Origin of the sequence: Eggerthella guodeyinii (assembly GCF_009834925.2) — a bacterium.
Lineage (GTDB): Bacteria > Actinomycetota > Coriobacteriia > Coriobacteriales > Eggerthellaceae > Eggerthella > Eggerthella guodeyinii.
This window is the reverse complement of record NZ_CP063310.1, coordinates 228,715-286,385: the sequence shown is the minus strand read 5'-3', so window position 1 is coordinate 286,385 and position 57,671 is coordinate 228,715. Positions and strand designations below refer to the sequence as shown.

46 protein-coding genes (2 of these 46 only partly in view) are annotated in these 57,671 nt (G+C 65.3%); 22 read left to right on the top strand and 24 right to left on the bottom strand.

What is annotated here, in order from left to right:
* Both GS424_RS01145 and GS424_RS01140 read left to right on the top strand, forming a co-directional pair.
* Nucleotides 1–982, top strand: the 3' portion of a protein-coding gene (locus GS424_RS01145) for a 2-hydroxyacyl-CoA dehydratase (RefSeq protein ID WP_160942125.1). Its footprint begins 242 nt before the window's first position; only the last 982 of its 1,224 coding nucleotides appear in the window; its start codon lies beyond the left edge, outside the window; it ends in the stop codon at nucleotides 980–982.
* A gap of 146 nt (nucleotides 983–1,128) precedes the next feature.
* Entirely contained in the window at nucleotides 1,129–2,193 is a 1,065-nt protein-coding gene (locus GS424_RS01140) for an acyl-CoA dehydratase activase (protein ID WP_244977633.1), read from the top strand.
* A 239-nt stretch (nucleotides 2,194–2,432) separates the two neighbouring features.
* Here GS424_RS01140 and GS424_RS01135 read toward each other — a convergent pair whose 3' ends face one another.
* On the bottom strand, nucleotides 2,433–3,218 hold the full coding sequence (locus tag GS424_RS01135; protein WP_160942126.1) for a glucose 1-dehydrogenase: 786 nt from the start codon (nucleotides 3,216–3,218) through the stop codon (nucleotides 2,433–2,435).
* A gap of 215 nt (nucleotides 3,219–3,433) precedes the next feature.
* Between GS424_RS01135 and GS424_RS01130 the strand changes: the two genes are divergently transcribed.
* Nucleotides 3,434–3,955, top strand: a complete 522-nt coding sequence (locus tag GS424_RS01130) for a gamma carbonic anhydrase family protein (protein WP_160942127.1) — start codon at nucleotides 3,434–3,436, stop codon at nucleotides 3,953–3,955.
* A gap of 255 nt (nucleotides 3,956–4,210) precedes the next feature.
* On the opposite strand, the gene GS424_RS01125 is transcribed toward GS424_RS01130, so the two are convergent.
* Complete coding sequence (locus GS424_RS01125; RefSeq protein WP_160942128.1) at nucleotides 4,211–4,717, bottom strand: nitroreductase family protein; 507 nt, start codon at nucleotides 4,715–4,717, stop codon at nucleotides 4,211–4,213.
* Between the two features lie 97 nt (nucleotides 4,718–4,814).
* On the opposite strand from GS424_RS01125, the gene GS424_RS01120 reads away from it, so the two are divergent.
* Entirely contained in the window at nucleotides 4,815–5,156 is a 342-nt protein-coding gene (locus tag GS424_RS01120) for an iron chaperone (protein ID WP_160942129.1), read from the top strand.
* On the opposite strand, the gene GS424_RS01115 is transcribed toward GS424_RS01120, so the two are convergent.
* The 3 genes from GS424_RS01115 to GS424_RS01105 all read right to left on the bottom strand — a co-directional run bounded on the left by GS424_RS01115 (nucleotide 5,157) and on the right by GS424_RS01105 (nucleotide 7,519).
* Nucleotides 5,157–5,900, bottom strand: coding sequence for an ABC transporter permease (locus GS424_RS01115; RefSeq protein ID WP_160942130.1), 744 nt, complete (start codon nucleotides 5,898–5,900; stop codon nucleotides 5,157–5,159).
* Nucleotides 5,887–6,687, bottom strand: a complete 801-nt coding sequence (locus GS424_RS01110; protein WP_160942131.1) for an ABC transporter ATP-binding protein — start codon at nucleotides 6,685–6,687, stop codon at nucleotides 5,887–5,889. Before GS424_RS01110 ends, GS424_RS01115 begins: the two co-directional genes overlap by 14 nt.
* Before the next feature lie 73 nt (nucleotides 6,688–6,760).
* Nucleotides 6,761–7,519 (bottom strand): MerR family transcriptional regulator, encoded by a 759-nt coding sequence (locus GS424_RS01105; RefSeq protein WP_160942132.1) that lies wholly within the window; start codon nucleotides 7,517–7,519, stop codon nucleotides 6,761–6,763.
* Nucleotides 7,520–7,638: 119 nt separating this feature from the next.
* On the opposite strand from GS424_RS01105, the gene GS424_RS01100 reads away from it, so the two are divergent.
* A complete protein-coding gene (locus GS424_RS01100) occupies nucleotides 7,639–9,570 on the top strand; it encodes a bifunctional metallophosphatase/5'-nucleotidase (RefSeq protein ID WP_160942133.1) in 1,932 nt (643 codons plus the stop codon).
* A 93-nt stretch (nucleotides 9,571–9,663) separates the two neighbouring features.
* On the opposite strand, the gene htpG is transcribed toward GS424_RS01100, so the two are convergent.
* Both htpG and GS424_RS01090 read right to left on the bottom strand, forming a co-directional pair.
* Complete coding sequence (gene htpG / locus GS424_RS01095; protein WP_160942134.1) at nucleotides 9,664–11,604, bottom strand: molecular chaperone HtpG; 1,941 nt, start codon at nucleotides 11,602–11,604, stop codon at nucleotides 9,664–9,666.
* 429 nt (nucleotides 11,605–12,033) lie between these two features.
* Nucleotides 12,034–13,770, bottom strand: a complete 1,737-nt coding sequence (locus tag GS424_RS01090; protein ID WP_244977632.1) for an FAD-dependent oxidoreductase — start codon at nucleotides 13,768–13,770, stop codon at nucleotides 12,034–12,036.
* Between the two features lie 356 nt (nucleotides 13,771–14,126).
* Between GS424_RS01090 and GS424_RS01085 the strand changes: the two genes are divergently transcribed.
* Nucleotides 14,127–15,428 (top strand): response regulator transcription factor, encoded by a 1,302-nt coding sequence (locus GS424_RS01085; protein WP_193666532.1) that lies wholly within the window; start codon nucleotides 14,127–14,129, stop codon nucleotides 15,426–15,428.
* Nucleotides 15,429–15,537: 109 nt separating this feature from the next.
* Here the strand turns inward: GS424_RS01085 and cgr1 are convergent, their stop codons facing one another.
* From cgr1 to GS424_RS01070, 3 genes are read right to left on the bottom strand one after another with little or no spacing between them, the layout of a single operon-like run.
* Entirely contained in the window at nucleotides 15,538–16,149 is a 612-nt protein-coding gene (gene cgr1 / locus GS424_RS01080) for a cytochrome c-type protein Cgr1 (protein ID WP_160942136.1), read from the bottom strand.
* A gap of 9 nt (nucleotides 16,150–16,158) precedes the next feature.
* Nucleotides 16,159–18,468 carry a molybdopterin-containing oxidoreductase family protein gene (locus tag GS424_RS01075; protein ID WP_244977631.1) on the bottom strand — a complete coding sequence of 770 codons (2,310 nt, stop codon included), beginning with the start codon at nucleotides 18,466–18,468 and terminating at the stop codon, nucleotides 16,159–16,161.
* Nucleotides 18,461–19,264, bottom strand: a complete 804-nt coding sequence (locus GS424_RS01070; protein ID WP_160942137.1) for a 4Fe-4S dicluster domain-containing protein — start codon at nucleotides 19,262–19,264, stop codon at nucleotides 18,461–18,463. The genes GS424_RS01075 and GS424_RS01070 overlap by 8 nt, the downstream gene beginning before the upstream one ends.
* Nucleotides 19,265–19,459: 195 nt before the next feature.
* Here GS424_RS01070 and GS424_RS01065 point away from each other — a divergent pair, with 195 nt between their 5' ends.
* Nucleotides 19,460–20,176 (top strand): Crp/Fnr family transcriptional regulator, encoded by a 717-nt coding sequence (locus GS424_RS01065; protein ID WP_160942138.1) that lies wholly within the window; start codon nucleotides 19,460–19,462, stop codon nucleotides 20,174–20,176.
* A gap of 202 nt (nucleotides 20,177–20,378) precedes the next feature.
* Here GS424_RS01065 and GS424_RS01060 read toward each other — a convergent pair whose 3' ends face one another.
* The 4 genes from GS424_RS01060 to GS424_RS01045 form a co-directional block, all read right to left on the bottom strand.
* Nucleotides 20,379–22,250, bottom strand: a complete 1,872-nt coding sequence (locus GS424_RS01060; RefSeq protein ID WP_160942139.1) for an MFS transporter — start codon at nucleotides 22,248–22,250, stop codon at nucleotides 20,379–20,381.
* Between the two features lie 276 nt (nucleotides 22,251–22,526).
* The gene (rarD, locus tag GS424_RS01055; RefSeq protein ID WP_160942140.1) at nucleotides 22,527–23,501 is read right to left on the bottom strand and encodes an EamA family transporter RarD; all 975 of its coding nucleotides are present in this window, start codon (nucleotides 23,499–23,501) and stop codon (nucleotides 22,527–22,529) included.
* 1 nt (nucleotide 23,502) lies between these two features.
* Nucleotides 23,503–24,420 carry a carbohydrate kinase family protein gene (locus GS424_RS01050; protein ID WP_160942141.1) on the bottom strand — a complete coding sequence of 306 codons (918 nt, stop codon included), beginning with the start codon at nucleotides 24,418–24,420 and terminating at the stop codon, nucleotides 23,503–23,505.
* Nucleotides 24,421–24,474: 54 nt separating this feature from the next.
* Nucleotides 24,475–25,200, bottom strand: coding sequence for a hypothetical protein (locus GS424_RS01045; RefSeq protein ID WP_160942142.1), 726 nt, complete (start codon nucleotides 25,198–25,200; stop codon nucleotides 24,475–24,477).
* 406 nt (nucleotides 25,201–25,606) lie between these two features.
* Between GS424_RS01045 and GS424_RS01040 the strand changes: the two genes are divergently transcribed.
* The 4 genes from GS424_RS01040 to GS424_RS01025 all read left to right on the top strand — a co-directional run bounded on the left by GS424_RS01040 (nucleotide 25,607) and on the right by GS424_RS01025 (nucleotide 30,541).
* Nucleotides 25,607–27,184, top strand: a complete 1,578-nt coding sequence (locus tag GS424_RS01040; RefSeq protein ID WP_160942143.1) for a phytoene desaturase family protein — start codon at nucleotides 25,607–25,609, stop codon at nucleotides 27,182–27,184.
* Between the two features lie 84 nt (nucleotides 27,185–27,268).
* Nucleotides 27,269–27,559 (top strand): hypothetical protein, encoded by a 291-nt coding sequence (locus GS424_RS01035; protein WP_160942144.1) that lies wholly within the window; start codon nucleotides 27,269–27,271, stop codon nucleotides 27,557–27,559.
* A gap of 93 nt (nucleotides 27,560–27,652) precedes the next feature.
* On the top strand, nucleotides 27,653–29,035 hold the full coding sequence (locus tag GS424_RS01030) for an SLC13 family permease (protein WP_160942145.1): 1,383 nt from the start codon (nucleotides 27,653–27,655) through the stop codon (nucleotides 29,033–29,035).
* 54 nt (nucleotides 29,036–29,089) lie between these two features.
* The gene (locus GS424_RS01025) at nucleotides 29,090–30,541 is read left to right on the top strand and encodes a sodium:solute symporter family protein (protein ID WP_160942146.1); all 1,452 of its coding nucleotides are present in this window, start codon (nucleotides 29,090–29,092) and stop codon (nucleotides 30,539–30,541) included.
* Nucleotides 30,542–30,599: 58 nt separating this feature from the next.
* Here the strand turns inward: GS424_RS01025 and GS424_RS01020 are convergent, their stop codons facing one another.
* A complete protein-coding gene (locus GS424_RS01020) occupies nucleotides 30,600–32,000 on the bottom strand; it encodes an APC family permease (protein ID WP_160942147.1) in 1,401 nt (466 codons plus the stop codon).
* 186 nt (nucleotides 32,001–32,186) lie between these two features.
* Nucleotides 32,187–33,368 carry a pyridoxal phosphate-dependent aminotransferase gene (locus GS424_RS01015; RefSeq protein WP_160942148.1) on the bottom strand — a complete coding sequence of 394 codons (1,182 nt, stop codon included), beginning with the start codon at nucleotides 33,366–33,368 and terminating at the stop codon, nucleotides 32,187–32,189.
* 190 nt (nucleotides 33,369–33,558) lie between these two features.
* On the opposite strand from GS424_RS01015, the gene GS424_RS01010 reads away from it, so the two are divergent.
* Nucleotides 33,559–33,987, top strand: coding sequence for a DUF2871 domain-containing protein (locus GS424_RS01010; RefSeq protein WP_160942149.1), 429 nt, complete (start codon nucleotides 33,559–33,561; stop codon nucleotides 33,985–33,987).
* An 84-nt stretch (nucleotides 33,988–34,071) separates the two neighbouring features.
* Here GS424_RS01010 and GS424_RS01005 read toward each other — a convergent pair whose 3' ends face one another.
* Nucleotides 34,072–35,664: an FAD-dependent oxidoreductase gene (locus GS424_RS01005; protein WP_160942150.1), complete on the bottom strand. Its 1,593-nt coding sequence runs from the start codon at nucleotides 35,662–35,664 to the stop codon at nucleotides 34,072–34,074.
* A 296-nt stretch (nucleotides 35,665–35,960) separates the two neighbouring features.
* Between GS424_RS01005 and GS424_RS01000 the strand changes: the two genes are divergently transcribed.
* On the top strand, nucleotides 35,961–37,433 hold the full coding sequence (locus GS424_RS01000; RefSeq protein ID WP_160942151.1) for a helix-turn-helix domain-containing protein: 1,473 nt from the start codon (nucleotides 35,961–35,963) through the stop codon (nucleotides 37,431–37,433).
* Nucleotides 37,434–37,641: 208 nt separating this feature from the next.
* On the opposite strand, the gene GS424_RS00995 is transcribed toward GS424_RS01000, so the two are convergent.
* Nucleotides 37,642–39,411, bottom strand: coding sequence for an FAD-dependent oxidoreductase (locus GS424_RS00995; protein WP_160942152.1), 1,770 nt, complete (start codon nucleotides 39,409–39,411; stop codon nucleotides 37,642–37,644).
* Nucleotides 39,412–39,657: 246 nt separating this feature from the next.
* Between GS424_RS00995 and GS424_RS00990 the strand changes: the two genes are divergently transcribed.
* A complete protein-coding gene (locus tag GS424_RS00990) occupies nucleotides 39,658–41,460 on the top strand; it encodes a helix-turn-helix transcriptional regulator (RefSeq protein ID WP_160942153.1) in 1,803 nt (600 codons plus the stop codon).
* A gap of 82 nt (nucleotides 41,461–41,542) precedes the next feature.
* Here the strand turns inward: GS424_RS00990 and GS424_RS00985 are convergent, their stop codons facing one another.
* Entirely contained in the window at nucleotides 41,543–43,012 is a 1,470-nt protein-coding gene (locus GS424_RS00985) for a helix-turn-helix domain-containing protein (protein WP_160942154.1), read from the bottom strand.
* Between the two features lie 244 nt (nucleotides 43,013–43,256).
* Between GS424_RS00985 and GS424_RS00980 the strand changes: the two genes are divergently transcribed.
* Nucleotides 43,257–45,053 carry an FAD-dependent oxidoreductase gene (locus GS424_RS00980; RefSeq protein ID WP_160942155.1) on the top strand — a complete coding sequence of 599 codons (1,797 nt, stop codon included), beginning with the start codon at nucleotides 43,257–43,259 and terminating at the stop codon, nucleotides 45,051–45,053.
* Nucleotides 45,054–45,197: 144 nt separating this feature from the next.
* On the opposite strand, the gene GS424_RS00975 is transcribed toward GS424_RS00980, so the two are convergent.
* The 3 genes from GS424_RS00975 to GS424_RS00965 form a co-directional block, all read right to left on the bottom strand.
* Complete coding sequence (locus tag GS424_RS00975) at nucleotides 45,198–46,964, bottom strand: sensor domain-containing protein (protein ID WP_160942156.1); 1,767 nt, start codon at nucleotides 46,962–46,964, stop codon at nucleotides 45,198–45,200.
* A 99-nt stretch (nucleotides 46,965–47,063) separates the two neighbouring features.
* Complete coding sequence (locus GS424_RS00970; protein WP_154333292.1) at nucleotides 47,064–47,507, bottom strand: universal stress protein; 444 nt, start codon at nucleotides 47,505–47,507, stop codon at nucleotides 47,064–47,066.
* 71 nt (nucleotides 47,508–47,578) lie between these two features.
* Nucleotides 47,579–48,292: a sulfite exporter TauE/SafE family protein gene (locus tag GS424_RS00965; RefSeq protein WP_160942157.1), complete on the bottom strand. Its 714-nt coding sequence runs from the start codon at nucleotides 48,290–48,292 to the stop codon at nucleotides 47,579–47,581.
* Nucleotides 48,293–48,365: 73 nt separating this feature from the next.
* Here GS424_RS00965 and pxpB point away from each other — a divergent pair, with 73 nt between their 5' ends.
* The 6 genes from pxpB to GS424_RS00935 all read left to right on the top strand — a co-directional run bounded on the left by pxpB (nucleotide 48,366) and on the right by GS424_RS00935 (nucleotide 54,021).
* On the top strand, nucleotides 48,366–49,094 hold the full coding sequence (gene pxpB / locus GS424_RS00960; RefSeq protein ID WP_154333290.1) for a 5-oxoprolinase subunit PxpB: 729 nt from the start codon (nucleotides 48,366–48,368) through the stop codon (nucleotides 49,092–49,094).
* Between the two features lies 1 nt (nucleotide 49,095).
* The gene (locus GS424_RS00955; protein ID WP_160942158.1) at nucleotides 49,096–50,265 is read left to right on the top strand and encodes a 5-oxoprolinase subunit C family protein; all 1,170 of its coding nucleotides are present in this window, start codon (nucleotides 49,096–49,098) and stop codon (nucleotides 50,263–50,265) included.
* Nucleotides 50,266–50,328: 63 nt separating this feature from the next.
* A complete protein-coding gene (gene accB, locus GS424_RS00950) occupies nucleotides 50,329–50,802 on the top strand; it encodes an acetyl-CoA carboxylase biotin carboxyl carrier protein (protein WP_160942159.1) in 474 nt (157 codons plus the stop codon).
* Between the two features lie 12 nt (nucleotides 50,803–50,814).
* Nucleotides 50,815–52,164, top strand: coding sequence for an acetyl-CoA carboxylase biotin carboxylase subunit (gene accC, locus GS424_RS00945; protein WP_154333288.1), 1,350 nt, complete (start codon nucleotides 50,815–50,817; stop codon nucleotides 52,162–52,164).
* Nucleotide 52,165: 1 nt separating this feature from the next.
* Nucleotides 52,166–53,005: a putative hydro-lyase gene (locus GS424_RS00940; protein WP_160942160.1), complete on the top strand. Its 840-nt coding sequence runs from the start codon at nucleotides 52,166–52,168 to the stop codon at nucleotides 53,003–53,005.
* A 251-nt stretch (nucleotides 53,006–53,256) separates the two neighbouring features.
* Nucleotides 53,257–54,021: a LamB/YcsF family protein gene (locus GS424_RS00935; protein WP_160942161.1), complete on the top strand. Its 765-nt coding sequence runs from the start codon at nucleotides 53,257–53,259 to the stop codon at nucleotides 54,019–54,021.
* Nucleotides 54,022–54,178: 157 nt separating this feature from the next.
* On the opposite strand, the gene GS424_RS00930 is transcribed toward GS424_RS00935, so the two are convergent.
* Nucleotides 54,179–55,861, bottom strand: coding sequence for an FAD-dependent oxidoreductase (locus GS424_RS00930; protein WP_160942162.1), 1,683 nt, complete (start codon nucleotides 55,859–55,861; stop codon nucleotides 54,179–54,181).
* 224 nt (nucleotides 55,862–56,085) lie between these two features.
* Between GS424_RS00930 and GS424_RS00925 the strand changes: the two genes are divergently transcribed.
* Nucleotides 56,086–57,522: a response regulator transcription factor gene (locus GS424_RS00925; RefSeq protein ID WP_160942163.1), complete on the top strand. Its 1,437-nt coding sequence runs from the start codon at nucleotides 56,086–56,088 to the stop codon at nucleotides 57,520–57,522.
* A 69-nt stretch (nucleotides 57,523–57,591) separates the two neighbouring features.
* Here GS424_RS00925 and GS424_RS00920 read toward each other — a convergent pair whose 3' ends face one another.
* Nucleotides 57,592–57,671, bottom strand: partial view of a carboxymuconolactone decarboxylase family protein gene (locus GS424_RS00920; protein ID WP_154333281.1) — the 3' portion only. Its footprint extends 694 nt past the window's final position; only the last 80 of its 774 coding nucleotides appear in the window; the start codon falls outside the window, past its right edge — the gene reads right to left on this strand; it ends in the stop codon at nucleotides 57,592–57,594.

Below are 57,671 nucleotides of genomic sequence, written 5' to 3'. Positions count from 1 at the left end.
CGTCACGCTGCCGAAGCCGACGAAGCGCACCATCGAGCTGGGCTCGCGCCATTCCAGCGACACGGTGTGCGCGCCGTTCAAGCACATCCTGGGCGACTACATCGAGGCGCTTGAGCTGGGCGCGGACGTGCTCGTGCAGTTCGCGGGGCCCTGCCGCCTGGGGTACTACGGTGAGCTGCAGCAGTCCATCCTGCGCGACATGGGCTACGAGTTCGACATGCTGAACTTCGCCATGCTCACCGGCAAGCCGCTGACCGAGTACGTCTCGGTGTGCAAGAAGAAGGTGAACCCCGACCTGTCGGTGCCGCACGGCGTGCGCAACATGCTGGCCGTGTTCAAGATGATCGAGAACCTGGACGAAGTGAACGACTTCTATCTGGCGAACGCCGGCTTCGAGGCCGAGCACGGGTCGTTCGAACGCGCACGGGAGACGTACTTCGCCGACATGCGCGGCGCCTCGAACGAGCGCGATATCGCCGAAGCGCAGCGCGCCGGCCTCGATGCGCTGCGGGCGCTGCCGCTGCGGCGCCCTGCGCGGCCGCTGCGCGTGGGCATCGTGGGCGAGTACTTCACGGCGGCCGACCCCGCAAGCAACCTGGACCTGGAGCGCAAGTTCCTCGACATGGGCGTGGAGCTGCACCGCGCGCTCAACATGACGAACCGCAACCTGCGCTACAACGAGAAGAACCTGCGCGCGAGCATTTCCGAATACGTGCGCTACGACATGGGGCCCACGTCGAGCATGACCATCGCGGCGGCGCTGCGCTACGCGCAGGAGGGGTTCGACGGCATCGTGCACCTCAAGTCGTCGGGCTGCACGCCCGAGGTGGACTGCATGCCCGTGCTGCAGCGCATCAGCCGCGACACCGGCGTGCCCATGCTGTACCTCAGCTACGATTCGCAGACGAGCGACACGGGGCTCGACACGCGCCTCGAAGCGTTTTACGACATGATCGCCATGAAGAAGGAGAAGATCGGATGACGGAGCAGGAGAAGACCCGCCTGACCGGCAACGTCAGCGAGGGGCGTTCCGGTGCCGAAGATTGCCGCGAAAGACCGATGTCGAACAAGCCAGTGGCTTGTTCGAAAACTGTTGTCGCGCCCGAGCGGGCGCATAGTGAGGAGGGCTTGGAGCGGCAAGGTTCGGTGCCAGAACGCGCCGCAGCGTCGGGAGCTCCGTTCGCCCCGTCAGGGCGAACGGAATGCTACCTGGGCATCGACATCGGGTCGATTTCCACGAAGGGCGTGATCATCGACGCCGATCGGCGCATCATCGCGCGCACGTACCTGTGGACCGAGGGCAACCCCGCCGACGCCGCGCGCCGCGTGGTGGCCGACCTGGGGTCGCAGGTGGATCGCGACAAAGTGCGCGTGCGGGCCACGGGAACCACGGGCAGCGCACGACGGCTGGTGGGCGCCATGTGCGGCGCCACCGTGGTGAAGAACGAGATCACGGCGCATGCCGTGGGCACGACGTTCCTCCATCCCGACGTGCGCACCATTTTGGAGATCGGCGGGCAGGACTCGAAGATCATCTGCGTGGAGAACGGCATCGCCGTGGACTACGCCATGAACACGCTGTGCGCCGCGGGCACGGGCGCGTTCTTGTCGAGCCAGGCGCACCGCCTGGGCGTGGAGGTGGAGGAGTTCGGCGACATCGCGCTGACCTCGAAGAAGCCGGCGAACATCGCCGCGCGCTGCACCGTGTTCGCGGAGAGCGACCTCGTGCACAAGATCCAGGTGGGCTACGCGCGCGAGGACATCATCGCGGGGCTGTGCCGCGCCGTGGCCACGAACTACCTCAACAACGTGGGCAAGGGCAAGCAGATCGCCGCGCCCGTGGTGTTCCAGGGCGGCGTGAGCAAGAACGCCGGCGTGGTGCAGGCGTTCCGCGACGAGCTGGGGATGGACGTCACAGTTGACGAGGACGGCCACCTCATGGGCGCGTTCGGCGTGGCGCTGCTGGCGGCCGAGGCCGCGCCGCGGAGCACGGGCGCGGGCGCGGGCGGCGGCTCCGGCGCAGGGGCTGAGGAGTTCGACTTCGACGCGCTGCGCACGTTCGAGTTCGCCACCCGCGAGGTGGAGTGCCAGAAGTGTGCGAACCACTGCGAGATCATCTGCGTGTACCGCGACGGAACGATCATCGACTCCTGGGGCAACCGCTGCGACAAAGGCGCGGTGAAGGCGGGGTAGCGCCGAATCCGCAGGATGCGGCACGAGCGGACGGCAGGGACAATCGATTTCGTGGCAGGTTTTGCGAGATTTTCGTCATAGTTCGAGCATCGATGGAACCCTCACATTCGACGCAGCGCTTTGACCAGCGGAAATGCAGGAGCACCGAACCGAGCCAAGCGCTGCAGGCGAAATTCGGAGCCTCCTATGACGAAAATCTCGCAAAACCTGCCACGAAGCCCCGATCTGCTGGCGCGACCTCAGCCCTCCCCGAACTGGAAGCCCGGGTACAGCGTCATGCCGCCGTCCACGAACAGCGTGGTTCCGGTCACGTAGCGCGCCTGGTCGGACGCGATCCACGCCGCGGCGGCGGCCACGTCTTCGGGCGCGCCCACGTATCCCATCGGGATGAGCCGCTCGGTGGCGGCGCGCTGCTCGGGATCGGCCAGCTTCTGCGCGTTGATGGGCGTGTTCATGGCGCCGGGCGCGATGGCGTTCACGCGGATGCCGCGGTCGGCGTACTCGAGCGCCAGCGTCTTCGTCAGCATGCCGACGCCCGCCTTGCTGGCTGCGTAATCGGCGAAGTGCGGCCAGGGAATCACCTCGTGCACGGACGACAGGTTGATGATGGTGCCGGGCATGTCATGCTCGAGGAAGTGGTTGATGGCGCAGCGGCAGCCGGCGAACACGCCGGTGAGGTTCACGTCGAGCACGCGCTGCCACGCCTCGATGCTCTTCTGGTCGGACGGCGCGCCCTCCTCGATGCCCGCGTTGTTCACCCAGATGTCGATGCCGCCAAACGAGAACATCGCCGCGTCGTACAGCGCTTCCACGCATTCGGCCTTGCTCACGTCCGAGCGTATCGCGGCGGCCGCGCCGCCCGCCTCCTCGATGGCCCGCACCGTCTCGCGCGCGCCCTCCTCGTCGGAGCGGTAGTTCGTCACCACGTTCATGCCCTCGGCACCGAAGCGCCGCGCCATGGCCGCGCCCAGCCCCTTCGAGCTGCCCGTCACCACCACCGTCTTGCCCTTGAGATCGTCGAACATGGGAGCCTTCTTTCCGCGCAAGGTCGCCGAGCCTATCGGCCTATCGTCCTGCGACCATAGCGCACCCGCCCGCGCCCCCACCGCCCACGCCCCCGCCGTCGCCCGCCCGTGGCGAACGCGTAACCGCCTTGGCGGCGAGAATCGCATGGAACTTGCGATGTGCGGCGTTGGGGGTTTCGGGATACTGGACGGGCAAACTGAAGGAAAGGACTGGCATGCTCGTTGAATTCAAGGGGATGTTTCCCGACGTGGAGCGCGCGGCGTACATCGCGCCGAACGCCGCCATCTGCGGCGACGTGGTGATGGCCGAGGGCAGCTCGGTGTGGTTCAGCGCGGTGATCCGCGCCGAGGTGGCGCCCATCCGCATCGGCGCGAACAGCAACGTGCAGGACAACGCCATGCTGCACAGCGACTACGACTGCCCCGTCACGCTGGGCGATCGCGTGTCGGTGGGCCACAACGCCATCGTGCACGGCGCCACCATCGAGGACGACGTGACCGTGGGCATGCACGCCACGGTGATGAACGGCGCCGTGATCGGCCGCGGGTCGATGATCGCGGCCGGCGCGCTGGTGAAGGAGCGCGCGGTGATCCCGCCGTGCTCGCTGGTGGTGGGCGTGCCCGGCAAGGTGATCCGCACGCTCGACGCCGACACGGTGGCGCGCAACATCGAGCACTCGCAGGAAGCCTACATCGCCGACGCGCAGGAATACGCCCGCGCCCGCGTGGTGGAGTAGCGCGGCGACGAGCGACCGGGTGACGCCGCGCGCGCCCGGTCGCGCGCGCGGCGGGCGATTCGCTCCGCGCCATCGCTCGTTTCTGCTAAAAAAATCAACTTGTGAACGAATTTTCGATGCAGCGAAAATAGTGACCAGGGAGTTTTCTAACGCCTGTATCGAATACAGCTCATATTCCGTTCACAAGTTGAAATTTTTAGCAGAAACCGCCTGAATCGCGAATTTTCCACTCAACGCTTCGCGTGGAAGCGCACGCTAGCTCACCCAGTGGATGCGTTGCTCGTCGAAGCGGTCTTTGCCCTTCGGCGCCGACTCATCGGCTGGAATGCCGCAGACGATGATGGCGAACGGCTCCAGCCCCACGGGCACGTCGAGCACCTCGACGACGGCAGCCACCAGATCGACCTCCGGCGCCACCCCCATCCACACCGCGCCCAGGCCCAGGTCAACCGCTTCCAGCAGCAGGTTCTCGATGGCGGCGCTCATGTCTTGCGGCACGCATTCCGGGAAGCGCAGGCCCTCGGTGCGGGCGCACGCCACGATGGCGCAGGGGGCCTTGGCGGCCGCCTTCGCGTACGGCGTCGTGGCCGACAGCTTTTCCAACGTCGCGGCGTCGCGCACCACGTAGAACTCCCACGGCTGCTGGTTCCCCGCCGACGGCGCGGCCATCGCGGCGCGCAGCAGCGCCCGCGCCTCGTCGTCGGTCACGAAGTCTTCCGCGAACCTCCGCACGCTCGCCCGCTTGAATATCGCATCGACCATACAAGCCTCCTGACGCTCGGTTTGATTGCACGTTCATGATACCGCGTTGTCATCCCGCGTCCCATCTGCGACGCCCATCTGCGCGAAAGGATTCGCCATGCCCGATGAAATCGACGCGTACATCGCCGCGCAGCCCGGCGACGTGCGGCCCATGCTCAACGAGATCCGCGCCACGATTCGCGCCGCCGCCCCGGATGCCATCGAGAAGATATCCTGGCGCATGCCCACGTTCTGGCAGGGGAAGAACCTCATCCACTTCGCCGCGTTCAAGCACCACATCGGGCTGTACCCGGGGGCCGAGGCGATCGACGCGCTCGCCGACCGCCTCGCGGGGTACCGCACGTCGAAAGGCGCCATCCAGCTCCCGCTGGACAAACCCGTGGATCGCCAGCTGATCACCGAGCTCGTCAGCTGGAACCTCGCGCGGCTCGCTCGCTAGCTACTCCCACTTGAAGAAGCGCACGGCGATCGCCGTGCACACCGCGGCCCACACCACCATGATCACCACGGGCACGATGGCCTGGTCGATGGGCAGCCCGAGCGACGTCGCCTTCAGCAGCTTCACGCCCTGGGTGAGCGGCAGCAGGTCGGCCACGCGCTGCACGGCCGTGGGCATCATCTCGTAGGGGAGCGTCGTCCCCGACAGCAGCAGCATAGGGAAGTACAGCACGCTGGCCAGCACGCCGGCGATCTTCTCGTTCGGCGCGAGACCGCCCACCATCATGCCGAGCGCCAGCATGGCCGCCAGCACCAGCATGTACGACCCGACGAACGCCGGCCACGACCCGGCGAACGCGTACCCGAAGAACAGCGCGGCCACTCCGAACACGAGCACGGCGGAGATCAGCGCGTACACGGTATAGATGGCCACCTGCACCGCCAGAATGGTGTACACGCTGATGGGCGTCACGAAGTAGCGCTTGAGAATCTTGCGGTACCGGTAGTTCGACACCACGAGCGGCAGGCCCATCGCGCCGCCGGCGCAGATGGCGATGGCCGACACCGCGCCCACCGACTGTGCCATGAACGTGTAGCCCGCGCCCTCGTAGGCCGGCTGGCCGCCGAACATCATGCCGACGACCAGCATCACCACCACGGGCATGATCACGGCGAAGATGGGCATGTTCATGTCGCGCAGCGACAGGCGGAACTCGACCCCGAACAGGGTGCTAAAGGCTTTCATGGGCGCCTCCTTCGGCGGAATGAGGGGTTGCGGTTGCAGCGCCGGATGCGGCGATCGCGGCGGTTTCGTCGGGCTCGTCGGGCTCGGCGTACGCGAGGTACGCGTCCTCGAAGCTGGCGAACGGACCGGACGCCACAGCCTCGGCCACCGTGCCGGAAAACACGATGCGCCCCCTGCGCAGGATGGCGACCCGATCGCACAGCGCTTCCACTTCGTCCATGAAGTGGCTGGTCAGCACGATGGTCATACCCTGTTGGCGCATCTCGTCCAGCAGGTTCCATACGTCGCGGCGCGCCTTCACGTCGAGCCCCGTGGTCAGTTCGTCGAGGAACACCACCTCGGGACGCGGGATGAGGGCCAGCACCACGAACAGGCGCTGGCGTTGGCCGCCCGACAGCGACTCGACGGCCTGCTTGCGCACCTCCGTCAGGCCGAATCGCGCCAGCAGATCAGCCGGATCGTCGGCTTCGCGGTACAGCGCCCGCGTGGCGCGGCACAGCTCGTCCACCGTGATCTTATCCTGATAGCGCGCCTCCTGAAACTGCACGCCCACCCGCTGGAACAGCTCCTTGCGCCGCGCGTGCGGATCCATTCCCAAAATCGTCGCGCTTCCCGCGTCGGGGCGGTTCACACCCAACAGGCATTCGAGCGTCGTGGTCTTCCCCGCCCCGTTCGCCCCCAGCAGCCCGAACGTCTCACCGGCGGCCACGTCGAAGCCGATCCCGTCCACCGCGAGCACGCCTCCGTACGATTTCACCAGGTCGCGCACGTGTACTCCGTCGTTCATACGTCCTCCAATCTTTCGGTCGCCGAAGATACTAGAAGACGCGCCAACTCTGGTGGCAAAGTGGAGGGTTTGTTCAGGTGAGATTTTTCATGCGCACGAGAAGCGCGATCATCTCGAAGGCGTTGCGCTCGGCCGCATCGAGCGACGTGAGCAAGCGGTCGCACACCGACAGGATGTCGTCATCGGGGTCAGGATGATCAAGCACGTGCTCGATGTCGGCGGCCGCATCGCGATCGAGCGCGTCGAGCAGCCGCAGAATGGCGGCCAGCGAGTAGTTGGCAGCACGCAGCGCGCGGATGATGGCCAGGCGGTTGAGGTCGGCGGCGCTGTACACGCGATAGCCGTTCTGCTTGCGCTTAACCTGCAGCAGGCCGTTCATCTCCCAGTTGCGCAGCGCGTCGATGGTGGTGTCGAGGTGGTCGGCCGCCTCCTTGCGCGTCAGCATGAGCGGCTCGGTGCGGGCAGGGCCATCGGCAGACGTCAACAGGTCGCGCACGTGGCGCAGGGCGTCCTCGGCGGCGGCGCGCTCGCGGCGCAGGTGGCCGATGCGCTGCTTGGCCAGGACGATCGCTTCGTCGTACGATTGATGCGCCATCGCATCGACGATGGCGAGCACCCCCCGGCGCAACCCGTTCTGCACAAGCTCCACGTTGAGCGCGGCGCGCACGAGCTGCACTTGCAGCAGGTGAAGCTCGGTGAATACGCGATAGCCGTTCGGGCGGCGCCCAGGCGCGGTGATGAACCCGATGCGCTCGTAGAGGCGCACCGTGTTCGGATGCACGCCGACGGCGCTCGCGATGCGCGATGTGGTGTAGGTGCGGGGCTGGTCCATGCGCCGAGTATAGCCGACGAACAACGGGTGCAACCGTGCAAAATCGGGGATTCCGGCACACGCGTCGCACACGGTATACTGAGAGAACCGCGTTTTCGCGTACGTTCCGAGGAGGCCCCATGACGAACCTGCCAGCTCCCCACCGTCTATCCCGCCGATCGTTCTGCACGTTGTCCGCCGTGGCGCTTGCCTCGCTCGCGCTGCCGGCCCGGCGCGCCTTCGCCGACGAAACGGCTGCGGCGGCGGGCGACGCGCCCATCGTCATCGTCCACACGAACGACGTGCACTGCGCCGTGGACGAGAACCTGGGGTACGCGAAGCTCGTGAACTACGTCGACACCATGCGCTCCACGTACGGGGCCGACAACGTCGCCCTCGTGGACGCGGGCGACGCCGTGCAGGGCAAGGCCATGGGCACGCTGACGAACGGCGAGTACCTCATCGACATCATGAACAAGTGCGGCTACGATTTCGCCATCCCGGGCAACCACGAGTTCGACTACGGGATGACCCAGTTCAACACGCTGGTCGCCCGCGCGAAGGCGAAGTACCTCTCGTGCAACTTCACCGACCTCCGCACGGGGAACCTCATGTTCGACGCGTACACCATGCGCGAATACGGCACGGGCGACGGCAAGAAGAAGGTCGCGTTCCTGGGCATCTGCACGCCCGAAACGCTGACGAAGTCCTCCCCCGTCAGCTTTCAGGACGAGAGCGGAACGTACATCTACGGCTTCTGCGAAGACGACTCCGGCTTGAAGCTGTACGATGCCGTGCAGCGCGCCGTCGATCAGGCGCGCGCCGACGGGGCCGACTACGTGGTGGCGCTGGCGCACCTGGGCCAAAAGGGCGTGACCGCGCGCTGGACCAGCACGTCCGTGGTGGCGAACACGAGCGGCATCGACGTGGTGATCGACGGGCACTCGCACGAGCTGTACGCGCAGACGCCGCTCAACAAGAACGGCCAGCCGGTGCTGGTCACGCAAACGGGCACCCAGCTGGTGGGTATCGGCCAGGTGGTGATCAACCCGGCGACCGACACCATCACCGCGTACGCGTCGGACTATGCCAAAACCGTCACCGCGTCCACGACGAACGGCACCGCCAGCATCATCGAGACGTGGGACGGCATCGATGCCGCGACCGCCGCGTACATCGTCGGCCTGCAAGCGGAGCTCGCGAAAATCACGGAACGCGTCATCGGAACATCGGACGTGCGGCTCGTCGCGCTCGAGGACGACGATTACACCTGGGCCGTGCGTGCGCATGAGACGAACCTCGGCGACTTCGTGGCCGACGCGTACCTGGCGCTGGCCTGGCACGGCGGGGTCATGGCCGACGTGGGGTTCGTCAACGGCGGCGGCATTCGGGCCAACATCGAGCCGGGCGACGTGACGTACGGCGACCTCATCGACGTGCAACCCTACAACAACCAGCTGTGCTACGTGGACACGCTGGGTCAGAACATCCTCGACCTTCTGGAAGCGGGCGCCCGAAACCTCCCCGACCCCAACGGAGGCCTGCAGCAGGTGTCGGGCCTCACGTACACCGTGCGCACGGACATTCCGTCGTCGGTGCAGATGCCGGGCGGAACCTTCGGCGGCGTCACCGGCGAGTACCGCGTGCGCGACGTCATGGTGAACGGCGAGCCGCTTGACGTGAACCGGCGCTACAAGATGGTTTCGCACACGTATCTGATCGTGGAAGGAGGCGACGGCCTCACCATGTTCAAGAACGACGAGGCCGTACTGCTCGACCTGGACAACAAGGCGCTCATCGAGTACATCCAGTACGATTTGAAGGGAACGATCGGCAGCGAGTATGCCAACCTGGCCGGTCAGGGCCGCATCGCGATCAAGGACGGTCCCGACCCCGAGCCGACGCCCCTGCCCCAGCCCGAGCCGGAACCGGCCGCCGACCCCGCCGCGGGCCCCGGCGGCAAGCCCCTCGCGCGCACCGGCGACCCCACGGGCGCCGCAGTCGTCGGAGCCGTCGCGGTTGCAGCGGCAGCGGCAGCAACAGGAGCCGTCGCCGTAGGCGCGCGGCGCTAAACCCCCGCCGCAACGGATGCTTCACGTGAGCCATCCGTTCGCGCGCGGCAAAACGAAGGGGCGCTCGCCAACGCGAGCGCCCCTTCGTCGGCGTTACGCCATCAGCTTCGTCACGGCGTTCGCGTAGGCTACCGGGTCCTCGATGGGCAGACCCTCAACCAGCAGCGCCTGGTTGTACAGCAGCTCCGCGTACAGCTTCACCTTGTCGGCGTCGCCGGCTTCCTGCGCCGCGCGCAGCACGTCGAACACCGCGTGCTTCGCGTTCACTTCCAGCACGCGCTCGGACTTGATGCCGTCGCCGCCGTCGGGCATCTGCGCCATGATGCGCTCCATTTCGAGCGACACCGGGCCCGCCGCGGTGATGCACGCCGGCGCATCTTCCAGGCGCGACGACACGGCCACCTTCGTCACCGAGTCGCCCAGCGCGTCCTTCATGGCGGCGAACAGGGCCTCGTTGTCCTTCGTCGTCTCCTCGGCTTCCTTCTTCTCCTCCTCGGAGGCCAGGTCGAGGTCGCCCGACGCCACGTTCTTCAGCTCGAGCGGCTCCGGTGCCTCCTCGCCCTCAGGCGCGGGCGCGCCGTACGTCATCATCGCCTGGAAGCAGAACTCGTCGACGTCCTTCGTGCACAGCAGCACGTCGTAGCCCTTCCCCAGAACCGTCTTCACGATGGGCATCTTGCCCAGACGCTCGATGCTCTCGCCCGCCGCGTAGTAGATGGCCTTCTGGTCGGCCGGGGCGGAGGCCAGGTACTCGTCCAGCGTGACCAGCTTCTCTTGCTTGGCCGAGTAGAACAGCAACAGGTCGGCCAGCTGGTCCTTCAGCGAGCCGTAGCTGTTGTAGATGCCGAACTCCAGGCCGCGACCGAAGTTCTCGAAGAACCTCTCGTACTCCTCGCGGTCGTTGTCGCGCATCTTCTTCAGCTCGGACGTGATCTTCTTCTCGATCTTCTTCGCGATGGCGCGCAACTGGCTGTTGTGCTGCAGCGTCTCGCGGCTGATGTTCAGCTGCAGGTCCTGGCTGTCCACCACGCCGCGCACGAAGTTAAAGTGGTCGGGCAGCAGCTCCTCGCACTTCTCCATGATCAGCACGTTGGAGCTGTACAGCGCGAGGCCCTTCTTGAAGTCCTTGCTGTACAGGTCGTACGGCGCACGGCCGGGGATGAACAGCAGCGCGTCGTAGCTGAGCGCGCCCTCGGCGTGGATGCTGAACGTGCGCGCCGGGTCGGTGAAGTCGTGGAAGTCGGTCTTGTAGAACTCGTGGTACTCCTCGTCGGTGACTTCCGACTTGCTGCGCTTCCAGATGGGGATCATCGAGTTGATGGTGTCGATCTCGGTGTAGTCCTCGTATTCCGGCCGATAGTCGTCGCCGGCGTCCTCGGGCTTCGGCTTCTGGCGCGTCTTCGACACTTCCATCTGCACGGGGTAGCGCACGTAGTTGCTGTAGCGCTTGATGAGGTTCTTCAGGCCGAACTCGCTGAGGAACGTGTCGTAGCTATCCTCGTCGGTATTGTCCTTGATGGTGAGGATGATGTCGGTGCCGTGGCCCTCGCGCGCGGCCTCCTCGATGGTGTAGCCCTCGACGCCGTCGCTCTCCCAGGCCCAGGCCTCGTCGCTGCCGTACGCCTTCGACACGACGCGCACCTTGGACGCCACCATGAAGGCGGAGTAGAAGCCCACGCCGAACTGGCCGATGATGTCCACGTCGTCGCCCTGGCTGTCGGAGTTCTCGGCTTTGAACTCCATGCTGTCGGAGTGCGCGATGGTGCCCAGGTTGCGGTCGAGCTCGTCCTTCGTCATGCCGATGCCGTTGTCGCTGACCGTGACGGTGCGCGCGTCCTTGTCGAACGACACGCGGATGCCCAGCTCGTCCTTGCCCAGCTGGACGTCCTTGTCGGTGAGGCTGCGGAAGTACAGCTTGTCCACCGCGTCCGACGCGTTCGAGATGAGCTCGCGCAGGAAGATCTCGCGGTTCGTGTAGATGGAGTTGATCATGAGGTCGAGCAGCTTCTTGCTCTCGGTTTTGAATTTGCGCATGGTTGGCGTCGCTCTCCTTTTCTTGTACGTGCCCGCCGCAGGTAGGCGCAACGTCAGCGAGGGCTCGCGTTGTGTGCCATAGTGGCTCGTCATGCGGCCGAGCGTGCTTCCGCACGTGAGGGCAAGCATGAAAGGGCCAAAATGGCGCGCAGCGTGAACCCGCAGCGTCGGCCTGATCCGATGGCTGGCAAGCCATCGGAACGCCTTTAGCAGTCTCGGGCTTCGAGTGCTAACACGTGATTTTAGTGCGGCGCGCGGAGATGTCAAGCGGAAGACGCCCCGATTGCAGAACACCCGCACAGGAGGGGGCAGGAGAGGCCCCGGAGGGGCGAACGGGTGATACGCGAAAAGACCGGCCGGGGAGGGAGGCGACCGGTCTTTCGCATATCGTGCACCCGACGACGCAATCGCGTCGGGATACGACAGCTGCTATATACCCTGAGCTGCGTTGGTGCCGGCAAGACGCCCGAACGACATCGCCGTCGCCAGGCTCAATCCGGCGACGACCACGGGCTTTTCCACCAGGAAGCGGCGTCCCATGCTGTTGCCCGCCACGTACAGCCCCTCGATCGGGTTGTCTTCGTCATCGAGCACGTGCATCGCAAGATCGCACTCCAAGCCGCCGAAGATGTAGAGCATGCCGCCCACCCCGAAAGAGCACGCGTAGTAAGGCGGATTCTCCACCGGGAACATGCGCGACGCCATCTTTCCGAAGTCGTCGTCATGACCCTGATGGCACAGCTCGTTGTACCGATCGATCTCGGCTTTGACGACGGCCGGATCCAGCTTCATCTTTTCCGCCAGCTCTTCGATGGTGTCGGCTTTGCAGGTGGCCTGCTCCTCCACCATCTGGTCGGTGACGTACCCCAACTTGAAGCCGGACAGGACGGTTGCATACGCATCCACATCCTCGGGAGCGACGTAATGGTTGATGTATCCGTGGCCGTCGTTCATGGAACCTATCTGCTCGGGCCATGCGCTGTCGAATATCTGCCACGATTTGATGCCTTGCTCCCTCCCGTCCGCATCGAGGGCCACGGGCTGCCGCACCAGCACGTCGGTGATGTTCTGACCGGGAATGTCTTCGTTCATGAAGCGCTTGCCGCGCGTGTTCAGCTGCAAGAAGCTATCCACGCCCAGCACGCCGCCCATGTGGTGCGTGGTGGGTGCGTGCGGCCCGCGCTCCATGCGGCCGCCGGCCCAGATGCCCATACGCTGTCCATCGCCGGTGTTCACGCCGCCTTCGAAGATCACGGTTTCGGGAGCGTAGTACTGGCGCATGTCCGGATTGGCGCCGTAATCGCCGCACGCGATGACCACCGATTTCGCATTCACCTTCGCATAGGAGCCGTCTGCGGTCTTCGCGTACGCCCCGGTTACCTTGCCGTCTTCCACGATCAGCTGCTCGGCCGTAGATCCGTACAACACCTCCATACCCGCATCGAGCGCCGCGTTGCGGGCTGCCTCGCACGCCCATCCCATGTTCGGATTCGTCGTGATGGAGCCGTGGAAATACGGATAGTACTCCTTCTTGTAGTCGTATCCTTCAAGCGGCGGGAACGCCTTCGGGCGAATGTAGTTCTGCTTGTGAGACCCGTCCTCGAGGTTCTGGGCGCTCGAGTCGAGCACCTCGTAGTCGGCGCCCTCGATAAACCAATCGAAGTCCTCCCCGGAGTGATCGTACCAGTAGCTCCAGAAGGATGCGTCGGCGCGCCATCCGCATTCCTTTTCAATCTCGTTGACGATATCGTCCTTCGGCGCCCAGACGATGCCGAGATCCTTTTGAACCTGCGAGTCGACGATTCCCCAGTCGCCCGCCATCGACACGACGCTGTACGAATCTTCGGGCTGCTTCTCGATTGCGATGACCTTCGCCCCCTGGTCGGTTGCGGCCTTGGCAGCCGCCGTGCCCGCAAGACCCAGGCCCAGGATCAGAACGTCACAGCTTTTCTCATCGTCGACGCTGGCGGGAACCTCGGGCTTCACGAGAAAGGCGGGCGTCCCGTCCGCCGACGCGGCCGCCCCCGACGAAGCGGCCTGCGCTTGCGCCTGCGAACCCCCTCCTTGACTCTGCTGAGGCGCGCAGCCGGCCATGGCCGTCCCCGCTGCCAGCGCCGCAGTTGCTCCCCATCCAAAAAACGCTCGGCGACTCATCTTGCTTTCCACAGCAATCTCCTCTCCTTGTATATGCTGTGCGCAGTGGCTTGCACCGCACCCTCCGCGCTCCAACCTACGCGCTTCGCCCGGCTGCTGCTTCACCTCATGGGTGGTGAATTTCGCAAAGCTGGACTCTAGGCGAATCCACCCGAAAGAGGTGAGTATGCCCGCTAGTCGTCGGTGTGGTATATTGCTTTGTTCAGGGGAGGGATATGAGACGTTTTTTCAACAGCGTGCCCAATGCCACCGCATGCGGCCTGATTCTTACGCTCGGTTACGCTTCCTACCTGGCTTTCGGATACACGCTGTTCCACCCCTCCACGATGTTCTCCGCAGCGACGGGTCCCATCGAGGGGCGCACCGAGTTGCTGTTCCTCGTGGCTATTATCACCGCGCGCATAGTGGCATACGCCGTAACCTCGGTGCTGGCGGCTCTCCGCAAGCTTCCCAAACTCACCGTCACGCTCGCACTTGCCTGCCTGGGAGCAGCAGTGGGGGTTTTGGTGGTGGCGATGATCCTGACGTTTGCCTCTTTCGCACCCGATGAGGCCACCATCCCCTGGATGGTGTGCGCCGGTGCGTTTTTCGGCTTGGGAGATGCGCTCGCCACCTTGCTGTGGGGACGCTATTGCAGCACGCTCTCGTTGAGGCACGTGTACCTCTTCGTGCTGCTCTCGACCCTCGTCAGCCTCGGCGTGTACCTTGTGCTGGTTTTGCTGCCAGCGATATTCGTGCTGCCCGCAACCCTCGCGCTGTTCCTGCTCGCCGTCATCGCGACCAAACCGGGCATCGATGCGAGCCCTGCGCCCCTCGACGAGTTTTCCCTACCCGTTTTCAAAAGCGCCGTCGGCTCGCTCTGGCGACCCGTGCTGGGCACGGCCATCCTCTCGTTCCTCAGCGCGCTCATGCTGCAAATGCCCGCCCAGCAGGAAATACCGCTTGCAACGTTCCAAACGACGTCGCTCGTCACGCAGCCCGTTGTGGTCATAGCACTGCTCGTGCCGGCGCTGTTCGTCAAGAAACAACCCGAGCTCAGCTCGATCTACAAGGTGGCGCTGCCTCTGTGCGCAGCGGGATTCCTGCTGCTTCCGCTTCTGTGGAACGACGTCGGCGGATTGGCGAACGCGTGCGCCCAGTTGGGCACGCTCGTCGCCAACCTCATCGTCTGGTGCATGATCGCCGACACCGTGCGCGACACCAAGCTTCCTTCCGCGATGGTTTTCTCACTTGCGCTTTTGGCCATCAACGTCTCGCGATTGGCAGGTACGCTCGTCGCCTTCTTGAACGCCGGCACGCTGGGCCGCGACGACTTGCAGCTGACAACCGTGGCGCTGGTGGGCGTCTACCTCGTCGCCATGATTTCGCTGTTCATCCTGAAAGACAAGAATCGCAAGGAAACGTTCTCGCCGCAAGGCCCTCCCGCTGTCGTGGAGCCACTGGACATTCTTGCACTCAAGTGCAACGCGCTAGCCGACTCCTATCGATTCACGCCGCGCGAACGCGAGATAACGCAGCACCTCGCGCAGGGACGCACCGTCCACACCATCTCAGAAATGCTGTTCGTCTCCGAGAACACGGTCAAATCGCACATCAAAAGCCTCTACGTGAAGCTCGACATCCACTCGCGCGCCGAATTGATCGATCTCATTTCGCAGCAAGAGGTATAGTGGCATGCCGCGCGCGTGCAGCGGCCGACTCGGAAAACCCGAAGTCGGCCGCTTTCCCACGCGAGGGGGTACGTGGTCATTCGGATGCGCGCACGCTTGCGGTTGATCCCTACCCTGTCGGCAGGTTGGTGCTTTCCTTCGCGGTCAGCCAACCGGCGGGCGTTTCGGCATCGGCGTGGCATTGGGTGCAGTAGTTCACCGACGCGCGGTGGGCCTTGTGGCACGAGTCGCACGAGATGTCGCCATGGTAGGCCAGGTGCGGGTTGCGGGCCATGCCAGCGGTCGCGTTCGCCAGGTCGTCGCGCGTGAGGTTGTGGCACGACTCGTTCAGGCAGAACTCATCCGACGCAACGCCGCGCGCCGCTCCCAAGTCCGCGAGCGTGGCCTCCTGCAACGGCACGCCGTAACCGCCCGTCACCCAGGACGCGCCCTCGGCCATCTGCTCGCCCAGCGTGGGAACATGGCAGTCGAGGCACGTCTTGCCCGAGGCCTTGTGCGCCACCGCCAGCATGCTGGACGTGTCGGCCACCTCGTTGCCCCACTTGTCCACGCCCGCCTCGCCCAACGGCTGATCGTACGTTTCCACGTAAGGATCCATCGGCGTGTGGCAGATGGCCGCGCAAAAGCTGGGCTGCTCGTGCCACACCCAGAACCCCATGCCCGCCACCACGAACACAAGCGCAACCGTACCGACGACGATGGGCCACTTCTTCGGCTTCATGGCAACCACCTACGCCCGCTCGACTTGGCACAGGCCCGACTTGAACGGCGGGTAGCCCGTCACGTGGTCGAACTCGCGCTCGGTCAGCTTGTTCACGTTCGCCTTCTCCCAGCCGTGGAAGATGTCCACCACGCCCGGCAGCACGAGGTTCGTCACCTCAAGCTTCACCTCGATCTCGCCGAGGTGGTTGAACACGCGCACCTGCTCGCCGTCTTCCAGGCCGCGCTCGGCCGCCGTCTTCGGATGCAGGCGCACGATGGGATCGGGCATGAACTGGTTGAGCCAGGGGCAGTCGCGCAGCTTCGAGTGCGAGTACATGGGCACGCGCGAGCCCGTGTTCAGGATGAGCGGGTAGTCCTTCGCGCGGTCGGGTGTGCTGATGGGGCTGCTCACCGGTTCGTTGTACAGCGGAAGGCCCTCCAGCCCGCATTCCTTCATCACTTCGGACACCAGCTCGATCTTGCCGCTGGGCGTGTTGAAGCCGGGTTGGCCGTCCTTGCGTATCTTGCCCGTCTCGTACTTCTTCGGCTCGTAGGGGGCGCCGCCCGGCACCGCGTAGCCGTCGGGGTTGTCGCGCAGGTCCTGCATGGTCACCTCGAGGCCCGACGTGCGCAGCACCTCCGCCAGCGCCTCTTCCACGCTGCCGTCGAAGCACTCCTCCGCATAGCCCAGACGGCTGCCCAGTTCCATGGCCACCTGCCAGTCCTCGCGCGCCTCGCCGCGCGGCGTGATCACCGGTTCGCGCAGGTAGATCTTCCGACCGAACACCGCGAAGGGGGCCATGCGCTCGAAGCACATCGCGGCGGGCAGGATGATGTCCACGTAGTCGTGCGTCCAGGGACGAATGTAGTAGTCGGCCGCGCAGGCGAAGTCGAGCTTGCCGATGGCCTCCTGGTAGAGGTGGCTTTGCGGCCACATCATGGCGTTGCCGCCGAACATCACCATGGCCTTGATCTTGCCTTCGTCCACGTATTCGGGGAAGCGGTTCGTCTGCATCTGCTTCACGAACTTCGTCCACACGGGGAAGTCCTGCAAGTCGTAGCGCTTCGAGGCCAGGTCGGCATCGTAGATGTCCTCGCGGTTGAACCCGGCCGTGCTGGCGAACAGGTCGAACGGCAGGCCCGGGCTGATCTCCAGGCCGCCGGCCACGTCCACGTTGCCCGCCAGCGCCACGAGCGACGCGATGGCGCGCATGTTGTTGCCGGCGTTGGTGTGGTGCACCTGCGGGCTCGCGCTCGTGATGAACGAGCCGGGCGTCTCCTCGCCCCACAGCTTCGCGGCCGCCTCGATCTTCTCGGCTGGCACCCACGTGATCTCGGCCACCTTCTCGGGCGTGAACTCCTGCACGTACTCCTTGAACTCGTCGAAGCCGTGCGTCCAGTTCTGGCAGAACTCCTCGTCGAAGTACCCGTCGCGCAACATGACGTGGGCGATGCCCAGCGCCAGCGCGCCGTCCGTGCCGGGGCGCAGCTGCAAATGGATGTCGGCCAGGCCCGTCACCGTCGGCGTGACGCGCGGGTCCACCACGATGAACTTGCAGCCCTTCTCCTTCGCGTTCATCAGCTTGCCGAAGCGGTTCGGCAGCGACCACGCCGGGTTGAGCGACCAGATGAGGCACGACTTGGAGTTGTCGTTGGGATTCGCGCCCATCGTCTGCGCGCCGAACACGAGACCGGTGCCGATGAGGGCCGCGTAGGCGCAGGTGGAGCTCTCGTTGCCGTACGTGGGCGTGCCGAACAGGTTGGCCAGGCGGTTCACCGCGCCGCGCGGCTCCTTCGGGTCGCCGCAGTAGAAGAACACGCCTTCGGGGCCCATCTCGTCCTTCACCTTGTTGAGCGCGGCGACGATGGTGTCGTACGCCTCGTCCCAGGTGATCTGCTCCCAGCCGGCGTCGCCCTGGCCCTTCGGCTTCGTGCGCTTCATGGGATGCAGCAGCCGATGCGGGTCGTACAGCTCCTGCAGCGCGGACAGGCCCTTCGCGCACAGCGGGTCGTTGGGGTAGTTCGCGCGCGACACCACGCGCACGATCTTGTCCTCCTTCACCGTGGCGGTGATGCCGCACTTGGGCGAGTGGTTGCACATGTCGCAGTACGTGTGCTTCGTCACCTCGGGCGCGGCCTCGTCGGCGAACGCGTCGTCGGGGTAGACGAACTCGTAGCCGCCTTCGATGGCGGTGATGCCGATGGCCATGGCCGCGGCGCCCTTGAGGAACCCGCGGCGCGACAGGCCAGGCGCGGCCATCGCACAGGCAGCGTTCGCGGCCGTCGCGCAGGCAGCGTTCGCGGCTCCGTTCGTGCTCTCGTTCGCCAGCTTACTCATGGTCCTCGCCGCCTTTCGTCTCGACTTCCGCCTTGCTGTCGCGCTGGTTCTTCACGCCCACGGCGATGCCCGCGCCCGCCGCAGCCGCGACGGCGACGGCGCCGATGGCCGCCGGCAGCGGAATGCCCGGATCGGCCGGCTTCGAGTCCACGCCCTTGTTGGCCACGGTCTGCACCTCGGCGTGCGGCAGCAGGCTCTTCGGCATGCCGTCCACCGGCATATAGTAGAAGTGCGTGTTGCGAATCTGCACCGGGTCGTTCTTCGAGATGAAGACGCTGACGGGGCTCTCGGGATCGTCCAAGTCGCCGAAGTAGCGCGCGTTGCCGGGGCAGTTCTGCACGCAGGCGGGCTGCAGCCCCGCATCGAGGCGGCCCGCGCAGAAGATGCACTTCTCCACCACGTGCGTGCGCTGGATGCCCTCGGCCTCGTACGGCGCCTGCTCGTCGGTGTCGAAGTAGTTGCCCTCAACGTCGTTTTGTATGCGCGCCCCGTACGGACACGCGTGGATGCACGACCCGCAGTTGATGCACTCGTCGTAGTCCACCATCACGATGCCGTCGTCGCGCACGTACGACGCGCTGGTCGGGCACGCTTCGGCGCACGGCGCGTCCTCGCACTGCATGCAGGCGTGCGGCAGATAGCAGCGCCGATTGTCCGGATCCTCGCCCCACTCGCGCGCCTCAACCTTTCCCCAGGCCACACCCGGTTTCGTGTTGTTGTGCATCTGGCACGCCACGACGCATGCGTAACACCCCGCGCAGCGCCGCAAGTCGATAGCCATCCCCATGTTCGCCATCGGTTCCTCCTCGTCCTGTTGGATTTTCAACCTGCCTGCACTGTACGAAACGGGGAAGGACGCCGGTAGAAGCCCCGGCGCAAGCTGTCGCTGTCGTGCGCAAGCAGGCGATGTTGCGTAGGAAAGAATCGGCGGGCGCGGCGCGCCTTGGGATACAATAGGGGCGCCCGCGGCACACGACGACAGGAGGGGTTCGTGACCACGACGCAGGACTACGACGCCATTCTCATCCCCACGCTTCCGTTCAAGCAGCTGCGCTTCGGCGAGTATCTCGATCAGGCGCGCAAGCGAAAGCTGTTCAAGGGCGAGTACATCGACCTCACGTGCATCGACAAGGACGACCGCTACTTCTATTACGTCGAAAAAGGGCAGCTGAAGTGCTGCTACGAGAACGAGGACGGGGCGCAAATCGTCCTGTACTACCGCAATGCGGGCAACGCGTTCCAGGCGGAGTACCACCGGTTCGCCTCGATCGGGCAGAACCGCATGAAGTTCGTCGCCACGAAGGACACGGTGGTGTTCGCGTTTACCATGCAGCAGCTGTTCGACATCGTGCGCGACGATTTCGAGCTGTTCGACGAGCTCATGTACGTGGTGCATATGAGCTTCGCGCAGATCGGCCACCGCATCGGGAACACCGGCATCCAGTCGTCCAGCAAGCGCATCCTCACGTGGCTGACGAAGCTGTGCGAAGTGCGCGAGCCCGATGCCGAGGGCGTGTACCGCATCGAGTGCAACCTCACGCTGCAAGCGCTCTCGGACATCCTGCTGGTGCACATCACCACGTGCAGCAAGCTCGTGACCGCTCTCGAAACGCAGGGCGTGATCGAGCGCACGAAGACGCACCTGCTGGTGAAGGATTACGAGAAGCTGCTCGCGTACAAGAACGAGGAGAACCCCGTGCTGTATTAGGGGGCTTGCAGCGGCACGCTCGCGCGAGGCTGGACGCAAAACGGCACCCATGACAATTTCGAGGGTGCCGTCGGGGTCCAAAAGACTCGCGAGGTTTTCACCACCTGGGGTTTTCCGCTTTCCGAAGGCGCACAACGAAAGCAATGCGCCTTCGGATTGTCATGGGTGACGTTTTGCGTCCAAGCCGACGACACCCCATCCCTTACACTCCCTGCAAGCAGGTGTCCATGGCGTAGCGCAGCACGTCGGAGCGGTTGACGGTTCCCACGATCGCGCCGTCGCGCACCACCGGCACCTTCTTCAGGCGGCGCGTCGCCAGCAGCGAGCACACCTCCTCCAGCGACGAACCGGCGTCGATCGACACCAGCTTGTCGGACGCGATCACGCTCACCGGCAGCTCGATGAGCTCGCGAAGACGCTCGTCGAACGTTTGGTTGTTGGCGGCTTCCACCAGGGAATACGATCCCGTGATCAGCGGATGCTTGTCAGCCAGATAGCGCATCACGTCGCCGTCGGACACGAAGCCCGCCGGCCTCCCCTGCTCGTCCACCAGCGGCAAGCCTCCCACTTTGAGGTCGACGAACGCGCGCATCACCTCGCGCACCGGCGTGGCCGCCGGCAGCGTGTAGGGGTCGGCCTCCATGATGGACGCGAGCAACGACTGCGGGGAGGTCGCGCGCTCCACGGCCTGCTCGGACGCCCGTCGCCGAGCCGCGCGAGCGTACACGAGCGCCAGCACGAACCCGGCAACGCCGATGACCGCGGCAACCACCATCGCGAGGGCGAACCCGTCGGCCGTCGCCTGAGCGCTGCTCGCGCCGCCGGCCGCAGCGCTCGCCTGCCCCGACGACATGATGCCGATGTACAGGGACGGCCCGATGCAGGCGGCGATCTGCACGAACGTGGTCATGAGCGCCACGCCGAACGGGTTCTGCTGCGGGGGCAACGCCCGCAGGCCCGCCGTCTGCGAGGGCGAGAAGATGAAGCCCACCGCCACGTACATCACCAGCATGGCCACGAACACCGCGGGCACGGACAGCTGCGGCGCAACCACCACAAGCGCGATGAACCCGACGGCGACGCCGCCGAAGCCCAGCGGCAGCAGGGGCCACTCGCCGCGCTTGTCCATGATGCGGCCGCCCAGCAGCGTCGAGCCCGCATTCGCCAGCACGGGCACGAGGATCACGAGGCCGGCCGCGAACGCGGTCATGCCCGCCGCGCCCTCGAAGTACAACGGCAGCAGCACGCTCATCGAGAACATGCTCATCATGGCGATGGTCACCAGGATGAGCGCCGGCCAGAACGAGCGGTTCTTCATCGGCGCCAGATCGATCAGCGGATGCGCGCACCGCAGCTGGCGCACGACGAACACCGCCGCCGCAGCCGCCGCCAGCGCCAGCGTCGCGGCGGCCATCACGCCGTTCGTCGTCAGCTGCGTCAGGCCGTACGACAACGCCGTCAGCACCACGGCGGACAGCACCACCGACGCCGTGTCAAGATGCGCCTCGCTCGTTTCGAGGTTCTTCACGTAGAAGAAGCCGAGCACGGCCAGCACGGCCATCGCCACGATAGGCACGATGAAAATGCTGTGCCAGCCGAACATGGTGACCAGCGCACCGCACACCACCGGGGCGAACGCGGGCCCGAACGTGATCATGCAGCCGCCGACGGACAGGTACGATCCCAGCTTGTTCTTCGGCGTGACCACGAGGATGGTGTTCATCATGAGCGGGATGAAGATGCCCGTACCCACGGCCTGCACGAGACGCGCGACCAGCAGCATCTCGAAGCTGCCAGCCACGAGGCCCATCGCCGACCCGACGATGCTCAACGCGGCCGCGCTGAAGAACAGCGTGCGCACATGAAAGCGCCGGTAGAGGAACGCCATGCACGTCACCACGACGGTGGCCACGATCATGTAGCCGGTGACCAGCCATTGGGCCGTCACGGAATCCACGCCGTAGTCCGCCATGATGGACACGAGCGCCATGTTGACGAGGTTCTCGTTGAACCCCGCGAGGAATGCGCTGCCGTACAAAACGGATAGCAGCAGCACGAGAGATTTCCCTTGCATACAGGAAACGTCCTTTCATCTTCGGTTGTCTTGAATGGCCCCATCGAACCTACCAGCGCAGAACGCGCCTTTCGGGGAAACGAGACACGCCGCGTCCGCGCCAGAGCGCGTCGCAGCACCTTCGATTCTAGCGAAACGAAAGCGCTTTCGTAAGGATTTTTTTCATCTTGAACAATTGCACAAGATTCACGGCGGAACCGCGCACCATGTCAAAGAAGCGATCCGAGAGCCGTGGGGAGGATTGCCGCGTCGCAAGAGCGAGGTAACCGCCGGGTTTCACGCCGCGCTTTCGCGCGGGTCGCCCTCCCGCTGCTCCGCGCGCGCCTCGCGGCGCTTCGCGAGCCAGCTTTCGACGCCCACCGCGGCGATGCCGCACCAGATGAGCGCGAAGCACACGGCATGCGCCGGGGTGAACTGCTCGCCGAAGAACGCCACAGCCAGCACGAGCGCGATCGTGGGGCTGACGTACTGGATGAACCCGAGCACCGTCATGGAGATGCGGTTGGCGGCGGCCGAGTACAGCAGCAGCGGGATGGCGGTGAGCAGGCCGCAGCCGACGAGCAGCGCGAAGTCGAGCGTCGGCGACGCGACCGCGATGAAATCTGGTGTGGCGGGCACGAGGCTCCACATCCAGGGGGCAAGCGCGCCCACCGCCAACGCCGCCGCACCCAGCAGTCCCGTGAGCAGCGACTCCAGCGCCATGCCGGGCAGCGCCGGGTAACCGCCCTTCTTCTTCACCGCGCCGTACGCGCTGAACGACAGCGCCAGGACCAGCGCGATCCACACGTCGCCGCCGTGCACGATCATGAAGTACGCCACGCCCGCAGCAGCCAGCACCGTGGCCACCTTCTGCATGGGCGTCAGCCGTTCCTTGAACACGAACAGGCCGAACGCGATGTTGCACAGCGGGCACAGGTAGTAGCCGATGCTCGTCTCAAGCAGATGCCCGCTGTTCGCGGCCCAGATGTACACGCCCCAGTTGCACGTGACGATCAGCCCCGACGCGAGGAACGTGCCCACCGCGCGCGGGTCGCGCAGCAGATGGAGGAACCGCGTCCGCTTCACGAACGCGCACAGCAGCACCACGAACACGCACGACCACACCATGCGCCACGACAGCACCTCGAGCGCCGGAACGGCCGACAGCAGCTTCCAATAGACCGGCATGATGCCCCACACCAGGTGGCAGCCGACGCCCTGCAAAAAGCCGATCCGCTCGGACCGGCTGTCTCGAACCGCGACGTCTTCCATGCTACAACCGAATTCCCCTCTGCTCGAACACGTGGTCGGGAAGCGTCGCGCCACGCACGCCGCACACCGCACCGGCCACGCGGTTCGCCAACGCGAGCGCGTCTTCCCAGGTCCGCCCCGCCGCGCGCGCCGCCGTGAGCGCGCCCAGGTGCGCATCGCCCGCGCCGATGGTGTCCACCACCTCAACCGGCAGCGCCGGCACCCTCACGTGCCGACCGCCCTCGAACAGGTGCGCGCCTTCCGCACCCGCCGTGATCACCACCGCGTTTCCGCACTCCGCTGCCACCGCGAACCCCGCCTCGTCCACCGTGGCGCAACCCGTGTACGCAAGCGCCTCCTGGTCGTTGAGGTGCCACACGGGATGCAGTGCGTTGATGCGCGCCGTCTTCTCCGCGTCGGATCCCACGCCTTCGATGCGCGGGCCGGGCGCGTAGTAGAACTGGACGGACGGGTGATCTTCGAAGAACGCGATGATCGCATCGCCGCCCGCACCCTCGACCTCGTAGCCGCTGGCGAACCCGCAGCAGAACCGCGACGCGTCCACACGCTGGAACCACGAGCGCTCGAAGAAGCGCTCGATGCCGGGCATCGTGACCATCGTGCGCTCGCCGCCCGGCTCCACGAAGCACACGCAGCCGCCGCTGTCGCGCTCGGCGAAGCGCGGCGCCGCGAGCCCGCGCGCATCCAGCTCGCGCTGCACGAACCCGGCGAAGATGCCGCTGCCCACCGGGGCGAACAGCTCGTGCGGCGCGCCGAGCTGCCGCAGCACGTTCGCGGAGTTGAACGCGCAACCGCCCACCGTGGCATGCGACTCCTGCACCACGATCCCCTCGCCCGACCGCGGCAGGCGCGGCACCTGGCACACCATATCCACCATGATCGCGCCCACCGCCAGCACGGCGGACCGGGACGACACCATATCTGCCTCGCTTCAACGTTGATTATCGTGCGCCCATTGTAAGGCAAGATGGCTTCAGTCGGTACGACCTAGTCCGCGATAGCGGCTCACCGAGCCGTTCATCCCGAGGAAGCGCGACAAACCATGCCGCTCGATGGTCTCATAGCAGCTGTCGACGCTCTCCCTCATCACGATGTGAGCGTAGTTCCAAAACGGGTCGATTTCGTTCTGCATGATGAACTTGTTCGTTTGGGTATAGTGATACCGCAACCTCCCAAACACCCCCATGACATGGTATTCAGCCAGAAAATCGATGACCACGGTCGGCATATCGCGCCCATCGAGAAAGAACTCGACGTCTTCGCGAAAAGGGGGCAAGAACAGCGCCACGATGTAATCGAACAAGTCTATATAACAGGTGCTGGAGAAAACGATGGAGTAGTACTGGCGATGGTTTTCCCAATGATAGGCCATCGTTTTGAAGTACTCCGCCTGGGACAGCGAGCGGTCTTCGATGTTGCGCGCGTAAAACGGAAGATCGGGAAAAGGATCGAAGCTCGCCGACGGCGGGCACACCTTGTTCCACCGCGCAAACCTTTCATCGTTCAGCATAGTCGCCAAATAGTCGCGATAGATCCAAATCATCAATTGATCGATGTTGTCGAAGTAGTTGTAGAACGTCTTGCGGTCGATGCCGAGATGCTTGGACAAATCGGTAACCGTCACTCGCTTGGTCGGCGAGAGCGGAACGAGGGCCATAAAAGCTTGTGCAAATTTGTGTCGGACCGACGCTTTCGACATGGCAGCTCCTTATCCCCGAAACGAACTCCCCTTGCAAGTAACCTACCCCGAAGAACCGCGGAAAGAAAATACCCCACTCCTTCAAAAGTGGGGTCTGAGCCGCACCAGAATTGAAGAAGTGTAGACAGCAGCGTCTCCCACAATGATCAATGACCCATATGATCAGGTAAAACTACAGATACTGCATCAATTCCGTCGCCTGTTGCACCCACGGATAACCGGCAAGAAGCCCCTCGCCTGTACGGTAGCAAAACGACAGCTTCGCAAAACTGGGGACAGCCCAATTCCACGCTTTCCGAAAAGTGGGATATTGCCGCGTCGTTCGCCCGAGGGCTATAACAAGCGCATCCCGGGAATCGCAGAACGTTCGAACGCATGGTCAAACAACCCACAAGGAGGAAACGCCATGTCATCTACGTACGATTTCGTTGTCTTGGGCGGCGGCCACAACGGCCTGCTCACCACCGCGTACTTGGCCAAGGCAGGCTTCAGCGTCTGCTGCTTGGAAGCGAACGACGAGTTCGGCGGCAGCACGCGCTCGGGCGAGGTGTGCGCGCCCGGATACATCTCCGATCTTGGCGGCATGGTCCACAACATGATTTCCGCCACGCCCATCGTGACGGAAGATGAACTGGGCCTGTTCTCGAAGTACGGCTTCGAATACGCCCACGCGAAGGCGCTGTTCTGCTCCATCTTCCCCGACCAGCGCAGCCTTATCATGCATCACGATCTGGACAAGGCCTGCCAGAACATGGCGGAGTTCTCCGAGCACGATGCCGCCATCTATCCCGAGTTCCACGAGTACATGGTGAACATGATGGCCGTCGCGGGTATCGGCTCGCAGAGCGCTCCGCCGCCGTACGGCACCATGCACAACGTCATGTCCATGAGCCCCGAAGGACGCGAGTTCCAGCGCGTGCTGAACTCTTCGGCCCAGCAGATCGTCGAGGAGTGGTTCGACAGCGAGCAGGTGCGCGTCACGTTCACCCGCTGGTGCACCGAGATGATGATCGACCCCCGAGCCATCGGCACCGCGACGCTGCTGTACTTCACAGGCCGCGTGCACAAGCCGACGTACGCGCCGCCGTTCCCCATGGGCGGCAGCCAGAAGTTCGTCGAAGCCCTCATGGCCTGCTGCAAAGACCACGGAGCCGACCTGTTCACGAACGCGTTCGTCGACGGCCTCACCGTGCAAGGTGGCGAAGCGAAGAGCGTCCGCACGAAGGACGGCGAAGAGTACATCGCCACGAACGCCGTTATCAGCACCATCAACATCAAGGACATCTATCAGATGCTCGGCGACGACGCGCCGAAGGAAGAGGCGCGGTACGTGCAGCGTCTCAAGCAGGCCGATTTCGCTGCGCTCAACCAGTCGTTCGCCCTCAAGAAGATCCCCGAGTTCAAAGCCGGTCCCGAGGTGCTCGACGCGTACTGCATCGAGTTCGCGCCCGAAGAGAAGGAATATCTCGAGACGTTCAGCAACTACAAGCTGGGCGGCTTCAACGCCAAGCTGCCGCTGGTCACCATCCCCTCGCTCTGGGATCCCTCGCGCTGCCCCGAAGGCCATAGCGTGGTCAACCTGTACAGCTACGCGCCGTACCGTCTCTGGGGCGACGAGAAGAACTGGGAGACGCACGGCGACGAGCTCAAGCAGGCCGTGTGGGAGTTCTTCAAGGATCAGACCACGAACATCACCGACGACGACCTCGTGGGCAAGTGGGGCCTCACCCCGCTCGAGTACGAGCAGTGGAACCCGGCCATGAAGGAAGGCGACCTGGGCATGATCGGCTTGCAGCCCAGCCAGATGTACGACATGCGCCCCTTCCCCGGCAAGGGCCACGATTACCACGGCGACATCGACAACCTGTATTTCGTCGGATGCTGCAGCCATCCCGGCGGCGGCATCGCGGCAGGCGCGCGGCCCGGCGCCCTCAAAATCCTTGAGGACTACGGCGTGGACTACCGCGAAATCCTGAACAAGTAACCCCATCGCGATACGACCTCGATTTCGAGGGGCGGCCCCATCCTGCGATTCGGCCGCCCCCCCCTTCCAAGGAGTGTGATTCCTATGCCCAAGGCACCGAAACAGCCCTCGCTCATGATGCTGACCGAAACCGGCAGCCCCATGGTTGAAATCTTCAAGATGACGTACGAGGACGGTAATTTGATTCTCGACGCGAAAGCGCTCGACAGCATGCGGATGAACGTGCTGGTCACACCTGAGGCGATCGCCGCAGGCTGGCCCGTCATCATGTCCAACAAGAAAGCGGTCATGGCGTTCGCGAAACGCATCCCGAAAGCGCTGAAGGCGCGCAAGAAGCAGGCCAAAGCGGCGCCCGCACCGCACGGCGCCTCGTAGGCATCACACATTCTCCTGGAACCACACCGTTCTTTCGCTTGGGGTTGCATAGAGGGGAGCGAACGGTCGCTCCCCGTATGAAAAGGGGAAACCATGAAAGATTTCAACAAGAAAAGCCTCGTCGCACTTGTCGTCTCCATCGTCGTCGGCGCGGTCATCGCGCACATACCCCCGCCCGCCGGCCTTGACGGCGTCGGGATGACGTATCTGGGCATTTTCGTCGGCATGCTCATCATGCTGATCACCGACGCGCTTCCATCCTGGGCAACCTGTCTCGGTGCCATGGGGCTCATGGTCGCATTTCAGATCGGAACCGTGGCCGAGGTATTCTCGGCTTTCGGGGGCAGCATCGTCTGGCTCATGGTGGCGGTGTTCGCGTTCGCCACGGCCATCGAAAACTCGGGGCTCCTCACGCGTCTTGCGCTGAAAATGCTCACCATCTTCCCGAAAAACTACCGCGGCCAAGTGCTGTCGCTCATGACCGCGGGCCTGGTGGTGAGCCCGCTCATCCCGTCCAACAATGCCAAGACCAACCTGCTTGCCCCCATGGCGACGGAGATGACGAAGCAGGTTGGCTACGAGAAGAAGAGCAAGCCCGCGCTGGGTCTTTTGACCGCCGTGTTCATGCCGCCGTACATCGGCTCGCACGCGTTCCTGACCGGCAGCGTCAACGTCGCATTCATGCTGGGCGTCGTCGGTCTGTCCTTCTCGTGGCTCGGATACTTGTCCATGACGTGGGTGTGGCTGATCCTGCTGCTCGTCGGCACGTTCGTGTTCTGCATGACGTTCTGCAAGCCGAAAGAGAAGCTCGATCTTCCGCCTACGTACTTCGCCGATAAATACCGAGAGCTCGGCAAGATGTCGAAGCACGAGTGGGTCACGCTCGTCGTCGTTGCCGCCTGCCTCTGTCTATGGATCGCCAACATATTCGATGCGGGCATGGTGGCCTTGCTGGGCGCCGTCGTGCTGACCGCTTTCGGCCTCTTGACTCCGAAAGATTTCCAAACGCGCATTCCGTGGGGCCTCATCATGTTCATCGGCGCGCTCGTGGGCATCGCCGGCTTCATGAGCACCACCGGTGTGAGCGCATGGCTGGCAGGCGTCCTCGGGCCCATCGTCAGCCCGGTGGTCAGCAACGTCTGGATCTTCGTGCCGGTGCTGCTCGTGCTCACGTGGATTCTCCGCGCCGTCATCCCGGCGCAGGGCGTGTGCCTCGTCATCCTGTATTCCATTTTCGGCCCGCTGCTTCCCGACGCGGGGATCTCGCTGTTCGTGTTGGGTTTCGTCGAGTATATCGGCGGCAACATCTGGTTCAACAGCTTCATGAACCCCTTTGTTCTGGGAGCCCTCGGTGTGGCAGGCAACGAATACGTTACCATCAAGGAATTCAAGAAGTCCGCGTATGCCTACGCCGTCATCACCATCGTCGCGATGATGGGCAGCATACCGCTCTGGATGGCCATGGGTCTGTGCTAGCGAACCCTGCGGCTCTCGCTTCTGATCGGCGAGAGCCGCACGAAAGGAACCTCCATGAATCTTCCCTTCGTCATGCTCGTTGCCTATATCGCCATCACCGTGATCATCAGCGTGGTGATTGCCACACGCGGCTCCGGGCGCAAAGACAAGTCATCCCGCCAGTTTCTCACTGCACAAGGTAACCTTTCCTGGTTCATGATCATCCCGCTGCTGTTCGCGGAGATGATGGCCGGTGCCGCCACCATCGGCAAAGCCGCGACCGGCTTCACGACCGGGCTATCGGCCGTGTGGGTGAACTGGGGCATGTCCATCGGCATGATCATCTTCATCGTATTCGCCGCGCGCTTCTACCGGGCTATGCATCGCAAATACGACATCCTGTCAGTGCCGGAAGCGTTCAAATTCATGTTCGACAAACGCTGCCGTGCGGTCATGCTCGTCATCATCGTGGTGGTGTACTGCTTCCTGTACTCGTCACAGCCGCTTTCGGCCGCAGCGCTCATCGCACCGATGATCGGCGCCGATGCGACGTTGCTCGCCTGGATTGTCTCGGCCCTGTTCATCGCCGTCACCTTGCTGGGAGGCATGAAGGGCCTTGCCGTCATGAACATCGTGCACATGGTGGTGATGTACGCCGGACTGATCGCGGCCACAACGGGCAGCCTCGACATGGTTGGTGGATTCGCCACGCTCCACGACAGCCTACCCGAGAGCTACTTCAGCCTGTTCCAGCCCGACATCTGGTCCACCCTGGCGAACGCGATCGGCATCGGCATCAGCTTCCTTGCGGCCGCCACGATGGTGACCGCCACCATCTCGGCTCGCTCGGCGCGCGATATGGCCGTAGGTTCGTGGGGCGCGGCGGCCATCGTCATCCCGTTCGCCACCTTGCCGGCCATCATCGGCATGTGCGCCGCCGTGGCCATGCCGGGCATCGATCCGAACACCGCCCTGTTCTCGATGTCGAACGCGCAGGGCCCCGCCATCGCAGGCGTCGTGTCGATGGCCATCGCCGCGGCCATCTGGTCGTCGGCCCCGGCTGCACTGCTGTTCATCTCGAACACGCTGACGCAAGACTTCTATGCGGTCATCCGCCCCGAAAGCACCGACAAGCAGCGTCTCGCGTTCTCGAGGATCGCCGTGGTGATACTCGGCATCGCCGCGACCTGGCTCGGCTTGAACGCGTCGTCCATCCTGGGCCAGCTGTACGCCGCCTTCCAAATACGCTCGGTGGTGGGCATCGTGCTGCTGGTTGCCATGGCGTGGCCGCGCGTGACGAGCGGAGCCGCCTTCTGGTCGATGCTTGGCGGGGGTAGCGTTGCCGCCATCTGGCATTTCGCCGGCAATCCTGCGGGCGTCGAACCGCTGTGGCCAGCCTGCGCCGTCACTATTATCGTGCTGGTCGCCATGACCTTGGCCAGCAAGAAGAGCGTTTCGGAAGGATACCGACGCTACGAAGCCGCACGCGACGAACTCGCGGCCGCAGAGGGACGGCAGCGGTCGTAGCGCACGAAAAAGGGCGGGGGCCCGAAAGCCTCCGCCCTTTTCGCGAGGTCGCGAACGTCTACACGTCCAAGTGCTTGAATGCTTCGGGTACTTCCTTGTAGCCCTTCGACTTCACGGCGCCGATGATCAGGCCGATGACGAGCCAGGTGATGCCCACGCCGTACGTGGCCAGCTCGAAGCCGGTGAACACGTATCCCAGGATGAGGATGCCGATGAGCGGGCAGATCAGGTACATCAGGATGTCCTTGAACGACGCGCGCTTCTTCTCCTTCACGAAGAAGAACCAGAACACGGCGAAGTTGAGCAGGATGAACGACGACAGCGCGCCGAAGTTCACGAAGCCCGCCAGCGTACCCATGTAGTCCTGCAGCGGAAGCGCCAGGCACAGCGTGATGGCGCCCAGGAAGATGGACGCGACCCACGGCGTGCGGTACTTCGGATGCACCTTGCCGAACACGCGCGGGATCACGCCGTCGCGGCCCATGCTGTACAGCAGGCGCGAGGACGCCATCTGCGCGTTGATGATGTTGGCGATGCCCACGGCGATGATGTTGACCAGCAGCATGATCTTGTAGAACACCGGGCCGCCCACCAGGTAGACGGAATCGAAGAAGCCCATGTCGGGATCGGTGGCCGCCCAGTCGGGCTGCACGATGGCGGCGATGTAGGTCTGCGCCACGAACACGACGATGATGATGGACAGGGCGATGATGATGCCCTTGCCGATGTTCTTCTCAGGCTCGCGCGTCTCCTCGGCCAGCGTCGACATGCCGTCGAAACCCAGGAACGAGAGCGCGGCGATGGAGATGCCCGCCGCGACGAAGTGCGCGTCCACCTGGCCCGGCTGGTAAATCGGGTCGAGCACGAAGCCGCCTGCACCGCCGCCACCCAGCACGAAGTTCGTGCCCAGGGCGATGAATGCGACCACGGCCACGATCTCGACGACGAAGATGACCCAGTCGACGCCGCGGCTCATCTGGATGCCGCGGATGTTGACGAACGTGTTGAACGCGATGAACGCGACGGCCCACAGCCACGCCGGGCTGCCCGGCACCAGCGCGACGCCCCAGTTCATCACCATGACGATGAGCAGGGAGGGCACCAGCACGTAGTCGAGCAGGATGAGCCAGCCGGCCATGAAGCCCACGTGCGGGTTGATGCCGCGCTGCACGTAGGAGTACACCGACCCCGCGATGGGGAAGCGCTTGCTCATGCGCATGTAGCTCATGGCCGTGAACAGGATGGCCACGAAGCCGATGATGTACACCAGCGGCGTCATGCCGTGGCTGTTCTGCTGGATGGTGCCGAAAATGGACTGCGGCGCGATGATCACCATGAACAGGACGCCGTACAACACCACATCCCACAGTCCCATACCTCTTCGCAGCTCTTGCTTGTAGCCGAACTGCTCGATGTTCTCTCCGGATGCCTTCGCCGGAGACCCGTCTTGAGCCGACATGGCCGATCCCCCTTACTCTTGGCGCGGTTGTGCGACCGCGCTTCTCCATCGCTCCGCTGCGCTAAAGCGCTGAGACACCAGCGCGCTTGCGCAGATAAGCGGCCTGCTCGTATTATGGCGCGTCATGCGCGCGAGCGCCATCTTTTATTTGGCGCTTTCGACGCCGTTCGGCGCCTCGGCCCTCGTTCAGCCCTCGTACGACTCCTTGAGCGCCTTGAACGCGGGCATGCTGCGCTCGATGGTGGCGCGCGGGATGCAGTAGCTCACGCGCACCCAGCCGCCCACGCCGAAGCTGTCGGACGGCACCAGCAGCAGCTCGTGGGCCTTCGCGCGGTCGCTGAACGCTTGCGCGTCGTCCTCGAGCGCGCGCACCCACAGGTAGAACGCGCCCTGCGGCTCCACGAACTCGTAGCCCAGCTCGCCGAGGCCCGCCGTCAGCAGCTCGCGGTTGGCCGCGTAGGCCGCCACGTCGGAGGGCTCGTCGATGCAGCGCTCGATGACGCGCTGGAACAGCACCGGCGCGCAGATGAACCCGAGCGCGCGCCCTGCCCCGGCCACCGCCGTGGACACTTCGCGCGCGTCGTCCATGAGGTCGGACACGTACAAATAGCCGATGCGCTCGCCCGGCAGCGACAGCGATTTCGAGTACGAGTAGCACACGATGGTGCGGGCCCACACGCAGGGCACGTAGGGCACTTCGTCGCCGTACGTGATCTCGCGGTACGGCTCGTCGCTGATGACGTACAGCTTGCGGCCGAGCTCCTCCTCCTTGCGCGCGAGCAGCGCGGCGAACGCCCGGAGGTTCTCGCGCGAGTACACGGCGCCCACCGGGTTGTTCGGCGAGTTGATGATGATGGCGCTGGTCTTCGGCCCGATGGCCCGCTCGAGCGCGTCGATGTCCAGCTGGAAGTCGGGCACGTGCGCCGGAACCTCCACGCAGGTGCACTCGGCAGTGTCGATCCACACCTTGTACTCGGGGAAGTACGGCGCGATGATGATCACCTCGTCGCCCGGCTCGGTGACGGCCGAGATGGAGATGGCGAGGCCCGCCGCGGCGCCCGCCGTGAGATACACCTGCTCGGGCTGGGCCGGCACGTCGTAGCGGCGGCGGATGTGGTCGGCCACGGCCTGGCGCACGCGCGGGTCGCCGGCGGCCGGCGAGTAGCCGTGCAACGCGCTGGGCTCCTCGTCCATGAGGTCGATGACGGCCTGCTTCACGGCCTCGGGCGCGGGCACGCTGGGGTTGCCGATGCTGAAGTCGAACACGTTGTCGGCGCCGATTTCCGCCTTGCGCGCCATGCCGTACGCGAACAGCTCGCGAATCGCGCTCGGCTCGGCTCCCAACCCGTACATTCTCTCGTTCACCATGTGCACCACGTCCTCGTCCTGTCGCACCGTTTCATCGTTGATTTCGATGAGGAACAGAGTAGCACACCGTTCGCGTACGAGAATCGCCCTTAGAGGAACGGCGTACGATGACGATTTAGTGACATATACTTCGATTCCACGTCGAGCACCCATAATGAACGCTGTTCATCTATCTGCAAGGAGGCGCATCATGAAACGACTTATCAACACCGCGCTCGTCTACCTCATCGCCGGGGCGGCGGCGGGCGTGTTCTTCCGCGAGTTCACGAAGTTCTCGCAGTTCGACGGGGCCACGGTGCTCGGGTTCATGCATCCGCACCTGCTGGTGCTCGGGTTCGCCATCTTCCTGATCGCCACCCTGTTCGCGCTGGCCGACGACTACACGCACGACAAGCTGTTCATGCCGTTCTACATCGTGTACAACGTGGGGCTCGTCGTCACCGTGTGCATGATGTTCGTGCGCGGCGTGGCGGAAGTCACGGGCGCGCCGCTCGTCCTGCCCGACGCCGCGCTCTCGGGCATCGCCGGCCTCGGCCACATCATGGTGGGCGTCGGCCTCGTGCTGCTGGTCGTCATGTTCAAGCGCGTGGTGAACCGCAGGGTGAGCGCGACGGCGTAACGCGGACGCGGACGCAGGAAGGCCCTCCGGAGGATTCCGGAGGGCCTCGCCAACTCGGGAGCGTGAGGAGGAGGGGGGTGCTCGCTACGCTTTCGCGAGATCGCGGCCGACCACGTACCCGAACGTCATGGCGCGCCCGAGCGACAGGCCCGTGATGTCGAAGGGATAGTCGGAGCCGCCGAACATGCCGCCCTGGGCGTTGCCCACCGCGAACAGGCCGGGAATCGGCTGCCAGTTCTCGTCAACCACGTTGCACGACTCGTCCACCTCCAAGCCGCCGGTGATGGCCGAGATCACGTACTGGCGGCGAATGCCGTAGAACGGCGGCGTGTCGATGGGGAACATGAAGTCCATCGACTTCAGATAGTCGTCGTCGTGCCCTGCAGCGACAAGCTCGTTGTACCGCTCGACCGTCGCCTTCAGATGATCCGCCGGCACCTCGAGCTGCGTCGCCAGATCGTCGAGCGTGTCGGCCTTGAACGCCATGCCCCATTCGATGAAGTCCTCCAGCGTGCCGTCGTTCGCCGGATCGGACTGGTTGGGCATCTGCGCGTAGTACGTCTCGTAATTACCATCGAATATCTGCGTCGAATGAGCATCGGGATACTTGATGGCCTCGTTGCAGCGGAATTCGTACAGCACGCTCTCGTCCATGAAGCGGTCGCCGTAATCGTTGATGTTGAGCCAGGGGCACTTGCGCATGGGAGCGTTCTTGTCGCCGTCGCCCACATAATGGTGCACGTGGATCATCTTCGGATGGGGCGCTTCCTGCATGCGCCCGCCGACCCACAGGCCCATGAGATGGCCGTCGCCGTCGTTCACCGGCGGATTGTAGAAGTTCTCGAACGGCTCCGCGCCCGGGCTCCACTTCGCCAGCATGTCCTTGTTGTTGCCGTAGCAGCCGGTGGCCAGAACCACGCCCTTTGCAGCGTTGAACTGGATATGCTTGCCTGCGTCCGTCTCGCCGATCACGCCCGTCACGCGACCCCCGTCGTCGCGCACCAGCTGCTTGCCCGATGTCGAGTAGAATACCTCGGCGCCCTTGCTCTGCGCCAGCTCGGCGAGGGCGGTCACGCCGGCAACCTGCTTGCCTTTGAACTTCACCGCAGGCACCGGCGCGGGGATGATGGCTTCCGCGCCGGCCTCCTCGGCCCGGCTGAGCAGCCACGAACCCGATTCCGGCGACTCCTCGAAGTAGCGCTTGACCAGGTTCCAGTTGATGGCGTTCGAATTGTTCTCGTTGAACGTCTTCATCACCGCGTCCACGTCCATCGTCTGGCAGCCAGCCTCCGTGAGCTCGTCGCAGTTGATGACGGCGCAGAAGTTGCCGTGGGTCATCGGGATGCCCACCTTCTGCAGCACGGCCACCTTGGCGCCACCCTCGACCGCTGCGAGCGCCGCGCACGCGCCCGACATGCCCAGCCCGACGATCACGATGTCGAAGTCCTTTTCCTCGGAGACGTCGGTGATGGGCTCCGGCGCCGCAAACGCATCGCGCGCTTGATCGGCCTGCTGCGCCCCCGACGTCCCCTCCTCGTTGCCTTGCGTCGCCGCGCCCGCCTTCGCCTGCGGTGCGCAACCGGCCAGCCCGAGCCCGCCGGCAAGCGCGGACACGGCGGCTCCCGCCAGAAAACCGCGGCGCGAGATTCCCGTTTCATTCGTCGTACCCTGTTGCATGTTCATCCCTCCTTGATTGGAAGCGCGAACGTTCTTCGCACTCATCTTGGGTCGAATCATGCGACGAAGAACGGCGCGGGTCACCTCACCCAAAGGCTGATTCGCGGCGTTGCAGGGGTCTATCTTTATCATCCACCGAAACCGTATCACCTGTTCACAGGGCATGCACCGACCGGTGCCGCACCGGCGCGAAGCCCAACTTCGGGCCGTGGGCACCTCAGTGCGCTATCATGACGGCAGGGAGGACGGGGACAGAGACGCAAAGCGGGGTCGATGCCATGGGAGCAACGCCATTGATGAAGAAGACGACGGTGGACGTCGTCGTGCCCATCAGGTTCATGGGCATGGGCGTATACCTCGCCTGGATATACTCGGTGCAATTCGGCGGCCTGCTGTTCGCCTCGGAAGGCAGCCTCCCGGCCAGCGAGACGTGGTTCTCCATCTCGAACCTGGCGAACGCGCTGTGCCTGATTCTCTGCGCCGTTTTCGCCCGAAGGCTCGCGCCGCTCTCGAAGCGCCGCGGCATCCCCTGGATAGCCGGAGGAGCCATGGCGGTCGGCACGCTGGCGACGCCGCTCGCAGCCGCCGGGGCCATCCCTGGCATCGTGCTGGTTGCCGGGTCGGCGGTCGCGGGGGTGGGCCTCGGCCTCGTCATCCTGCTGTGGTGCGAGTTCTACGCGACGCTCCCCACCAGGAAAGTGACCGTCTATTACTCCGCATCGTTCGTGCTGGCCGTCGTGCTGCACCTGGGCATCACGTTGCTCGCCGACCCCGTGGACGTCATCGTCACCGCCGCGCTTCCCCTCGCGTCGGCGGGCATGTTCGCCCTCTCGCACCGCGCAGCTTCGCCCGCGCCCGAGCAAGAGGAGGAGCCGCACGACGACGACGCGGGCCGCGACCGCCTGCGCTGGAGCTTCCCCTGGCGACCGGTGCTGCTGATGGCCGCGTACTCGTTCGCATTCAACTTCAGCCGCACCACCGGGTCCGACGTCAGCGAAGCGGGGATGATCGGCGTGGCGCTCATCGCGATCGTCGTGCTGATCGCGGGATTGTTCTTCTTCGAGCGATTCGACGTTCGGCACCTGTATCGGATCGCGCTGCCCCTTATGGTGGCGGGCATGCTCGTCCAACCGTTCCTGGAGGGCTCCGCGCTCACGCTGTCGGGCATCCTCCTCAACGCAAGCCATGCGGGATTCATCATCCTCACGATGATCGTGCTCTCCAACATCTGCTATCGCTACGGCGTGGTGGCGCTGTGGCTGTTCGGCATCACGCGCGCGGCGCGCGTCGTGGCCAGCGTCATAGGCGGGCAGGTTGGCACGCTCGTATGGACCGCCCACGACCCCACCGTGCTCATGCTTGCGACCAATCTCGTGGCGATCGGCCTGGTGGCGGCATGCATGGGATTCCTCAACGAGCGGGAGCTCGAAACCACCTGGGGCATCACGCCCGTCGAACCCAGGTGCGACCTCGAGCCCGCACCGCGCCCGCCGCTCACCAACTACTACGAGGCGTTCGTGAACCGCTGCGCCCAGATCGCGCGCATGTACGGCCTCACCCGGCGGGAGGAGGAAGTGCTCGCCTGCCTTGCCCAGGGAAAGAGCGTTCCCCGCATCGAGCAGGAGCTCGTCATATCCAACGGCACCGCTAAAAGCCACGTGCGCCACATCTACGCCAAGCTGGACATCCATTCGCGCGACGAGCTGATCGCGCTCGTCGGAATGGACGACCCGAAAACGCTTTCCTTGGAGGACCCCCGCAAAGAATGACCCCGGCGCTCCCCCTTGTGACAGATTCCGCGATCTCCGCGGAAGGCAGCGCCCAGGACGACAAACCAAGGCCGCTCGGGGAGGGAGGGCGAGCGGCCTTGGGCAGTACGGTGTGGGGAGGCCTCGCGCGGCGCAGCCGCGCGAGGGTGCCGGGCGGCTGCGCCGCGCGGCACCCTGCGGCGCGCCGCGCGCGCCGCAGGGCCGCCGGCTACTTGCCGGCGGCGGCGTTGCGGCCGGCGAGGCGGCCGAACGACATGGCCATGGAGTGGCTGGCACCGGCGACCGTCACGGGATAGTCCACCAGGAAGCGGCCGCCCATCGTGTTGCCCGCCACGAACAGGCCGGGCACCTGGTTCTTCTCGGCATCGAGCGCGTGGCATTCGGCGTCGCAATCGATGCCGCCGATGAGCACGAGCATGCCCGAGTCGCCGAACGGCGCCACGTAGTACGGCGGGTTCTCGATGGGGAACAGGCGCGTGGACACCTTGGAGAAGTCCGTGTCCTTGCCCGCGTGCGCCAGCTCGTTGTAGCGCTCGACGGTCTCGGTCAGCGCGTCGGCCGGAATGTTCACGGCTTTCGCTAGCTCCTCGATGGTGTCGGCCTGGATGATGGAGCCCGCCTCGATCTCGCTCGCGAAGTACGTGTCGGACGCGTAGCCCGCCGCGAAGTGGTTGATGGCGTGCTCGTACTCGGCCTCCTGCTCGGGCGGAATGTAATGCGTCACGCCGCCGAAGCACTGGGGCATCACCGACAGCTGTTCTTTCCACTTGCTGTCGAAGATCTGGTACGACACGCCGCCCTTCTGGCGCTTGATGGCGTTCTGCAGCTCCTGCGCTCCCACGTCCTCGTTGGCGAAGCGCTTGCCGTCCTGGTTCACCATGAGGTACGGGTCGATGCCGATGGAGTTCGTCCCCAGGCTGTGCGTCATCGGCGCGTACGGGCCGTCCTCCATGACCGCGCCGGCCCACATGGCCATCTTGTGGCCGTCGCCCGTGTTCACCGGCTTGCCGCTCTTGTCCATGCTGCTGAAGAACACGCCGTACTTCGTGGCCTGCGGCGCGTAGTACGTCAGCATCTCGGTATCGCTGGAAATGTCGCCCGTCGACAGCACGACGCCCTTCTTCGCGTTGACGCGCACGATGTTGCCGTCCTCGTCGGAGGCGTACACGCCCACCACCTTGTCGCCTTCCTTGATGAGCTGCTCGCCCTTCAGGTTGAAGCGCGCCTCGGCGCCGGCTTTCTGCGCGGCCTCCAGCGTGCCGTGCATGGCCCAGCCGTGGTCGGGCAGCAGGTGCACCATGCCGGGGAAGCAGGGGTAGTTCTCCTCGCGCCAGTTGTAGTTCTCGTTCACCGGGCAGCGCTCGGGGAACACGTAGGGCTTCTCGGGATCGGTGGGCGTATCGTGGTCGCTGGTCAGCAGCTCGTGCTCGGCGGAGCCGATGTACCAGTCCAGGTCCTGGCCGGAGTTGCCGATCCAGTAGTTCAGCAGCTGCGCGTTGGGGCGGTTGCCCATGACCCGCATCAGCTCGTTGACCACTTCCTGCGTCTCGGGCTGCTCGATGCCCAGCTGCTTGTGGATCTCGCTGCCGAACGTGCCGAACTCGCCCGAACGATAGCCCACGTCGGGGCCCTTGTCGAAGCCGAACACCTTGGCGCCCGACTCGGCGGCCTCGCGCAGCGCGCACACGCCCGCCAGGCCGAGGCCCACCACGCACACGTCGGTATCGACGGTTTCGGTCACCTTGGACTCGTCGATGGGCTCCGGTGCGTTCATGAACGACGGCACGAACTCGGTGGGCTTGCCGCCCGCCGCGCCGGAGCCGGTCGCGCTGCCTCCGTCGGCCGCGCCCGCATCGGAGCTCGCGTTTGCGTCGCCCTTCGCGGTCGGCGCGCAGCCGGCGAGGCCCGCTGCCCCGGCTACCGCAGCCGTGGCGCCCAGGCCGAGAAACGAACGGCGGGTAAGCTTCTGTTCCTTCATGATGACCCCTTCCCTCTTCCTTTGACAATGCGGCGGTCGCCGGCCGATCGCCGACGCCCCCTCGCCTCCCCAGCATATAAAACGGCAGGGACGCGCGCGTCACCCGGAGCTGCCAAGGCCTGGTTTTCTGTCACCCGAAACGGCCAAATTGGTCGGCGCGGCGCCTCTCAACAGGTATCATGTACGGCAAGGCGCAGCATCCGCACGGGAGGCGGAACCGTTCGAGACACGGAGGGAAGATCGAACATGGCGACGCGCGCAGCATGCTTCGCAGGGTACGCGTTTTTCCTGCTTGCCAATATTCTCAGCTACCATGCGACCACCGCGTTCGCCAGCCTGCCCGCATTCGACGGCGACACGTACGGCACGGTGCTCAGCACGGTCCACATCGTCGTGTTCGTCGCCATCGTCCTGCGCTCGCGCAACGCCGTGCGCGAACCCCTCGGCCCGCGGGCGGCCATCATCGCCGCCGTGTCGCTGTGCCTGGGATTCGCGCTGGTGCTGTGCGGAAGCTGGGCGGGCGCGCAACCCGCGTTCGTGGCGGGCGCGGTGCTCATCGGCGTGGGACAGGCGCTACTCAGCCTGCTGTGGCTGTCGGCGCTGCCGTCGTTCTCCTACCGCACCAGCTACCTGTTCCTGCTGGGAAGCCACGCGGGTGCCACCGCGCTGTGCGCGCTCGTGCTGCTGTGCCCGCAGGAGTGGTACATCCCCATCACCGTGGCGTCGTTCCTGGTGGCGTGCGCATGCGCCACCCAGCTGCACGTCGATCGGCCGCTCGAGCGCACGTTCTCCGGGCAAATCGCCGACATCGCGCCGCTCGTGGGCAAGGGCGTGTTGGCCGTGGGGCTGTTCGCGCTGCTCAGCGGATTCGTCACCAGCCTGTCGGGACAAACCGACGTCGATCCCACGCATATGCAGTACCTCGTGCTGGGCATCTCCGCCTGCGTGCTGGTGATCATGTCGGTGCCCGCGCTGCTGTACCATCAGCCGTTCAAGCTGGAAGGCAGCTACCGCGTGGCGCTGCCGCTGTCGGCGCTGGGGCTGCTCGTGCTGCCGGGCCTGGTGGACGCCATCCCGCCCGCCATCGCCGGCACGCTGGCCACCACGGGCTACATGATGTGCGGCATCGTGCTGGCCTGCACCATCGCCGAGGTGGGGAAAGCGGCGCGCGTGCCCGTCATGCCGCTGTTCGCCGCCAGCGACACGGTGTCGCTGCTGTGCCTGCTGGCGGGGTCGGAAGCGGGCATGCTGAGCCGCGTGTACCTTCCGGGAACGAACGCCGGGTTCGCGCTCATCGGGCTGGGCACGCTGTACCTGGTGATGCTGGGGGCGTCGTGGCTGCTGGGGCGCGAGCGCATCCCGCGCGGCATCGATGCCGACGGCACGCTGCCCGCGAAGCGGGACGCGGCGGCGCCCGAGGCCCGCAGCGCCCAAGCCGTCGCGCCGACGGCCGCGCACGACGACGCGATGACGCACGAAGACGCGGGCGCGTCCGAGCTCGACCGCATCGCCGCCGCCTACGGGCTGAGCGAGCAGGAGACCACCATCTTCAAGCAGCTGCTGGAGGGTCGCACCATCGCGCGCATCGCGCAGGACCTCTACCTCTCGCCGAGCGCCGTGAAATACCATGCGCAGAAGATCTACCGCGCCTGCGACGTGCACACGCGTGCCGAGCTGTCGGCCCTCATGCGCCAGCCGCGCCTGGCCGATGCCGCGCTGCCCGCGCATCCCTCAGACGCATCTTCGCCCCAAACACACGCCTCAGAGACGATTTCCGTGTGTTTGGGGCGAAGATGCCCTGCCGAAGCCCCGATGACACCCCTCGCCGCCGCGCGCGCGAACCCGTGCGCTCGCCTGGCCGCGCAGCACGGGCTGACCGACCGCGAGCGCCAAACGCTCGAGCTGCTCGCCCTCGGCGAGACGGTCGCCGCCATCGCGCGCGCCCTCGACGTTTCGGAGAACACCGTGAAGACGTACGCGAAGCGCGTCTACAAGAAACTCGACGTCCACTCCAAGCAGGACATCATCGACCTCTGCCGCGAGGGGTGAAATCGCCAGACGCGCGTGCGACCCGTCATGACGCCGCCGCGTGCGGCCGCCGGGCTTCCCTGCCGCCGCACGGCGCACCGCCTCAGCGCGCTTCCTCCAGCTTGCGCATGAGCTCGGCTCGGTTGTGGACGTCGCATTTCTCGTAGATGTGGCGCACGTGGGTCTTCACCGTGGCCGGCGAGATGACGAACTTCTCCTGGATGTACTTCGAGCCGTGCCCGGTCACCCACAGCGCGAACACCTCTTTCTCGCGCGGCGACAGCTGGTACGCCTCGGCCAGCGCCTCGATGCGCGCGTCCACGTCGGACGCGCCCCCCACCGCGACGGGCTTCGACGCGGCCGCGCTCGACAGCCGTTCCAGCTCGGCCGGCGTGGGGCTCTCGAACGCGAACGTGGTGTCGCGGTCGGCGAACGTGAAGCCCGTCGAAACCGCCAGCACGAACACCGCCACCACCGCGAACAGCACCATGTCGCCGATCAGCGCGAACGCCACCAGCTCGCCGGCCACGATGCCCACATGCACGGCCAGGCGCCCCACCGCGAATACCAGCAGCGCCGCGAAGTGCGTCGTGCGCGCGATTTCCACCAGCAGCGCCCAGGTGAGCACCTCGAACAGCACCGAGCTGAGCGACGCCATGAAGAACACCATCGTCGCGTTGTCGTGGCCCACCAGCGCGATCAGCACGAACGCGAGCGCCCACACCGACATGGCGATGCGGTACAGCACGCCCAGGTTGAGACTCGTGCGCGACACCAGCACGCCGTACACGAAGAAGATCAGCGCCGCCAGCGCGATGGTGCCCGCCATGAGCGCCGGGTTCGAGAACACATCGGGCGCCACCGAGCCGAAGTACACGCGCAGCCCGCCGTACGCGAACAGCGCGGCGATCAGCCCCACCAGCACGCGCCACGACAGGGCCGTGCGCACGAGGTCGCGGATCTCGGCGCGCGCCCCGCGCTGCGCGTCGCCGTCGACGCCGCACTCAACCCGCGCGGCTTTCCAATCCCGCAAGCTGGCCATCGCCGTCAGCGCGGCCGCCAGCGGCAGCAGCGACACCGCCACGGGCGCGAGCGTCGGCCCCAGCAACGACACCGCGCCGTACAGCAGCGCCGCGCCCAAAAACGTCATCGAGGTGAACAGCACCGCGCGGCGCGCGTCGAGGTCGCGGTACGCCACGCCCCACGCCAGCACGACGGGCGTGCACGCGAGTCCCGTGACCAGCGCCCCCGCGGCCACTGCCGCAGGCACGCCCGCGAACAGCGGCGACGCGTACAAGAACGTGGCCACCGCCGCAACCAGCCCGCACACCACCAGCACCGCGCGCACGCGAGCCGCCGGCCATCCCATCACCGAACGCCAGCACAGCGCGCACACCGCGAACATCACCATCGCCGTGGCCGACGACGCAACGTGCACGAGTGAGATCGTCTGCCCGACGCCGCCCACGATGTCGAGCGAGTTGAAAGACAGGAACACCCAGGCCCAGTAGAAGCTCAGGCCGGCATAGCGCAGCGTGAACTCGCGGCTCGTTGCCGCGAACGTGGTTCCCAACGATCCTCCTCCCTTCCGACGGCTGGCCGCCCCTCGCGCTTGATCGGGAAAACTCCCGTCATTGTACCGGAAGTTCGCACCCCGCGCGCGAACCGGATCCGGCATCAACCCAAAGGGTCGATATCGCCTCAACCCGCGCGAATCAACCCTTTGGGTCGGCGGCAAGGCGGCGCGCGCATCGTAAGGTTCCCCCAGCGCCACATGAGGGATGGCGCAGCAGAACCATCACGATAGGGAGGATGACATGACCGCATCGCACAACGACCGAGGACTGAACCAAGGGCTGTCCCGCCGCGCCTTTCTGAGCTTGGGCGCCACCGCAGCCGTAGCCGCCGGCGCCGCCGGGCTGGCCGGCTGCTCGCCGCAGACCGGCAGCGACACCGCCGGCAAGGGCGCGTCGAGCGCCAGCGCCACCACCAGCACCGGCACCGCGGGCACCGGCACGCCCAGCTTCCTGACGGCGCCCGAGGCCATCGCCGACAGCGACATCAAGGAAACCATCGAGGCCGACATCGTCATCGTGGGCGCCGGCTTCTCCGGCATCAGCGCCGCGCGCTCGGCCGTCGAGAACGGCGCGAAGAACATCGTCGTCGTGGAGAAAGCCAAAACGTGGCAGTACCGCTCGAACCAGGTGGGCTGCATCGGCGGCAAGATCCAAGAAGATCTCGGCATCAGCATCGACAAGAACGCCGTGGTCGGCCAGATCATGAAGGAGTGCGGCTACCGTCCCAACCAGCGCATCCTCAACCTGTGGGCCGAGAACTCCGGCGAGGCGTTCGACTGGTTCCTGGCCGCCAGCGAGGGCCAGTACGTGGTGGAGGCCGAGTCCGACGCCTACGACGGCACGTCCATGAGCGTCCGCAAGATGCATTGGCCGCACCCGGCCGAGGCCAACGTCGCCGACGACTTCTACCCCATCTTCGACGACTGCCAGATCTGCCTGCCCGACAACGGCCCCTACATCGAGAACATGGTGAAGATCTGCGAAGACGCCGGCGTGCAGTTCCTGTACTCCACGTTCGCGCGCCAGCTCGTGCGCCCCGACAACGCGGGCCGCGTGGAAGGCGTCATCGTCGAGGACGAGAACGGCGACTACAAGAAGATCACCGCCAGCAAGGCCGTGCTGCTGGCCTCGGGCGACTACGCGTCGAACGCCGAGATGATGAGCTACTACGTGCCCTGGTCCGACCGCTTCATGAGCATCTTCCCCAACACTGACGCCAAGGGCGAGAAGACGAACACGGGCGACGGCCAGCAGATGGGCATGTGGATCGGCGCGAAGATGGAGGACGGCCCGCACGCCCCCATGACGCACCACCTGGGCGGCCCGCTGGGCATGGACGCGTTCTTGCTGGTGGACATCAACGGCGAGCGCTTCATGAACGAGGACGTGGGAGGCCAGCCCTTCCAGAACCAGCTGTCGCGCCTGCCGAAGAAGACCGCATGGCAGATCTTCGACAGCAAGTGGAAAGACCAGATCAAATACATGGACACCGGCCACGGCAACGTGAACTGGTACGTGGAATCGGGCTCCGACGTGCCGAACGGCTCGTACGGCAAGAACGCCTACATCTCCGAAGAGGACAACGAGGACGGCAACACGCCCGGCTTCACGAGCTACTTCGAGGGCGACAAAGCCGTGGGCGTGACGGCGAACTCCATCGCCGAGCTGGCGAAGCTCATGGAAGTGGACGAAGCCGCGCTCACCGCCACCATCGAGCGCTACAACGAGCTGGCCGCCGCCGGCAACGACGAGGACTTCGGCAAGCGCGCCGACCGCCTGTTCCCCATCGAGGAGGGCCCGTTCTACGCCTACCCGCTCACCGACACGGTGATCCTCGTGAACATGGGCGGCCTGCAAACCGACGTGGACTTCAACGTGCTTGACACCGAGGACGAGGCTATCGAGGGCCTGTACGCCGTGGGCAACGCCCAGGGCGGTCGCTTCCTCGTGGACTACCCGCTGCCCGCGCCCGGCATCAGCCACGGCATGGCGCTGACGCACGGCATGCTGGTCGGCCGCATCCTCGCCCAGCTGTAAACCACCTCCCCTCCCCCCTCCTAGCGCCTGCGGACCGCGCGGCCGGTTCGCGCGAACCTCCGCAGGCGCGCACGGCCGCAAGCGGCGCCGCACGACGCGAGGGGCTCCCGACCCGTGGGTCGGGAGCCCCTCGTCGTCTGCACCCTACTCCCCGAACAGCAGCTTCTCGAACTCGCCCACGGGCAGCGGGCGCGAGAACACGTAGCCCTGCAGCATGTCGCACTGCATGGCGCGCAAGCGGCTGGCCTGGGCGGGCTCCTCCACCCCTTCGGCCACCGTCTTCATGTCGAGCTTCTTCGCCAAGCCCACCACCGACTCCACCACGTCCCATTCGCGCTCGCCCGCGGCATCGCCCGCCGAGAAGAACGCGCGGTCGAGCTTCATCGTGTCGATATCTACGTCCTTCAGCACGTTGAGCGACGAGTACCCGCTGCCGAAGTCGTCGAGCGAGCACCGGTAGCCGCACGCGTGCAGCAGGTCGATGACGCCCATGAACGTCTCGGGGTCCCCGAACACGAGCGTCTCGGTCAGCTCGAACTCGATGAGCGAGGCCGGCACGCCGTAGCGCTCGCGAATCCGCTCGTACGGCGTGACGAAATCCCGCTCGCGCAGGTGCGCGCGCGACATGTTCACCGAGATGGGAACCGGCTTCCTGCCCTGATCGATCCACGAAGCCAGCAGGGCGCACACCTGGTCGAACACGCACAGATCCACGTCGATGATGAAGCCGTTGCGCTCGAAGAACGGCACGAACTCGTCGGGCGGCACGAGGCCGCGCACCGGGTCGATCCACCGCACGAGCGCCTCGGCACCGCCGACGGCGCCCTTGGCGAGCAGCTGCTTGGGCTGGAAGTAGGCCACGAACTCGCCCCGCTCGAGCGCGCCGTGCATGCGGTTCTCCATGTCCTGCTCGGAAAGCAGGTTCTGACGGTCGACGTCGCTGTAGAACATGCAGGTGAAGTGCCGCGCGTTCGGCGCGTCCTTGCCGGCGTTGCGCGCGAAGTTGGCACGGTCTCGCACGATGGTCGTGGGCAGCCTTCGGTTGTCGATGGGATACACGCCCACGGTGAACGAGAGGTAGTAGGGCCGCGTGGACCCGACGTTGAACCGGTTGATGTCCTGCACCATGCCGTCGATGCGGCCCAGCATGACCTCGGGACGCTCGACGCGCATGAGCAGGTTGAACGCGTCGGCGTTGATGCGGCCGACGCACTCCTCGCCGCTCAGGTGATCGCTCAGGCACCCGTGGACGTAGCGCAGCACCATGTCGCCGCTCTTCGTGCCCTGGATCTCGTTCAGCAGCTTGAACTTCTTGAGGTCGAGCGCCACAAGCGCATAGGAGCCCGCCGGCGCCGCGTCGATGACGCGCCGCGCGACGAGGTCGAATTTCGTCTGGTTGAACCCCTCGGTCACCGGATCGACGAACGCCATCCGCTCCAGCTCGGCATTGGCCTTCTCCAGCGCGTTGCGCGCCTCCACGAGGTCGGTGACGTCGGTCATGGTGGTGTAGGAAACCTGGCAGCCGTCCACGTACTCGTCGATGAACGTGCTGGCAAGCTTGATCCACTTGAGCTCGCCCGCCGTGGTGTGCACGCCCGTCGTGCAGGTGTAGCCGCCGCGGCCGTTCTCCAGCGCGTCCACCACGCGCTCGTTCAGGATGGCCAGGAACTGGGGATCGTTCTCGTAAAAGCACACGGGCGAATTGCGGTACACCGTGGCGTACTCCTCCGGCGTGGTGCCCAGCATCTCGTAGAAGTAGGAGTTGGCCCACACCAGGGTGAAGCCGTCGTCGATTCTGTGCTTGCTCACGCTGACGCGCAACGTGTCCATGAGCACGCCGTACTCGTCTTGCGTCGCGCACGATCCGGGTTCGATCCGGTCGTTTCGAGAGAACTCTCCCCGTTCCTTCATCGACGCTCCTCTCCGCCCGTAGGCGAGAGGCAATTCTACGCCTTTGCCAGCGATATGGAAGCCGGTGCGCGAAAGAACACCGTCGACGGCTTCTTATTTTTACGACTGCTTGACCACCAGCACGTCGCAGCGAAGGTTCCTGATGAGGAACGTGGACACGCTGCCCACGAACACGTACTTGATGTTCGACAGCCCGCGCTCGCCGCACACCACGAGGTTCGGCTCGAACGGCTCGATAAGCTCGTGCTCCAGCGTGTCGGCGATGCGGCCCGCGCGCACGGCGATCTCGACCGAGGGGATGTTCGGGTTCTGGCGCGCTTCGGCCAGCACGGCGGCCAGCTCGCTCTCGAGGCGCTTCTGGCCCTCGGCGCACAGCGCTTCGAAGTCGACGCCCGAAGCCTCGTAGGGAACCGAGTCGATCACATGGCCGAACATGAGCTTGGCATGGTTGTCCGCCGCCAGCGAAATCGCGCGCTGCGCAACCTCTTCCTGCGTCGACGCGCCGTCGAGCGCGGCGAAGATTCGAGCGTATTCCTGCGCCATGATCGTTCCTTTCCCTGGACTGCATGTGTGGTCCATTGTACCCCAAGCAGGCCGAAGACGCGCCCCGGGCGCTACGACGTAATCAGCAGGATGACGCCCACGCACAGCAGCAACACGTACGTGAGCTTGAGAAACTTCTCCTGGCTGATCTTCTTTTGCAGCTTGCTGCCCAGAAACGTGGCCAGCACGGCCAGCGGGATGCAGAACACGATGATCTGGATGACGTCGCCGGTGAAGTGCCCCTGCTGGAACGCGATGCACGCGTAGATGAAGTTGAGCACCGTCCAGATGGCCGACAGCGTGATGCGGAACTGCTGCTGGTCGCGCAGCTTCTGCACCGCGTAGATCACCAGCAGCGCGCCGCCCGACACGAACATGCCCTGGATGAGGCCGGCCAGCGCGAGGATGATCCACAGCGACCACTCCGGCATGAACTTCTGCTGGGGCACCGCCAGGTTCTTGATGCCGATGATCACGATGACGGCACCGTAGATCTTCAGCAGGATATGCAGCGGCACCAGCGTGTCCAACCAGATGCCCACCAGCATGAACACGATCATCACGCTGAGAATCTTGCCCAGCTCGCGCCAGTTCACGTGCTTGATGTTGAGCACGGTCAGCAGGCCGCAGGCGAAAAAGCCCATCGCGTTGAGGATGGACACCGTCGACTCCAAGCCCAGCAGCGTCGTGCCCACCGGCATGGCGAAGATGTTGCCTGCGAACCCCGTGATGGCCTGGACCGTGTAGGCGAAAAAGAACGCGGCCAGGAAAAGCGCTTTTTCCATATATGCTACAATCCTTATCTATATGACCAGCGTACAAGTGTAGCACGGCATACACGCCAGAGGACGGAATTGCATGGCGGGATTCACCATCACCATTGCGGGGGACTCGGCGCTCAACCTGGAATTCGCCCACGCGATATCCGCGGAAACGAGCGCCAAGATCCGCATGGCCGCAGAAAACCTTACCGCGGACCCCATCAAGGGAGTCACGGAACTCGTCCCGACGTTCTGCTCGCTCATGGTGTACTACAATCCCCTCGTCATCACGTTCGACGAGCTGTCCACGAAGCTGCGCTCCAAGCTGCGCGACGTGGGCGAGGCCGACTTGAGCATCCGCAAGATCGTGCCCATCCCCGTGTGCTACGGGGGCGAGTTCGGCCCCGATCTGGCGAACGTGGCCGCGCACGCGGGCCTCACCGAGGACGAGGTGATCGCCATCCACACCGATCGCGATTACCTCATCGACATGCTGGGCTTCCTGCCCGGCTTCGCCTACCTGGGCGGCCTCGACGAGCGCCTGCACACGCCGCGCCTCAGCGTGCCGCGCACGCGCATCGAGCCGGGCAGCGTCGGGATAGGCGGCGCGCAGACGGGCATCTACCCGCTGGCCTCCCCCGGCGGCTGGCAGATCATCGGGCGCACGCCGCTCAAGCCGTACGACCCCGACCGCGAGGAGCCCATCCTGTACGCGGCGGGCGAGTACCTGCGCTTCGTGCCCATCACGCCCGACGAGTACACCGCCATCGAGGCGCAGCTGGCCGCGGGAACCTATTCGTACGGCATCTTCGTGGAGGGCGAGTAGCATGGGCCTGGTCGTAAAGAAGCCCGGGGTGATCACCACCATTCAGGACAACGGCCGCTTCGGCTATCAGGGAAGCGGCTTTTCCACGAACGGCGTGATGGACCACCGCGCCTTCGCCATCGCGAACCTGCTGGTGGAGAACGAGCCGGGCGCGCCCGTACTCGAGTTCGCGCTGGCCGGTCCCACGGTGCGCTTCACCACGAACACGTGCATCGCCATCACGGGCGGCGACTTCGCCCCCACGCTGGACGGCGAGCCCATCCCGTCGTACGCCGCCATCATGGTGCGACGCGGCTCCATCCTGCGCTTCAAGGCGTCGCGCACCGGGTGCTACGGCTACCTGGCCATCGCGGGCAACAGCGTGCGCGTGGACGAGGTGATGGGGAGCCGCTCGACGAACCTCAAGTGCGAGTTCGGCGGCTGGAAGGGCCGCGCGCTCATCGTGGGCGACTACCTGCCGTTCTCCACGAAGAGCGTGGACTTCCTGCCCAACCTGGGATCGCACCGCATCGACGGCGACGGCGAGTTCTACGGCTTCGACCGCGACGAGGTGACCGTGCGCGTGGTGCCCGGCCCGCAGCAGGACATGTTCACCGAGGAGGGGCTGGCCACGTTCTACGGCCAGGCGTACACCACCACCACGAAGTGTGACCGCATGGGCTACCGTCTGGACGGGCCGGAAATCGCCACGAAACACGGTTCCGATATCATTTCCGACGGCGTGTCGTTCGGCGCCGTGCAGGTGCCGTCCCACGGGCGGCCCATCATCATGCTGGCCGACCGTCAAACCACGGGCGGCTATGCGAAAATCGGCACGATCGCCAGTGTGGACATCCCGAAGCTCGTGCAGCGGCCCCCGGGCAGCAAGGTGCGCTTCGAGTCCATCGGCGTGCAGGAAGCGCAGACGCTGCTGCGCCAGGAGGCGCACTTGTTCGAGATGCTGGCGCTGAAAGTGCGACGACCCAGCGCCGACGGCATCTCGCCCCGGCGCACGGCGCGCCGCCTGACCCCCATCCTGGAAGAGCAGGCGCGCAAGTCGCAGGCCGACATGTTGTGGATCGATCGCGCCGACCGATCCGAGCGCATCGGCAACCGCAACGCCCTGGGAAGCATCCCGAAGCACCACCAACCATCGGACGCAACCGACACCACCGAACGCACAACGACGTAGACGAGATAGAAGTAAGTAGGGGTTCCGCGCCAGAACCCCTCCACCAACATGAGGAGAACCGCCATGGATACGAAAGCTATCGAAGAGTTGATCGCCATCATGGACAAGGCCGAGCTCACGGCCCTGCGCGTGGACGACGGCGACACGAAAATCGAGCTGGAGCGCAACCACGGCCCGCTCTCATCAACCGCGCTGCCGCTCATGGCCGACCGCGTGAGCGCGCTGCTGGCCGGCAAGACCGAGAGCCACGAGGCGGCGGCCGTCGAAGACACCGACGAAAGCTCCATCCTCGTGCGCAGCCCCATGGTGGGCATGTTCTACATCTCGCCGAGCCCGGACGAGGACCCGTTCGTCAAGGTGGGCCAGGAAGTGCTGTCCGGCCAGACGCTGGCCATCGTCGAGGCCATGAAGATGATGAACGAGATCACCACGCCCGCCCCCGGCATCGTGGTGGAGGTGCTCGCGGCCAACGGCGCCCAGGTGGAGTACGACCAACCGCTGTTCCGCGTGGCCACCGCCACCGGCGAAACGCACTAGGCGGCGCGCGCCATGTTCGACAAGATACTCATCGCCAACCGCGGCGAGATCGCCGTCCGCATCATCCGCGCCTGCCGCGCGATGGACATCAAGACGGTGGCCGTGTACTCCACGGCCGACAAACATTCGCTCCACGTGTACCTGGCCGACGAAAGCGTGTGCATCGGACCGCCGGCCGCGCGCGACTCGTACCTCAACATCGCGGCCATCCTCGCCGCGGCGAAGGGCACCGGCGCGCAGGCCATCCATCCCGGCTACGGCTTCCTGTCCGAGAACTCCACGTTCGCGAAGCTGTGCCGCGAGAACGACATCGTGTTCATCGGCCCCGCGCCCGACGTGCTCGACCGCATGGGCAACAAGAGCCAGGCCCGCAAGACCATGATGGAGGCCGGCGTGCCCGTGGTGCCGGGCACGAAGGAGCCCGTGCACCATCCCGAGGAGGCGCTGGTGCTGGCGCGCGAGATCGGCTGGCCCATCATGATCAAGGCGTCGTCGGGCGGCGGCGGCAAGGGCATGCGCGTCAGCTACGACGAGCGCGACTTCTCCGAGCAGTTCTCCATCGCGCAGCGCGAGAGCGTGGGCGCGTTCGGCGACAACACCATGTACCTGGAGCGCTGCGTGCTGAACCCGCGCCACGTGGAGGTGCAGATCATCGCCGACACGTACGGCACCGTGGTGGCCCTCGGCGAGCGCGACTGCTCGGTGCAGCGCAACCACCAGAAGATGATCGAGGAAAGCCCCTCGCCCGTGCTCACCGAGCGCGTGCGCGACGAGATGCTGGAGGCGGCCGTGCGCGCGGCGCAGGCCGTGGGCTACACGTCGGCGGGCACCATCGAGTTTTTGCTGGACGACCAGCTGAACTACTACTTCATGGAAATGAACACGCGCATCCAGGTGGAGCACCCCGTCACCGAGATGGTCACGGGCACCGACCTCGTGGAGGAGATGATCCGCGTGGCGGCGGGCGACCCGCTCACGTTCACGCAGGACGACATCACCTATCGCGGCCACGCCATCGAGTGCCGCGTGAACGCCGAGCAGCCCGAGCGCGGGTTCCTGCCGTCGCCCGGCACCATCTCGCAGATGCACCTGCCCGGCGGCAACGGCGTACGCGTGGACACCGCGGCGTACGACGGCTACGAGATCACGCCGTACTACGACTCCATGATCGCTAAGGTGATCGTGCACGGCCGCGACCGCACCGAGGCCATCGCGAAGATGCGCACCGCCCTGGAGGAGATGGTCGTGGTGGGCGTGAAGACGAACCTCGATTTCCAGTACGCCATCATGGAGAACGAGACGTTCGCCGCCGGAACCGCCGACACCAGCTTCATCGAGAAGTTCCTGAAAGGCGAGGTGTAACATGACGAACACTCCGACTCCCGCCAAGCCCGCAGGCGTTGCCGACGAGGTTTGGGCGCAGATGCTTGCCGCGTCGCCGGTGGAGGCGCGCCGGCTGATCCGCTCGGGCGCGTTCACGGCGCCGACGAGCGGCCTGTGTCCCGGGTACGCGCAGGCGAACCTCATCGTGCTGCCCCGCGAGCAAGCCTACGACTTCCTGCTGTTCGCGCAGCGCAACCCCAAGCCCTGCCCGCTGCTTGAAGTGACCGAGGTAGGCGCACGCGAGGCCGTCATCTGCGCCACCGACTGCGACATCGCCACCGACTTCCCGCGCTATCGCATCTACGAGCACGGCCAGCTGGTGGCCGAGGTGGAGAACGTCGAGGACTACTGGCGCGACGACCTCGTGTCGTTCGTCATCGGCTGCTCGTTCTCGTTCGAGTCCGAGCTCATCGAGGCCGGCATCGAGATCCGCCACAACACCATGGGCTGCAACGTGCCCATGTACCTGACCGGCGTGCCGTGCACGCCCGCCGGCAGTATGTCCGGCAACATGGTCATGTCGATGCGCCCCATCCCCCACGACCAGGTGGTGAAGGCGGTGCGGATTTCCGGCGCCATCCCGAAGGTGCACGGCGCGCCCATCCACATCGGCGACCCCGCGGCCATCGGCGTGCGCGACATCGCGCATCCCGAGTTCGGCGACCCCGTGGACATCCGCGAGGGCGAGGTGCCCGTGTTCTGGGCCTGCGGCGTCACGCCCCAGTCCATCGTCATGAACAGCAAGCCCCCCTTCGCCATCACCCACGCCCCCGGCTGCATGCTCATCACGGACACGAAGAACGCGGATTTGAAGGAATAGGGTCGCGCCGGGACGCGTACGCTGGTTGGAGCTCGCGTTCCAACCAGTATCACGATCACGAAAAATTCGAACGAGTGTTTCACGTGAAACACTCGCAAGCGTCCCAATTCAACAGACGCTGTCTGTCAGATTGTCTTGACGGCATGACGGCCAACGTGCCATTGGGGGCAATCCGAACGCGCGTGAAGTATTCGCGGCGTGCCGGCCATTGCTCTACAATAGGGGGCAAACGACGCGGAAGAAGGGTGCTTATGTATCGCATCGACTTGAACAGCGACCTGGGCGAGAGCTTCGGGCGCTACACGCTGGGCCTCGACGACCAGATCATCCCGCTTGTTTCCAGCGCGAACATCGCGTGCGGGCAGCACGCGGGCGACCCCATGGTGATGCGCAAGACGGTGGGCATGGCGAAGGACGCGGGCATCGCCATCGGCGCGCACCCGGGCTACCCCGACCTGCAAGGGTTCGGCCGCCGCGACATGAACCTGTCGCCGGACGAGGCGTACTCCTACATGCTGTACCAGATCGGCGCGCTGCAGGCGTTCTGCTCGGCGCAGGGCGTGCAGCTCGCGCACGTGAAGCCGCACGGCCAGCTGTACAACCACGCCGCCATCGACCCCGAGCTGGCGGCCGCGTTGGCGCAGGCCGTTCGCGACGTGGACCCGCAGCTCGTGCTGGTGGGCCTGGCGAACAGCGCGCTGGTGGACGAGGGGCGCAAGCTGGGCCTCGTGACGGCCGAGGAGTTCTTCGCCGATCGCAACTACACCGACGAAGGGCGCCTGGTCAGCCGAAACGATCCCGCCGCGCTCATCCGCGACGAGCAGGAGGCCATCGAGCGCGTGAAGAACGCCATCCGCGAAGGGGCCGTGCTCTCCGTCACGGGCAAGCTGGTGGACCTCCATCCCGACACGCTGTGCGTGCACGGCGACTCCCCCACCGCCCTCGCGTTCGTCAGCCGCATCCGCCAGGAACTCGAGCAAGACGACATCGCCATCAAAGCAGTAGGCGTGGAGTAGGATTGCGCGCCGCGCCGTCGAGTACGGCGATCCCCGCCCGATAACGTGCAGACGGCCCCGCGCGAGGGAGGGTTTGCGCGGGGCCGGGTTGATGAGGGGCCGCGCCGTGCGGCGGCGGCCCCGGGATGAGCGATTGCGGCGATGCCGCCACCAGATGTTACTTGGCGGCGAGCGCTTTGCCGATCATGCGGGCGAACGTCACCGAGCGGCCGCAGCAGTTGCCGGTGGACATGTTCGGGTACGTGTGCGCGTAGTAGGAACCCGAGTCGACGCCGGTCACGTACAGGCCCTCGATGACCTCGCCCGACTCGTTCACGGCCTGGAAGTTCTCGTTGATGGTGATGCCGTCAAGCGTGCACAGCATGTAGCCCGAGGTGCGCACGCCGTAGAACGGCGCCTTGCGCACGGGCGACAGGCGGAAGGCCTCTTTGCCGAAGTCAGGATCAACCTGGTTGTCGTAGTTCTCGTTCTGGCGATCGACCGTCTTCTTGAGGTTCTCGACCGGGAGCCCCAAGCCCTTGGCCAGCTCCTCGATGGTGTCGGCCTTCACGATGTAGCCGTCGGCCAGCAGCCCCTCGTTGATGCCCTTCACCGTCTCGAGCGTCATGTTCGTGGGCGCGCCGTTCTCGAACGGGTACACGCGCGCGCAGCCGTGGATGTCGAACTGCTCGAGATAGGTCTCGTAATCCGAATCCCAGATGTCCACCACGGTGTGGTTCGGCTGCGTGAGCGCCGCGTTCAGGATGTAGTCGTACGGGCCGGACTCGTTGGCGAAGCGCTCGCCGTTGAGGTTCACCTTAAGCCACGGGTTCGAACCCATCCAGAACAGCGACCCCGTGGTCTGCGCGCCGCCGAACTCGTCGGGCTTCACGGCAACGCGGTCGAACACCATGGCCGTGTGCACCTCGTCCATGCGCGCACCCGCCCACAGGCACGACTTGATGCCGTCGCCCGTGGTGCCGTCGATGGCGATGGACAGCGAGTACTTGTTCAGCGTCTGCGGCTGCAGCGCCTTGAGCATGTCCTCGTTGCGCGCATAGCCGCCCGTGCACACGACGGTGCCCTTGCTGGCGTTGATCTTGATGTAGCCGTCGGAGCCCTTCGCGATGGCGCCGGTCACCTTTCCGTTCTCGTGCACGAGCTTCACCAGCGGCGTGGTGAAGCGGAAGTCCACGCCCACCTTCTTGGCGTAGTCGCCCAGCACGATCTTGCCGTTCGTGACGTCTTTGAGGCCCGCGAACTCGGCATCGGCCGGCCAGCTGGGGATGTGGCCCGTGGCCCAGTGCTTGTACGTGGACGGCTTGGCATCGTTCGCCGCCTCGAAGAACAGCTCGAAGCCGGCCTCCTCCAGGCGATCCTGGTACCAGTCGATGGCCTCGCCGGAGTTCTGCGCCCAGATGTGGTAGAGGCGCGGGTTGCAGTAGCCGTTCGCGTAGCGCATGAGGTCGTTGCAGATCTCGTTCTCGTCGATTTCGCAGCCGGCCTCCTTCTGCAGGCGGCTGTTGAGCGAGCCCAGGTTGTCGCGGACGCCGCCGCCGATAGCGGCCTTCTCGAGGCAGACGACCTTCGCGCCCTCCTCAGCGGCCGAGCAAGCGGCGAACAGGCCGGACGTGCCGGCGCCGCACACGAGGATCTCGGTGTCGACGGTCTCGACGATCTTGTCCTCGGGAATCTCGGGCTCAGCGCCCAGCCAATCGTTCACTGCAGCGGCGGCCGCATCCTCCTTCGAGGGCGCAGCGGCAGGCGAGCACCCCGCCAAGCCGGCCCCTGCCAGCGCGGCGGCCGCGGCTCCCAAACCCAGAAATGCGCGACGGCTCAATCCCTTGTTCGCTTCCGTCATGACTCTCCCCTTCCTTCTTGTGAATGTGGTCGAAGCGCCGAAACGCCCCGGTTGGAACGCATTCAACTCTACGGGTCATCCACCGGAAAAGCGTCACGTGACCCGAGTGAAGCGTCTCATACGGGTCGGGTGATTTTGCCTCCCGCCCCCTCGTGCGGTGCCGGCTCCTGCTAGAATAGCCCCCGGAAACACCGCACGATGCCTATCCGGGAGGGGATTCAAGCATGGCTGCCGCGTTCCCTCATACCGCGCCCAAGCCGGTGCACCCGCTGCGCTTCCTCGCGTGCACCGCCGCGCTCATGGGCTCGTTCATCGGCTACTGGCTGCTGAACTACAGCGCCTTCCCCCTGTTCGATCACGTGTACCTGTGGACGCGCGAAGCCAGCGCCGTCGTGGGCGGCCTCACGCTCACCGTGCTCGCGTTCGCGTCGTACTGGCATCCGCGCCTGTTCACCAGCCGAAGGTTCCTCGTGGCGGCGGTGTCGACCATGGTTGCGGGATCGCTCGTGATGGCGGTGGGGATCTTCGGGTCGCTGCCAGCCGTGCTCGTGTGCGGCGCGGCGCTGGTCACCGTGGGGACGGGGCTGTCGAACATCATCGTGGGCATCGGGTGCATCGGGCTGGACATGCGCCGGCTCGGCATCAGCGTCACGCTGGCGTACGTGCTGGCCTACGCGCTGCGCAGCGTGTTCGCGCTGCTGCCCTGGGGCGTGAACCTGGCGCTGTTTTGCGTCATCCCGCTCGTCGCCGTGCTCGTCATCGCGCCGTACGCGCGCCCCCTGCTCAACCAGGTGTATGCGGAAGGCTCGCCCGCGCAGGCCGCGGTCACGGCGCCGTCGTCGTTCCTGCCGTTCGGCCACCAGCTGTTCGTCACGCTGCTGCTGTTCCGCTTCATCTACGGCTACACGCTCACGTTCGGCGAGGTGGAGCGCGTGCCGCTGCTGGCGCTCGGCGCGTTGGCGCCGCTCGTGCTGGTGCTGGGATACGTGATGCTCAGCCGCAAGGATTTCTCGCCCGACGCGTTCTTCCAGCTGTCCATCCTGTGCTCGGTGGCCGGGTTCCTCGTGCTGTCCATCGCCACAGTGAACGGCACGCTGATCAGCACGCTCTTGTCGTGCGGCACGGGGTTCTTCGAGATTCTCATGTACTTCGTGCTCATCGCGCTGGGGGCGAAGAACACGGTGAGCGCGCTGCCGATGCTGGCCTGGGGCAATGCCATGGCGTCATGGGGCACGCTGCTGGGCGCCAACTTCGGACGGTTCACGAACGAGATGGCGGCCGACGCCACCACGACGTCCATCATCTCGGCCTGCATCGTGTTCGGCATCGTGGCGTACGTGGTGCTCGTGCAGAAATCGTTCAGCTTCTCGCACACCATCCAGGGCATCAAGCCGCTCACGCCGCTCGTGTCGTCAAGCGCGGGCGACGGCCCGCTGTCCCCCGTCGCCGACCGGTGCGCGGCCATCGGCACGGCCGCCGGGCTCACCGATCGCGAGCAGGAGATTTTCGAGTACCTGGCGCGCGGACGCAACGTCCGCTTCATCCAGGACGAGCTGACCGTGTCGTACAACACGGTGAAAACCCACGTCAGCCACATCTACGCGAAGCTCGACGTGCACTCGCACCAGGAGCTGATCGACCTGGTGGAGCGTCAGGCTTAGCGCCCGGAAGCATGCGAACGCCCGTATTCGGGCGAATACGGGCGTTATGACGGACCGGCTAGCGCCCGGCTATTCGGCGTCGGCCTCGAGCGCCTCGGCGGCCTCGTCGATGCAGCGCAGCGCGTTGAGGCTGCGCGGGTAGCCGATGT

Excerpts from the sequence above, each read along its gene's own strand:
- GS424_RS00970 (WP_154333292.1), bottom strand. The coding sequence starts at position 47,507 with ATGGCGCAGGAATACGCTCGAATCTTCGCCGCGCTCGACGGCGCGTCG.
- accC (WP_154333288.1), top strand. The coding sequence starts at position 50,815 with ATGTTCGACAAGATACTCATCGCCAACCGCGGCGAGATCGCCGTCCGC.
- GS424_RS00925 (WP_160942163.1), top strand. The coding sequence starts at position 56,086 with ATGGCTGCCGCGTTCCCTCATACCGCGCCCAAGCCGGTGCACCCGCTG.
- cgr1 (WP_160942136.1), bottom strand. The coding sequence starts at position 16,149 with ATGAAGCCGAAGAAGTGGCCCATCGTCGTCGGTACGGTTGCGCTTGTG.
- GS424_RS01125 (WP_160942128.1), bottom strand. The coding sequence starts at position 4,717 with ATGGTCGATGCGATATTCAAGCGGGCGAGCGTGCGGAGGTTCGCGGAA.
- GS424_RS01060 (WP_160942139.1), bottom strand. The coding sequence starts at position 22,250 with ATGCAAGGGAAATCTCTCGTGCTGCTGCTATCCGTTTTGTACGGCAGC.
- GS424_RS01110 (WP_160942131.1), bottom strand. The coding sequence starts at position 6,687 with ATGAACGACGGAGTACACGTGCGCGACCTGGTGAAATCGTACGGAGGC.
- GS424_RS01070 (WP_160942137.1), bottom strand. The coding sequence starts at position 19,264 with ATGGCGAACATGGGGATGGCTATCGACTTGCGGCGCTGCGCGGGGTGT.
- GS424_RS00930 (WP_160942162.1), bottom strand. The coding sequence starts at position 55,861 with ATGACGGAAGCGAACAAGGGATTGAGCCGTCGCGCATTTCTGGGTTTG.
- GS424_RS01035 (WP_160942144.1), top strand. The coding sequence starts at position 27,269 with ATGCCCAAGGCACCGAAACAGCCCTCGCTCATGATGCTGACCGAAACC.
- GS424_RS01075 (WP_244977631.1), bottom strand. The coding sequence starts at position 18,468 with ATGAGTAAGCTGGCGAACGAGAGCACGAACGGAGCCGCGAACGCTGCC.
- GS424_RS00990 (WP_160942153.1), top strand. The coding sequence starts at position 39,658 with ATGGCGACGCGCGCAGCATGCTTCGCAGGGTACGCGTTTTTCCTGCTT.
- GS424_RS01045 (WP_160942142.1), bottom strand. The coding sequence starts at position 25,200 with ATGTCGAAAGCGTCGGTCCGACACAAATTTGCACAAGCTTTTATGGCC.
- GS424_RS01120 (WP_160942129.1), top strand. The coding sequence starts at position 4,815 with ATGCCCGATGAAATCGACGCGTACATCGCCGCGCAGCCCGGCGACGTG.
- GS424_RS01030 (WP_160942145.1), top strand. The coding sequence starts at position 27,653 with ATGAAAGATTTCAACAAGAAAAGCCTCGTCGCACTTGTCGTCTCCATC.
- GS424_RS01130 (WP_160942127.1), top strand. The coding sequence starts at position 3,434 with ATGCTCGTTGAATTCAAGGGGATGTTTCCCGACGTGGAGCGCGCGGCG.
- GS424_RS00935 (WP_160942161.1), top strand. The coding sequence starts at position 53,257 with ATGTATCGCATCGACTTGAACAGCGACCTGGGCGAGAGCTTCGGGCGC.
- GS424_RS00980 (WP_160942155.1), top strand. The coding sequence starts at position 43,257 with ATGACCGCATCGCACAACGACCGAGGACTGAACCAAGGGCTGTCCCGC.
- GS424_RS00940 (WP_160942160.1), top strand. The coding sequence starts at position 52,166 with ATGACGAACACTCCGACTCCCGCCAAGCCCGCAGGCGTTGCCGACGAG.
- GS424_RS00995 (WP_160942152.1), bottom strand. The coding sequence starts at position 39,411 with ATGAAGGAACAGAAGCTTACCCGCCGTTCGTTTCTCGGCCTGGGCGCC.
- GS424_RS01040 (WP_160942143.1), top strand. The coding sequence starts at position 25,607 with ATGTCATCTACGTACGATTTCGTTGTCTTGGGCGGCGGCCACAACGGC.
- rarD (WP_160942140.1), bottom strand. The coding sequence starts at position 23,501 with ATGGAAGACGTCGCGGTTCGAGACAGCCGGTCCGAGCGGATCGGCTTT.
- GS424_RS01020 (WP_160942147.1), bottom strand. The coding sequence starts at position 32,000 with ATGTCGGCTCAAGACGGGTCTCCGGCGAAGGCATCCGGAGAGAACATC.
- GS424_RS01015 (WP_160942148.1), bottom strand. The coding sequence starts at position 33,368 with ATGGTGAACGAGAGAATGTACGGGTTGGGAGCCGAGCCGAGCGCGATT.
- GS424_RS00955 (WP_160942158.1), top strand. The coding sequence starts at position 49,096 with ATGGGCCTGGTCGTAAAGAAGCCCGGGGTGATCACCACCATTCAGGAC.
- GS424_RS01115 (WP_160942130.1), bottom strand. The coding sequence starts at position 5,900 with ATGAAAGCCTTTAGCACCCTGTTCGGGGTCGAGTTCCGCCTGTCGCTG.
- GS424_RS01135 (WP_160942126.1), bottom strand. The coding sequence starts at position 3,218 with ATGTTCGACGATCTCAAGGGCAAGACGGTGGTGGTGACGGGCAGCTCG.
- GS424_RS00965 (WP_160942157.1), bottom strand. The coding sequence starts at position 48,292 with ATGGAAAAAGCGCTTTTCCTGGCCGCGTTCTTTTTCGCCTACACGGTC.
- GS424_RS01010 (WP_160942149.1), top strand. The coding sequence starts at position 33,559 with ATGAAACGACTTATCAACACCGCGCTCGTCTACCTCATCGCCGGGGCG.
- GS424_RS01105 (WP_160942132.1), bottom strand. The coding sequence starts at position 7,519 with ATGGACCAGCCCCGCACCTACACCACATCGCGCATCGCGAGCGCCGTC.
- GS424_RS01000 (WP_160942151.1), top strand. The coding sequence starts at position 35,961 with ATGAAGAAGACGACGGTGGACGTCGTCGTGCCCATCAGGTTCATGGGC.
- GS424_RS01025 (WP_160942146.1), top strand. The coding sequence starts at position 29,090 with ATGAATCTTCCCTTCGTCATGCTCGTTGCCTATATCGCCATCACCGTG.
- GS424_RS00975 (WP_160942156.1), bottom strand. The coding sequence starts at position 46,964 with ATGAAGGAACGGGGAGAGTTCTCTCGAAACGACCGGATCGAACCCGGA.
- accB (WP_160942159.1), top strand. The coding sequence starts at position 50,329 with ATGGATACGAAAGCTATCGAAGAGTTGATCGCCATCATGGACAAGGCC.
- GS424_RS01005 (WP_160942150.1), bottom strand. The coding sequence starts at position 35,664 with ATGCAACAGGGTACGACGAATGAAACGGGAATCTCGCGCCGCGGTTTT.
- GS424_RS01050 (WP_160942141.1), bottom strand. The coding sequence starts at position 24,420 with ATGGTGTCGTCCCGGTCCGCCGTGCTGGCGGTGGGCGCGATCATGGTG.
- pxpB (WP_154333290.1), top strand. The coding sequence starts at position 48,366 with ATGGCGGGATTCACCATCACCATTGCGGGGGACTCGGCGCTCAACCTG.
- GS424_RS01100 (WP_160942133.1), top strand. The coding sequence starts at position 7,639 with ATGACGAACCTGCCAGCTCCCCACCGTCTATCCCGCCGATCGTTCTGC.
- htpG (WP_160942134.1), bottom strand. The coding sequence starts at position 11,604 with ATGCGCAAATTCAAAACCGAGAGCAAGAAGCTGCTCGACCTCATGATC.